The following is a 56,534-nucleotide window of genomic DNA, read 5'->3' as shown; positions in this document are numbered from 1 at the left end:
GGCGGCGGCTGGTCCGTCTACGACACGATCACCGGCGCCCGGGACCTCACGGGTGACGGCAGGCCGGACCTGATCGCCCGCGACAAGAGCGGCGTGCTCTGGCTCTACAAGGGCACCGGCAACACCGCCGCGCCCTTCGAGACCAAGTCCCGGATCGGCGGCGGCTGGTACGTCTACAACACGCTGACCGACACCGGCGACCTCACCGGTGACGGGAAGCCGGACCTCGTCGCCCGCGACAAGAGCGGCGTCCTGTGGCTGTACAAGGGCACGGGCGACGCGTCGGCCGTGTTCGAGTCCCGCACCCGGGTCGGCGGCGGCTGGTACGTCTACGACGTGCTGAACGGACCGAGCGACCTGAACCGCGACGGAGTGCCGGACCTGATCGCCCGCGACAAGGACGGTGTGCTCTGGTACTACCAGGGCACCGGCAGCGCCTCGGCGCCGTTCAAGGGCCGCACCAGGATCGGCGGCGGCTGGAACACGTACGGCATGATCATCTGAGGCAACCGCCGTCGACCCGGGCGCGGATGCGCTAGGGTCGACGGCATGTTCGCGCACTCGACCCAGAACTGGTGGTGGACCGCTCATCCGGCGGCCCACTGACTGCGCGCGACTCAAGACTCCGCGAAGGCCGCCCGAGGGGCGGCCTTCGGCGTTCTCCGAGCCGGGTCCGTTCCTCTCCGACAACCGAGAAGGACCCGGACCATGACACCGCTCGACGGCCTCCTGGCCGACCCCCGCCCGTTCGCCCTGCTCCGCCGCCGCGCCCCCGGCCACGACCACGACCTCGTGGAACTGCTGCTGGGCCCGGTCACGGAGCACGACAGACTCGCCGACCTGCCCGACGAGGGTCTGGCGCTCGTCCCCTTCCGGCAGATCCGCGAACGCGGCTTCGACGTCCGCGACGACGGCACCCCGCTGCTGATGCTCACCCCCGAGGAGCGCCACGGCATCCCGCTCGCCGAGGCGCTGGCGCAACTGCCCGCGCACGAGGTGCGGGTCGAGGGCGGGGGCTTCGACGTCGGTGACGAGGAGTACGCGCGGACCGTCGGCCGGGTCCTCGACGAGGAGATCGGGCGCGGGGAGGGGGCCAACTTCGTGATCCGGCGGACGTACGAGGGGCGGATCCCCGGGTTCGGGCGGGCCGACGCGCTGGCGCTGTTCCGGCGGCTGCTGGAGGGCGAGCGGGGTGCGTACTGGACGTTCGTCGTGCACACCGGGGAGCGGACGCTGGTGGGCGCCAGCCCGGAGGTGCACGTGCGGATGTCCGGGGGCACGGTCGTCATGAACCCGATCAGCGGCACGTACCGCTACCCCGCCGAGGGGCCGACCCCCGAGCACCTCCTGGACTTCCTGGCCGACGGCAAGGAGATCGAGGAGCTGTCGATGGTCGTCGACGAGGAGCTCAAGATGATGTGCACCGTCGGCGACATGGGCGGCGTGGTCGTCGGCCCGCGGCTGAAGGAGATGGCGCACCTCGCGCACACCGAGTACGAACTGCGCGGCAGGTCCTCCCTGGACGCGCGGGAGGTGCTGCGGGAGACGATGTTCGCGGCGACGGTCACCGGCTCGCCGGTGCAGAACGCCTGCCGGGTGATCGAGCGGCACGAGACCGGCGGACGGGGCTACTACGCGGGCGCGCTGGCGCTGCTCGGCCGGGACCCGGGCGACGGACCGGGGCGGGCGGACGGACCGCAGACGCTCGACTCCCCCATCCTGATCCGCACCGCCGACATCGACGCGGCAGGGCGGCTGCGGGTGCCGGTCGGCGCCACGCTGGTGCGCGGCTCGGACCCGGCGGGCGAGGTCGCCGAGACCCACGCCAAGGCGGCCGGCGTGCTGGCGGCGCTGGGCGTACGCCCGTCCCGGCCGCGCACGGAGGCCGGGCGTCCGCGGCTGGCCGACGACCCCCGGGTGCGGGCCGCGCTGGACGGGCGCCGCGCCGCCCTGGCCCCGTTCTGGCTGCGGATGCGGGAGCCGTCGGCCGAGCTGTCCGGGCACGCCCTGGTCGTCGACGCGGAGGACACCTTCACGGCGATGCTCGCGCACGTGCTGCGCTCCTCGGGGCTCGCGGTGAGCGTACGGCGGTACGACGAGCCGGGGCTGCGCGAGGCGGTGCTGGGGCACGAGGGCGGCCCGGTGGTGCTGGGGCCGGGCCCCGGGGACCCCTCGGACCCGGCCGACCCGAAGATGCGCTTCCTGCGGTCCCTGACCGCCGAGGTGATCGCGGGGCACCGGCACGGCGTCCTCGGCGTCTGCCTCGGCCACGAGCTGATCGCGGCGGAGCTGGGTCTGGACATCGTCCGCAAGGAGGTGCCGTACCAGGGGGCGCAGACGGAGATCGACCTGTTCGGGCGCCGGGAGACGGTCGGCTTCTACAACAGCTTCACCGCGCGCTGCGACGACGCGGCGGCCGCCGAACTGGCCGCGCACGGCGTCGAGGTGAGCCGCTCGGCGGGCGGCGAGGTGCACGCGCTGCGGGGCGCGGGCTTCGCGGGGGTGCAGTTCCACCCCGAGTCGGTGCTGACGCTGAACGGCACCGCGATCGTGCGGGAGCTGGCCGGTCAGCTGCGCGGGACGAGCACGTTCTCCGAGCGGCGGCCCTCCCGGTAGTCGAGGACGTTGCGCACCGTGGTGTCGACGATCTGGCCGACGGCGTCCTCGGTGTAGTAGGCCTGGTGGGAGGTGACCAGGACGTTGGGGAAGGTGACGAGGCGGGCCAGGGTGTCGTCCTCGACGGCCTCCAGGGACTTGTCGAGGAAGAACAGGCCCGCCTCCGCCTCGTACACGTCCAGGCCCACGCCCGCGAAGCGGCCCGCGCGCAGCTCGCCGACCAGGGCCGCGGTGTCGACCAGGCCGCCGCGGCTGGAGTTGATCAGGATGGCGTCGTCGCGCATCGCCTTCAGCGCGGCGGCGTCGATCAGGTGCCGGGTCTCCGCCATCAGCGGGACGTGCAGGGTGATCAGGTCGGAGCGGGCGAGCAGCTCGTCCTTCGGGACGTAGCGCATGCCCAGTTCGGCGCAGGCCGGGTTCTCGGCGACGTCCCAGCCGAGCAGGCGCATGCCGAAGCCGTGGGCGATCCGGGCGAAGGCCTCGCCGATCTTGCCGGTGCCGAGCACGCCGGCGGTGCGGCCGTGCAGGTCCCGGCCCATCAGGCCGTCGAGGCGGAAGTCGAAGTCGCGGGTGCGGATGGAGGCGCGCACGATCCGCCGGTTGACGGCCATGGCGAGGGCCCAGGCGAACTCGGCGACCGAGTGGGGCGAGTAGTACGACACCCGGGCGACGGTGATGCCGAGCCGCTCGGCGGTGTCCAGGTCGACGTTGTTGAAGCCGGTGGAGCGCTGGGCCACCATCCGGGTGCCGCCGGCCGCGAGGATCTCCAGGACGTCCGCGCCGAGGTCGGCGTTGACGGAGGTGGAGACGATCTCGTAGCCGGCCGCGATGGGGGCGGTGTCCTCGTTGAGGAAGACGTCCAGGCAGCGGACGTCCTCGTGATCGCCGAAGGCCCGCTCGATCAGGGGCTTCTCGTCGGCCTGGACGCCGAAGGCAAGGATCTCCATGACCGCTCCCGTCGTGGTGGGCTCCGGGCCGAATATACGGCCCTCGGCCCACCCTCGCCGGTCAGCGGCAGGTCCCCGGGGACCGCCGGACCGGGGTCAGCCGAAGAAGACACCGACCTCCTCGTACAGCGCCGGGTCGACCGTCTTCAGCCGGGCCGTGGCCTCGGCGATCGGGACGCGGACGATGTCCGTGCCGCGCAGGGCGACCATCTTGCCGAAGTCCCCGTCGTGCACGCAGTCGATGGCGTGCAGTCCGAAGCGGGTGGCGAGCCAGCGGTCGAAGGCACTGGGGGTGCCGCCGCGCTGGACGTGGCCGAGGACGGTGGTGCGGGCCTCGTTGCCGGTGCGTTTCTCGATCTGTTTGGCCAGCCACTCGCCGACCCCGGACAGCCGGACGTGCCCGTAGGAGTCCAGCGACTCGTCCTTGAGCACCATGTCGCCGTCGCGCGGCATCGCGCCCTCGGCGACGACCACGATCGGGGCGTAGGAGGCCCGGAAGCGGGAGGTCACCCAGGCGCACACCTGCTCGACGTCGAAGCGCTGCTCGGGGATGAGGATGACGTTGGCGCCGCCGGCCAGGCCCGAGTGGAGGGCGATCCAGCCGGCGTGCCGGCCCATGACCTCGACGACCAGGACGCGCATGTGGGACTCGGCGGTGGTGTGCAGCCGGTCGATGGCCTCGGTGGCGATGCCGACGGCGGTGTCGAAGCCGAAGGTGTAGTCGGTGGCGGACAGGTCGTTGTCGATGGTCTTGGGGACGCCGACGCAGGGCACGCCGTACTCGTCGGCGAGGCGGGTGGCGACGCCGAGGGTGTCCTCGCCGCCGATGGTGATGAGGGCCTCGACGCCGAGTGCGGCGAGGTTGTCCTTGATGCGCCGGATGCCGTCCCGCTGCTTGAGCGGGTTGGTGCGCGAGGAGCCGAGGACGGTGCCGCCGCGGGGCAGGATGCCGCGGACGGCCGGGATGTCGAGCGGGACGGTGTCGCCCTCCAGGGGGCCGCGCCAGCCGTCCCGGAAGCCGGTGAAGTCGTAGCCGTACTCCTGGACGCCCTTGCGGACGACGGCCCGGATGACGGCGTTGAGCCCGGGGCAGTCGCCGCCTCCGGTCAGTACTCCGACCTTCATCGCACAACCCCTTTGCCAGGGTGGGTGGTTGAGGCCACTGTCCCGCGTGGGTCAGGCGTCGTCCAGACCCCGTTCGATCGCGTACCGCACCAGCTCCACCCGGTTGTGCAGCTGGAGCTTGCCGAGGGTGTTCTGGACGTGGTTCTGCACGGTGCGGTGGGAGATGACGAGGCGTTCGGCGATCTGCTTGTAGCTCAGCCCCTTGGCGACCAGGCGCAGCACCTCGGTCTCCCGGTCGGTGAGCCGGGGCGCGCCGGGGTCGTCGGCGCCCGCGGCGGGCGCCGGTTCGGAGGCCAGGCGGCGGTACTCGCCGAGGACGAGTCCGGCGAGACCCGGGGTGAAGACCGGGTCGCCGGCGGCGGTACGGCGCACCGCGTCCCGCAGTTCCTCGGTGGAGGCCGACTTGAGCAGGTATCCGGTCGCGCCGGACTTGACCGCCTCCAGCACGTCGGCGTGCTCCCCGCTCGCCGAGAGGACGAGGACGCGCAGCTTCGGGTCGGCCCCGACGACCTCCTTGCAGACCTGGACGCCGGGCTTGCCGGGCAGGTTGAGGTCGAGCACGAGGACGTCGGGCGCGACGGCCGCGGCCCGGCGCACCGCCTGGTCGCCGTCGCCGGCGGTGGCGACCACGTCGAAGCCGGACTCGGCCAGGTCCCGCGCGACGGCGTCGCGCCACATCGGGTGGTCGTCGACCACCATGACCCTGATCGGGTCCGGTCGCTCGCCGTCCTGCCGTTGGACGTCCTTCCGTCCGGCGTCCTGCCGTCCGGCGTCCTGCCGTTCGCCGTCCTGCCGTTCACTCATGGTGCGCTGCCTTCCCCCGTGCGGTGCCACTGCCGCCGGTGCCGGCGGTCTTCTTCGGTGCCTTCAGTTCGACCTCGGTGCCCTGTCCGGGCACCGAGATCAGCTCGGCCGTGCCGCCGAGGTCCCGCAGCCGCCCGCGGATCGACTGGGCCACGCCGAGCCGCCCCTCGCCCTCGGCCTCGGTGAGCCGCCCCTCCGGAATGCCGGGCCCCTCGTCGCGGACGGTGACGATCACCTCGTCCGGTTCGTCCTCGACCAGGATCCACGCGCGGGCCCGCTCGCCCACGTGCTCGCGGACGTTGTCCAGGGCGGCGCCCACCGCGGCCGCCAGCTCCCGTGCGGCACCCGGGGCGAGGAGGACCGGGGCGCCCGGCTCGGCGAGGTTCACCAGCGAGCCGGCGTACGGGGCGAGCAGATCGCGCAGGTCCACGGGGCCGTCCGGGGCCGTCCCGTCCCCCTCCGGTTCCTCGACCACCCGTACGACCGCGCCCTCGGCGGCGTCCTCCGACACGCGGGAGACGGGCACCAGACCGCGGGAGACCAGGGTGCGCAGGGCCACCTCCTGCTCACCGGCGAGCCGGCCCAGCTCGGCCGCCTCGCCGCCGATGACGGCGCCCCGGCGCTGCACCATCGCCAGCACCTGGAGGACGCTGTCGTGGATGTCCCGGGCGAGCCGCTCGCGTTCCCGGGTCGCCGCCTCGATCTCCAGGGCACGCGCGAGGGTGCGCTCGGAGGCGCGGGCGACCTCGACGACGTAGCCGATGGCGATGGAGGCGACCCAGACGAGGATGACGTTGTGGACGGTGTCGCGGGCCGGGGTGCCGCGTTCGACCAGGTTGGCGACGGCGACCAGGGTGGAGGCGACGGCCGCCCAGCGCCAGCCGCCCTTGATGGCGAAGGCCAGCACGGAACCGGCGGTCCATATCGACGGCAGGGTCGGGCCGCCGTCCATGACCCGCTCGTGGGCGTCGGCGAAGGGCGTGAGCAGGATGCCGGTCAGCGCGACGGTAAGGTCGGCGGCGAGGAACCGCTTGGTGCAGTTCGCGGCGTTGGTGACCTTGGGGAGGGTGGCCAGGGTCCAGACGAAGAGGACGGCGTAGTAGGCGACGGCGAGCCAGGGGCGGGCGAAGCCGGAGTAGGCGGTGGCGAAGAAGCCGATCGCGTACAGCATGGTGAGCACGCGGTAGCCGGCGAGCGCGCGCCACAGCGGCAGCTCGACCGACATCCTCATGACTCTCTCGCGCCTGGCCATGTCCCCCCTCCCCGGGCCCTGCCGGGCTACGACCCGGCCCGGTCCTTCTCGGCCTTCGCCGCCCTGCCCGCTTCCTTCTCGGCCTTGCCCGCTTCCTTCTCGGCCTTCGCCGCCTCCGCGAGCTGCCGCTTCATGGCGGTCGCGTACATGTCGACGTACTCCTGGCCGGAGAGCTTCATGATCTCGTACATGACCTCGTCGGTCACCGCGCGGAGCACGAAGCGGTCGTGCTCCATGCCCTGGTAGCGAGTGAAGTCCAGCGGCTTCCCGATCCGGATGCCGGGGCGCATCAGCTTCGGCATCACCTGGCCGGGCGGCTGGATCTTCTCGGTGTCGATCATGGCGACCGGGACGACGGGTGCGCCGGTGGCGAGGGCCACGCGCGCGAGGCCGCCCGGCTTGCCGCGGTAGAGGCGGCCGTCCGGGGAGCGGGTGCCCTCGGGGTAGATGCCGAACAGCTCGCCGCGCTCCAGGACCTCTATGCCGCTCTTGATCGCGGCCTCCCCCGCGCCGCGCGCGCCGGAACGGTCCACCGGGAGCTGGCCCACGCCCTTGAAGAACGCGGCGGTCAGCCTGCCCTTGACCCCGGGGGTGTTGAAGTACTCGGCCTTGGCGATGAAGGTCACCTTGCGGTCGAGGACGGCGGGCAGGAAGAACGAGTCGGAGAACGACAGGTGGTTGCTCGCCAGAATGGCGGGGCCGTCGGCCGGGATGTACTCCAGGCCCTCCACCCAGGGCCGGAAGGCGAGCTTCAGCGACCCCCCGATGGTGACCTTCATCGTGCCGTACAACAACCGAGTGCCTCCTGGTGTCTGTGGCTCAGACCTTAACCCGGGACACCGTCAATGGCCCCGACGGCCCTGGTCGGTGTCAGTCCGGTCGCGTACGGTGAAAGACCCGCGAGTCCCCCCTGACGACAGGAGACCGAGACGTGCCGGTCCTGCCCGGAGCCGAGCCGTTCCGCCACGAGGGCGGGGAGGCCGGCGTCCTCCTCTGTCACGGTTTCACCGGTTCCCCGCAGTCGCTGCGCCCCTGGGCCGAGTACCTGGCCGCGCGTGGCCTGAGCGTGGCGCTGCCGCTGCTGCCCGGGCACGGCACGCGCTGGCAGGACATGCAGGTCACGGGCTGGCAGGACTGGTATGCGGAGGTGGACCGCGAGCTGCGCGCCCTGCGCGAGCGCTGCGGGCGGGTCTTCGTGGCCGGCCTGTCCATGGGCGGCGCGCTGGCGCTGCGGCTGGCCGCCAAGCACGGGGACGCGGTGCAGGGCGTCGTCGTGGTGAACCCGGCGAACCGGATGCACGGCGTCGCCCAGCACGCGCTTCCGGTCCTGCGCCACCTGGTGCCCGCGACGAAGGGCATCGCCAGCGACATCGCCAAGCCGCACAGCGCGGAGCTGGGGTACGACCGGGTGCCGCTGCACTCGGCGCACTCGCTGCGCGCCTTCTTCCGGCTCGCCGACGGCGACCTGCCGCAGGTGACGCAGCCGCTGCTGTTGCTGCGCAGCCCGCGGGACCATGTGGTGCCGCCGGCCGACTCGGCGCGGATCCTGGGCCGGGTGTCGTCGACGGACGTGACGGAGATCCTGCTGGAACAGAGCTACCACGTGGCGACGTTGGACCACGATGCGGACCGGATCTTCGCGGAGAGCGTCGCGTTCATCGGCCGGCTCGCGCCCGGTTCCGTCGGGGAACCGGTGCCCGGTCTCGGCAAGGAAGGGACGGCCGCAGGTGGCTGAGCACGACTCCGACCGTGAGGACCGCGAGGAGCGGGACCTGGAGCGGGAGCACCGCGAGGGACGGGAGCGCGCGGCGGACGGCGGGCCCGAGGCGCAGGGCACGCCCTTCGACGAGGGCGCCGCCTGGGACGCGATCGTCGCCGGGTACGGGGAGGAGCCCCCGGACCCGCCGGGTGCCAAGCCGTTCAAGTCGGTCGAGGACCTGGCCCTGCTCGAACCCGAGGTGAACGACCGGAAGCCCGAGGCGGACCGGCCCGCCTCGGACCGTCCTCTGGGCGGCTCCGTGGCGTTCGCGCCCGGCGTGGGTCCCCGCGACCACACGCCCGCCGAGCCGTCCGACGACGACTTCGACGCGGACGACGAGGGCCACTTCGTGCCGCCCGAGCCGCCGCCGCTGCCCGACGCGGACCCCACGTCGAAGTTCGCCTGGCTGGGCGTGCTCGGCGGCCCGGTGCTGCTCCTGCTGGCGGTGATGCTCGGCTGGGACATGACCTGGTGGCTGACGACGCTGAGCATCGGCGGCTTCCTCGGCGGCTTCGCCACCCTGGTCGTGCGGATGCGGACGGGCGACGAGGACGACGACGATCCGGGGCGCGGCGCGGTGGTGTAGCCGACGCGGTGCGGTGGTGTAGCCGACGCGGTGCGGTGGTGCGGCCGCGCGGCACGGTGGGCCGGGCGGCCGGGCCCCGGGGTCAGGCGGTCGCGGGTACGCGGAGGGCGGTCAGGACCGGGAGGTGGTCCGTGGCCGCCCTCAGGTCTTCCTCGGCCACCCCGGCCAGTCCCGACGGCACCCCGCAGCCCAGCACCTCGATGCCCTCGGTGACGAAGACCGCGTCGATACGGCGGTCCGGGGCGGTCGCGGGGAAGGTGTACTCGCCGCCCCAGGGCGCGGCGGTCCAGCAGTCGCGCAGCCCGTCACCGAGCCGCCGGAAGGTGCGGCCGCCGGGGCGCTCGTTCAGGTCGCCGCCCGCGACGGCGTGCGGCACGCCCAGGGCTGTCAGGTGGTCGAGGAGCAGGCCGGCCTGCTCATGGCGCTCGTCGGGCCGCAGCGACAGGTGGGTGCTGAGTACGCCGATACGGGCGCCGCCGATCCGGACCACGGCGGTGGCGAGGCCCCGGCGGTGCCGGCCCGGGGTGAGCGGGAGCAGCACGTCCTCGGTGCGCTCCACGGTGGCCCGCAGGGAGCAGAGCAGGGCGGGGCCGGCGGCGGGGCCGCCACCCGAGAGGAAGACCAGGTCGGACGCTGCGGCGAGCCGGGTGATCTTCTTGCGCCAGCGGAAGAAGCGGGGGGCCTCCTGGAGGAGGACCAGGTCGGGCGCGCAGCCCTTGATGACGCGGGCAAGGGCGTCGGTGTCGTCGCGCAGCGAGCGGATGTTGTAGCTCAGGACGCGGATGACCGCGGAACCGTCGGGTTCGGTGCGGGAGTTGGGCAGCGCCGGGAGGGATGTTGCCATGCCGTCAATTTACGGGACCGCGTGATCAGGCGCCTCATGGGTCGGGGCGCGGGGCCCGTGGGCGACTGCCGGTAGTACGTGGCTGGTCGCGCAGTTCCCCGCGCCCCTACGGCGCTTGCGGTGAGCGGCGTTTACATGATCGGGTCGGGCTCCCGGGCCAGGTCGGCCGCGCCGACCAGGCCGGCCTTGTTGCCGAGCCGGGCGGCGATCACGTCGGCGACCGGGCGCCAGTTGCCGCCGACCAGCCAGCGCTTGTACGACTTGCGGATCGGGTCGAGGACCAGGTCGCCCTCGTCCGAGAGGCCGCCGCCGACGATGAAGGCGGACGGGTCGAAGAGCGAGGCCAGGTCGGCGAGGCCGGCACCGGCCCAGCGTGCCAGTTCCCGGTAGGAGTCGACGGCGACCGGGCAGCCCTGGCGGGCGGCGACGGAGATGTGCTTGCCCTCGATGCCGTCGGGGGTGCCGTCGCCGAGCGCGAGCAGCACCTCGGCGCGCTCGGGGGTGGCGTTGGCGCGCTGCTTGGCGTACCGCACCAGCGCCCGGCCCGACGCGTACTGCTCCCAGCAGCCCTGCGAACCGCAGCCGCACAGCAGGCCGTCGGGCACCATGCGGATGTGGCCGAACTCGGCGGCCACGCCGAAGTGACCGCGGCGCAGCTTGTTGCCGATGATGATGCCGCCGCCGAGGCCGGTGCCGAGGGTGATGCAGATGACGTTGCGGTGCCCCTTGCCGCCGCCGAACTTGTACTCGCCCCAGGCCGCGGCGTTGGCGTCGTTCTCCACGACGACCGGGAGGCCGACGCGGGCCTCGACCTTCTCCTTGAGCGGCTCCTGGCGCCAGTCGATGTTGGGCGCGAAGTAGACCGTGGAGCGCTGGCGGTTGACGTATCCGGCGGCACCGATTCCGACGCCGACGATCTCGTGCCCCACGCGCGCGCCCTCCACCGCGGAGGCGATGGCGTCCACGATGGCCTCGGGTGTGGTGGGGGTCGGCACCTTGTGGGTCGAAAGGATGTTGCCTTCCTCGTCGACCACGCCGGCCGCGATCTTCGTGCCGCCGATGTCGACGCCGATGGTGAGTCCCATGAATCCCTCAGTTCGGTCGAGCCCCGCTAAGGGCAACCGTACCCGAGGCAGGGCTCAGTCCAGGTCGATGCGCTGTCCCGGGCCGGTGCCCCCGTCGTCCTCGTCACGGCCGTCGGCTTCGCGTTCGTCCTGGTCACGGGGGTCGCGCGGGTCCTTGGCCACGGTGTCCCCGGTGGTCCAGCGGCGTTCCTGGTTCTGGACGGCGGAGCGGTACGCGGCGAGGAGTTCGCCGCCGGCCGCGGCGAGGTGGTCGAACAGGTCCGGGTTGCGCTCGATGACCGGTTCGACGGCGGCCTTCGCCTGCTGGACGACCTGCCGCACGACCTGCTGGGCGGCGGGTCCGGCGACCTGGCCGAGCAGCGGGGACTGGAGGCCGGACAGCTTGTCGGCGACGGTGTCGACGAGGCGGCGCAGCTCCTCGGCGGCGGAGCCGGGCGGCGGTCCGTACTCGGCCCGGCGGCGGGCCTTCTCCGCCTCCAGGTCCTCGGCACACGCCGTCGCCCAGGCGTCGTCGTCGGTCGCACGCGCCTCACCGGCCGCACGCGTCTCATCGGCCGCCCGTGCCTCGCCGGCCGCCCGCGTCTCACCTGCCGCACGTGCCTCGCCGGCCGCCCGTGCCTCGTCGACCGAGTCGGCCTCGTCGGGGCGGGGTGCCTCGGACGGGGGGAGCTCTTCGCTCATGACGGACTCCTGACTACGGTTCGTCCTTACGACGTTACCCGAACGGGCGCGGCCCCCGTCGGGTCATCGCCCCCGCGGCCACAGCCCCGGGTCCGGCGCGAACCGCACCGCGAGGGTGCCCTCCCGCAGCGCGGCCCCGTCGACGGTGCAGCGGCGCAGCGCGGACGGCAGGGGGACGGTGCGGCGGAACGGGCCCGCCGCGACGACCAGTTCGTCCCCGCGGCGGACGAGGTCGAGTTCCTCGCGTACGGCGCCGGGCAGCGGGATGTGCCAGACCAGGACGCCGTCCTCGGCCGTCCGGTCGGTGACGGGCCACTCGACCGGGGAGGCGGCCGCGTTGACGCCCGGCACGTCGAGGGCGGCGAGGTCGTCCGTGCCGCGCGGGTCCCGGCCGAGGTGGGCGACGGCGCGGACGTCGTACGTGCCCCGCCACTCCTCCAGTGTCTTGCGCTGCTGGGCGAGGGGGCCGCCGAGCCAGCTGTCCGCCGGGACGTCCTCGGGCAGGACGCGGTTGGCGACCAGCAGGTCGGTGCGCAGGCCGCGCAGGGCGAGGCCGAGGGCGGTGGCCCGGACGGCGTCCGCGCCGGCCGGTCCGGGTTCGGCGACCAGCCGTACGGTGGTGTTCCGGTCGGCCAGGACGGCCTCGGCGGCGGCGAGTTCCACGTCCCAGCGGGCGCCGGCCTCGTACAGCGCCTCGGCCGGCATGGGGACACCCGCGAGCCGTCCGAGGACCGGGCGCAGGGCACGGGCGGCCTGCCGCTCGGGCGGGAGCAGGCGGCGCAGGCCGCGGCGCAGTTCCTCGGGCGCGGCGAGCAGGGCGAGGGCGCGCGGCGCGGGCGGGAGGTCGACGACGAGGAGGTCGTGCGCCTCGGCGAGGGCGGCCTCGCGCAGGGCGCGCAGCAGGGCGAGGTCGTCGGCGCCGGGGAGCGGGGTCAGCTCGTCCGGGTCGAGGCGGGAGGCGCCGAGGAGGTCGAGGGCGGAGGCGGCGCGGTCCTGGAGGGCGGCGAGCGCGTCCCGGAAGCCCTGGGCGGTGTCGGGGCGCCAGGCGGTGAGACCGGGTGCGACGGGGGTCGGCTCGGGGCCGGTGGGTACGCCGAGTGCGGCGCCGAGGGTGTCGTCGCGGTCGGTGCCGAGGAGGAGGGTGCGGGTGCCCTCGCGGGCGGCGGTGAGCGCGGTGGCGGCGGCGACGGTGGTACGGCCGGTGCCGCCGGGGCCTGTGATCAGGAGGGTGCGCATGGGGGTGAACGGTACTTGGGGGCTCCGCCGGTTGGGCTGGTGACCGGCGTGGGGGCGCGGGCCGGGTGGGGGCGCGGGCCGGGTGGGGGGCGCAGCCCGGCGTTGCGGGGTGCCGCTGCGCCCACCCGTGCCGCCCCAGCGGCACGACTGCCCGCAGCTGGGGGGCGGGCGACTGCCTGCGGCTAAGTTACTTTCCCGACTCCACGCGCTTCTTCAGGCCTGCCAGGGCCCGGTCGATGATGACCTTCTCCGCCTTGCGTTTGATCATGCCGAGCATGGGGATCTTGACGTCCACCGTGAGGCGGTAGGTGACCTCCGTACCCGTGCCGGCCGGGCGGAGCAGGTAGGAGCCGTCGAGGGAGCGCAGCATCTGGGACTTCACCAGCGTCCAGGACACCTCGTGCTCGCCGGTCCAGGTGTAGCCCAGCGTCTGGTCGTCCTTGATCGCTCCGGCGTCCATGACGAGCCGGACCTGCTCGGCACGCCCCTGCTCGTCGGTCGCGAGGACCTGCGCCTCCTTCACCTCGCCGGTCCAGTCCGGGTAGCGCGCGAAGTCGGCGATCACCGCCATGACGTCGGCCGGTGCCGCCTCGATGGTGATGCTCGAGCTGGTGTGTTCCGCCATCGCCGTGGCTCCTCCGGATGCGGGCCGCTACTGAGGTCGTCCGTGCGCCCGTAGCGCGCACGTGTGTGCCGCGTGAAGGCTATCGCGCACGGGGACGGCATCCGTCACCACCCACCTGCGCGGGCCCGCCGCGCCCGGGTTCACCACTCCAGCGCCCACGGCCGCCCCGTCGACGCGAAGTGGCCGACGTTGACGCACTCGGTCGCCCCGACGCGCATCCGCCGGGTCAGCGGCTGGTGCACGTGCCCGAACAGGGCGTAGCGGGGACGGGTGCGGCGGATGGCGTCGAGGAGCGCGCGGCTGCCCCGCTCGAAGCGCCGGGCCACCGTGTCGTAGAGCAGTTCCGGCACGTCCGGCGGGATGTGCGTGCACAGCACGTCCACCTCGCCGACGGCCTCGATCTTCGCGGCGTAGGCCTCGTCGCTGATCTCGTACGGCGTGTTCATCGGGGTGCGCAGGCCGCCGCCGACGAAGCCGAAGACGCGGCCGCCGATCTCCACCCGCTCCCCGTCGAGCACGGTGGTGCCGGGCCCGGCGTACTCGGGCCACAGCGGCGGCACGTCGACGTTGCCGTAGGTGGCGTACGTCGGGGTGGGGAAGGCGGCGAACAGTTCGGCGTACTGCTTGCGCACCGCCCGCTCGATCAGCTCGCGCGGTTCCCCGCCGGCCTCCGCCCACAGCCGCCTGCCGAAGTCCCGGGCCTCGTCGAAGCGGCGGGCGGTGCGCAGCGCGACGATGCGGTCGGCGTTCGCGACGCCGAACAGGTCGGGGAAGATGCCGCGCGAGTGGTCGGCGTAGTCGAGGAAGAGGACCAGGTCCCCGAGGCAGATCAGGGCGTCGGCGCCCTCGCCGGCCCTGGCCAGGTCGCGGGCGTTGCCGTGGACGTCGCTGACCACGTGGACGCGCGTGCTCGTGTCACGGAGCGGTGTGGGTGCCATGGCGATCAAGCGTAAGCAGCGGGCGCCCGATGTGAACAGTGGCGGTCGGACCTGCGGTTACTGGCTGGTCGGTTGATCCGTCGACTACTGTGCGCAAAGCAAACCCCATCCGTGTGACGCAGCGAACATCTCGCGGGGACCCCCTGTCGGAGAACGCATACCGACGGGTAACGTCCGGGCAGTCCAGTCGTGCTCTGGGTTTCAACATGTGAATCCCGCATGAGTTTCCCGAGCACTTGCCCGAGCCTTGGACCGCACCGTCGCATCACACAGTGTCGTGGCGCCGGCGCCCTATGAGGAGCAGCAGTCTTGCGCGAGTTCAGCCTTCCGGCCTTGTACGAGGTCCCCGCGGACGGAAACCTGACCGACATCGTCCGCAGAAACGCCGCGCAGCATCCCGACGTCGCCGTCATCGCCCGCAAGGTGTCGGGCGCCTGGCAGGACGTGACCGCGCGCACCTTCCTCACCGAGGTGCACTCCGCGGCCAAGGGCCTCATCGCCTCCGGGGTCCAGCCGGGCGACCGGGTCGGTCTGATGTCCCGCACCCGCTACGAGTGGACGCTGCTGGACTTCGCGATCTGGAGCGCGGGCGCGATCACCGTGCCGGTGTACGAGACCAGCTCGCCGGAGCAGGTGCAGTGGATCCTCAGCGACTCGGGTGCCACGGCGTGCGTCGTGGAGTCGGCCGGGCACGCCGCCGCCGTCGAGTCGGTGCGCGAGCAGCTGCCCGCGCTCAAGAACGTCTGGCAGATCGACGCGGGCGCCGTGGAGGAGCTGGGACGCCTGGGCCAGGACGTCACGGACCGGACCGTCGAGGAGCGCGGCTCGATCGCGAAGGCCGACGACCCCGCGACCATCGTCTACACCTCCGGCACCACCGGCCGTCCCAAGGGCTGCGTCCTCACCCACCGCAGTTTCTTCGCCGAGTGCGGCAACGTGGTGGAACGGCTACGTCCGCTCTTCCGCACCGGTGAGTGCTCGGTCCTGCTCTTCCTCCCCCTCGCCCACGTCTTCGGGCGCCTGGTGCAGGTCGCACCGATGATCGCGCCGATCAAGCTGGGCAACGTCCCCGACATCAAGAACCTCACCGACGAGCTGGCCGCGTTCCGGCCCACGCTGATCCTCGGCGTGCCGCGCGTCTTCGAGAAGGTCTACAACTCGGCGCGCGCCAAGGCGCAGGCCGACGGCAAGGGCAAGATCTTCGACCGCGCCGCCGACACCGCGATCGCGTACAGCAAGGCCCTGGACACGGCGTCGGGTCCGTCCGTCGGCCTGAAGATCAAGCACAAGGTCTTCGACAAACTCGTCTACAGCAAGCTCCGCACGGTCCTCGGCGGGCGCGGCGAGTACGCGATCTCCGGCGGCGCCCCGCTCGGCGAGCGGCTCGGTCACTTCTTCCGCGGCATCGGCTTCACGGTCCTGGAGGGCTACGGCCTGACCGAGTCCTGCGCGGCCACCGCCTTCAACCCCTGGGACCGGCAGAAGATCGGCACCGTCGGCCAGCCGCTGCCCGGCTCGGTGGTGCGCATCGCGGACGACGGCGAGGTGCTGCTGCACGGCGAGCACCTGTTCAAGGAGTACTGGAACAACCCGGGCGCGACCGCGGAGGCGCTGGCCGACGGCTGGTTCCACACCGGCGACATCGGCACCCTCGACGAGGACGGGTACCTGCGGATCACCGGCCGCAAGAAGGAGATCATCGTCACCGCCGGCGGCAAGAACGTCGCCCCGGCCGTCATCGAGGACCGCATCCGCGCGCACGCGCTGGTCGCGGAGTGCATGGTGGTCGGCGACGGGCGGCCCTTCGTGGGCGCGCTGGTCACCCTCGACGAGGAGTTCCTGGGCCGCTGGTGCGCGGAGCACGGGAAGCCGGCCGGCTCGAGTGCGGTGTCGTTGCGGGAGGACCCGGATCTGCTCGCGGCGATCCAGGACGCGATCGACGACGGGAACGCGGCGGTCTCGAAGGCCGAGTCGGTGCGGAAGTTCCGGGTGCTGGGGGCGCAGTTCACCGAGGACTCGGGGCATCTGACTCCGTCGTTGAAGCTGAAGCGGAATGTTGTGGCGAAGGATTACGCGGACGAGATCGAGGCGATCTACACCAAGTAGTGGGGCAGGGGGTGCCTTCTGGGGTGCCCCTTTGTCGCCGCGGGCGAGTGCGGGTTCGCCGTGGCTTGTCGCGCAGTTCCCCGCGCCCCTGGCGGCGTTGCCCTACAGCAGCGTTTTCAGGTGTTCCGCCAGCAAGTCCCAGCGCCACTTCTCCTCCACCCAGGACCTGCCCCGCTCCCCCATCCGGCGGCGCAGTTCCGGGTCGGCGAGGAGGGTGACGATGCGGTCGGCGGACTCGTCCGGGGTGGCGCCGTGGACCACCCAGCCCGTCTCGCCGTCGAGTACCGCGTCGGGGGCGCCGCCCGAGTCGCCGGCGACGACGGGGAGGCCGGTCGCGGAGGCTTCGAGGTAGACGATGCCCAGGCCCTCCACGTCGAGGCCGCCCCGGCGGGTGCGGCAGGGCATGGCGAAGACGTCGCCGGCGCCGTAGTGGGCGGGCAGCTCGGACCAGGGCACGGGGCCGGTGAAGTGGACGGAGGCGGCCACGCCCGTCTCGGTGGCCAGGCGGCGCAGGTCCTTCTCGTAGGGGCCGCCGCCGACGATGAGCAGGACGGCGTCGGGCTCGGCGGCGAGGATGCGGGGCATGGCGCGGATCAGGGTGTCCTGGCCCTTGCGCGGGACCAGGCGGGAGACGCAGACGACGACGGGGCGTTCGGTCAGGCCCAGGCGGGCGCGTACCTCGTCGCCGCCGCTGGCCGGGTGGAAGGTCTTCTCGTCGACGCCGGGCGGCAGTTGCACCATCCGGGCGGCGGCCGCGGGCGTGAGCGCGCCCGCGATGCGGGAGCGGGTGTACTCGCCGAGGTAGGTGATCGTGTCGGTCGACTCCCCGATCCGGCGCAGCAGTTGGCGGGCCGCGGGCAGCTGGGCCCAGCCCGCCTCGTGGCCGTGGGTGGTGGCGACGAGGCGTTCGGCGCCCGCCCTGCGCAGGGCCGGGGCCATCAGGCCGAGGGGCGCGGCCGCCCCGAACCACACCGAGGTGCAGCCGTGCTCGCGCAGCAGGCCCACCGCCCGCCGGGTGGCGCCCGGCGTCGGCAGCAGCATGGTCGTACGGTCCCGTACGACGGTGAAGGGCTGCTCGGCGTCGAAGGCGGCGGTGGCCTCTACGCCCTCGCGGCCGCGCTTCCAGGTGGAGGCGTAGACGACCAGCCGCTCGGGGTCCAGGCGCAGTGCCATGTTGTGCAGGAAGGCCTGGATGCCGCCCGGACGGGGCGGGAAGTCGTTCGTTACGATCAAGGTCTTGCGCACGCCGCCGACCCTACCGAACCGGCCGCCGGGTGCTGGGCCGGGCCGCCTCCTGTGGCAGGCCCACGGGTGTCCGGGTCATCATGTCCGCACCGGCAGACACGGACCGGCGGGCACGGACGGGCAGGGAGCACGTGGAGACGAAGGACGCGGGGCGGTCACCGCTGTGGCTGCTGACGACCTGGGGCGCCTCGCGGCTGGTGCTGATGCTGCTGGTGCTGAAGGTGCTGGTCTCTCCCGGTCCGGACGTCACGAGCGACGTGTCCGTCATCTACCGGGGCTGGTACGACGTCCTGCGCACCGGAACGTTTCCTCTGGACGACGTCACCTGGCAGTACCCGCCCGCCGCGGCCTTCGCGATCCTCTCGCCCGCCCTGCTGCCCTTCCTGGAGTACGCGACGGCGTTCTTCGTCCTCGTCTGCGTCACGGACGCCGCGGTTCTCGCGCTGCTGTGGCACGCGGGCCGGGGGGCGGGGCGCTCGTCGCGCGGGGCGTGGGTGTGGGTGGTGGGCGTACCGCTGCTGGGTCCGACGGTGTACGCCCGCTACGACGTGATGGTCACCGCCGTCGCGGTCGCCGCGCTGCTCGCCGCCGGGCGGCATCCGCGCGTGGCGGGGGGCCTGGCGGCGCTCGGGGCGCTGCTGAAGGTGTGGCCGGCGCTGGTGCTCCTCGGGATGCGGGGGCGGTCGCCGTGGGTCGCGGCCGTGCTGGGCGGTGCGGGGCTCACCGCGCTGTTCGCCGTGTCGATGCCCGGGGGCTTCGCGTTCCTGACGTTCCAGCGGGAGCGGGGCATAGAGGTGGAGTCGCTGGGCTCGCTGGTCTTCCACGTCGCCCGGCACTTCGGCTGGGAGGGCGGGGTGCTGCTGAACTACGGCTCGATGGAGTTCCTGGGCCCGCACGTGGGCACGGTGGGCACGGTCTCGCTGGGGTTGAGCGCGGTGGCGTTCGGCTGGCTGCTGCTGTGGCGGCTGGTGGCCGTGCGGCGGCCGGCTGCCCCGCGGTTCGCGGCGCACACGGCGGCGGACGCGGCCTTCGTGGCGGTGCTGATGTTCACGGTGACGAGCCGGGTGATCAGCCCCCAGTACCTGGTGTGGCTGATCGGTCTCGGGGCGGTCTGCTGGTGCTTCCGGGCGAGCCGGATGCGGGTGCCGGTCACCCTGGTGCTGGTGGCGAGCCTGGTGACGGTGCTGGAGTTCCCGCTGCTGTTCGGCGACGTCGTGACGAGCACCCCGCTCGGGATCACGCTTCTGTTCGTCCGCAACGGCCTGCTGGTGGCCGCCTCCGTCGTCGGCGCCCGTGCCCTGTGGCGGGACACGGTGCGGCGCGGGGCCCCGGACCCGGCCGGAAACTCCGGGCGGGTCAGCCGAGCCGCGTCCGCAGATACTTCCGCCAGCGCGCCGTGAAGTCCTCCGGCGTCGTCCCGAGCACGTCGTGCAGCGCGTCCTCGACGGCGCCGGCGCGCTCGTCGTGCGCGCCCACGGAGCGGTAGAAGGCGTTCAGCCGGTCCTCGCCCCACTGCTCGGCGATCATCCGGCAGGCCAGCCAGCCGCCCTCGTACGCCCGGGCCAGTTCCTCGGCGTCGGCGGTGAAGCCGAAGTCCTCGTCCGTCGGGAGCCGGGCGGGCACCTCTCCCCCGGCGACCGCGGCGGCCAGTTCGGGGGCGGACCGGTCGGCGGGGCGTCCGCTGTCGCGGTAGCCGACCCAGTCGGCGTACCCCTCGGAGAGCCACAGCGGGGTGGCGGAGGTGGTGTCGGCCCGGGTGGCGACGTGGGTCGCCTCGTGGGTGAGCACGACCTGCCTGCCGAGGTCGCCGAGGAGCCCGTACGCGTCGGGATTGACGATGATCCGGTCCGCGGGGGCGTGTTCCCGGCCGCCCGTCTCCCCGGTGGTGACGGCGGCGATGCCCCGGTAGGACGAGGCGGGGGAACCGAGCAGGCCCGCCATGCCCTCCAGGGACCGGGGGACGACCACGACCACCCGGCGGGCCCAGTCGCCGTCCCAGGCGTCCGCGACGGCGGGCACCGCCCGGTCGGCCAGGTCCGCGAAGCGGCGCAGGGCGCCGGTGGACTGCCCGACGCCGAGGACGAGGCTGTGCGTGCCGCGGAGCACCTCGACCGCGCCCTGGTCCCAGGGCTGCTGTCCGGATTTCTCCGCGGGCCGGTCGGAGTCCACGGACCACCGTCCGCCGGTGCCGTCCCGGCTCAGCCGCACCGTGCGGCCGGTGGCGACCGCGCCCCGGTCGTAGCCCTCGACGCGGTAGCGCAGCTCGACGTCGGCGGTGGCCCGGTCGCCGGTGCGGTCCACGCCCCGTACCCGGTAGGACCAGGCGGCCAGCGGGATCGCGCTCAGGTTGCCGAAGCCGGTACCGGTGCCGGTGCGTGCGTAGGCGGCCGCGTCGTGGGCCAGGACGGCGGCCGCACGCCGGTCCAGGACCTGCTGGACGTCGGCCCGCGCGGGGTCGGCCACGCTCCGGCCGCCGCAGCCCACGAGCCCGACCAGCAGCAGGCACAGCCCCGCCGCCGAGAACCCCGACACCCGCCTTCGACCAGCCACCTTCCCGATCGTACGGGCGAGCAGCGGCGGAAGGCACCGGGCGCGGGCGCCCGGGACCGGGGGGGCCGCGGGGGCCTGCGGGACCGGAGCCTCAGGCCCGCTGCGGGCCGGGGCCGGGGCCGAGTGGGCCGCCGGAGGCCGAGGAATCCCGGCCCCGGGCAGCGCACACGCCCCCGCCAGGGCGCCTGGCGGGGGCCCGGAAGGCACGCCCGACGGCCCTCGGGGGCCGCGAGACCGGGACGGTCAACGAGCGGGAGCCGGGTCCGAGCGGGCGGCATGAGGGCCCGGGAGGCCGGAGCCGGGGCCCAGCGGGCGGCTGGAGGGCGTGCGGGCCTGGGAGGCCGGGCGGGGGGGCCGAAGGCACCGGAGCGGCCCGGGCGGGCCGCCGGAGGGCGGCGGGGGCCGCACGGGCTCCGGGAGGGCCCGCGCCCGCTCAGGAGGCGGCCCGCGGGCCCGCGCCGGTCACACCCGGGTGATCGACGAGATCGGCATCATGCCGACCGGGTCGTAGCGCACCGGTGCGCCGGGGTAGGGCGCGTGGATCACCTGACCGTTGCCGGCGTACATGCCGATGTGACTGGCGTCGTCGCGGTAGGCGACCAGGTCGCCGGGGCGTGCCTCGGACAGGGAGACGCGTCGCCCGGTGCCGGACTGGGCCTGGGAGGTGCGCGGGATGCCGACGCCGGCCTGGGCCCAGGACCACTGGGTCAGGCCCGAGCAGTCGAAGCCGGAGGGGCCGTTGGCGCCCCAGACGTAGGGCTTGCCGAGGGCGGAGCGGGCGGCGGCGAAGGCGGCCGCGGCCCGGCCGGAGGCGGGGGCGGCGGCACCGGCGAGGGCGGTCAGGTCCTCGCGGCCGGAGCGGGACCCGCGCTGGTAGGCGGCGCGTTCGTCGTCCGGGAGCGCGGCGAGCAGTGCGCGGGCCTTGGCGAGCTTGCGCTCCACGGTCTTCTTGTGCGCGGCGACGGCCTTGCGGCCCTCCTCCAGCTCGGTGAGCTTGCGGGCCGCCTCGGCACGGTCCTGGGCGAGGTCGCGCATCGCCTGCTGGAGTTCCCGCAGCTCGCCCGCCTGGCGGGTGGTGATGCGGTCCAGCACGGAGGCCCGGTCGAGGTAGTCGTCCGGCTCGGCGGAGAGCAGCAGCGCGAGGGACGGGTCGACGCCGCCCGAGCGGTACTGGGCGCCGGCCAGCGAACCGAGCGCGTCCCGCATGGTGTTGATGTGCTGCTGCTGCCGGGCGATGGAGTCCTGCGCGGTCGCCACCTCCTCGCGCAGCCCCTCGGTGCGCGCGTCGGCCTTGTTGTAGGCCTCGGTCGCCTGCTCCGCCTCGGTGTGCAGCCGGTCCACCTCCGCCCGCCGGTCGTCGTGCGGGGCGGCCGTGGCCGGTACGGCGCCCAGGAGTGCGGCGGCGACGGAGAGCAGGCCGACGGCGGCGGTGGAGCCACGGTCGAACCCGGATGGTGCAAGGCGGCGATGGGACCCCACGGGAAGCCGCACTCCTTCCGCTGGCGGACGGGGAAACGCGGCAGACAGTAACCCCGCGGCGGGGCACCGGCCAACGACCTCCGGGGCCGCACAGCGCGACGCCCCGCCGCTGACGCAGGTCACCGGCGGGGCGGGGGGTCACATGACCCGGCCGTGATTCGCCCGAACGGGGGCACGGCAGGGGTGACTTCGGGTGGCGGGCGCGGTGCCGGTTCGGGCGCGTACGCCGAGCCCGGTCAGGCCCGGGTGCCGAACACGGTCAGGCCCGGGTGCCGAACACGGTCAGACCCGCACTCCGAACATGAACGGGCCGCCGATGGTGCTCATCGACTCGTAGCGGACGTTCGTGCCGGTGCGCGGCGCGTGCAGGACCTGGCCGTTGCCGGCGTAGAGACCGACGTGGTGCAGGTCGCTGAAGAAGAAGACCAGGTCGCCGACCTGGAGCTGGCTCGTCGAGGAGATGCGGGTACCGGCGCCGGTCTGGGCCTGGGAGGTGCGCGGGATGCCGACGCCGGCCTGGGCGTAGGCCCAGGAGGTCAGTCCCGAGCAGTCGAAGGAGGACGGGCCGGTGGCACCGTAGACGTACGGCGTGCCTATCTTGCTCTGGGCGGCGGCGAAGGCGGCGGCGGCCCGGCCGGAGGCGGGGGTGGACTTGCCGCCGGTGAGGACCTGGCGCTCGCTGGCGCGGTTGGCGCGGTTCTCCTCCTTCTGGAGGGCGGCCTTCTCCTGCGCGGTGAGCGTGTTGAGCAGCTTCTGCGCGGAGGAGAGCTTGCCCTGGACTTCCTTCTTCTTGTTGCCCAGCTCGGTGCGGGTGGCGGAGAGGTCCTTGAGCTTCTCGGAGGCCTCGGAGCGCTGCTGCGCGAGGTCGCGCTGCTTGACCTGGATCTTCTTCAGCGCCTCCACCTGCTGACCGCTCAGCTGGTCGAGGGTGGAGGCCTTGTCCAGGTAGTTGTCCGGGTCGGCGGACAGGAAGAGCTGGAGGGAGGGGTCGATGCCGCCGGAGCGGTACTGGGCGCTCGCCATCGAACCGAGGCCGTCGCGCAGCTCGTTGAGCTCCTCCTGGCCGCGGGCGACGTTGTCCTGGATGGTGGAGATCTCCTTCTGGAGCTTCTCCTGCTTCTCCTTGGCGCCGTTGTACTTCTCGGTGGCCTGCTCGGCCTCCTCGTAGAGCTTGTCGACCTTGGCCTTGACCTCGTCCTTGCTCGGCTTCTCGCTCGGGGCGGCGTTGGCGGCCTGGGAGCTGAGAGCGACAGCGGCGGCGGCAGCGGTGGTGAGCACGGTCACGCGCGTGCGGCTCGGCTGCTTGGGACGACGGTGGGACGCCACGGAGACGAGCTCCTTCTTGAGAGGGATCACCCGTTCGAGGGTTCGAAGGGTGACCCTAGTGACCCACTCGTGATCAGTTCAAATCCTCCGCCGAAAAATCACGGTTACGCACCGCGTTATTTCCCACAACTCACCTGCAGTGACGTCCATCTGACACTACGTTGCGTGACGCTTCCGTCAATTCGGGCATAGAGCGCCTACGTTACGGTTGGTGCGGAAGTGAACGAGGAGCTAGGAAAGCCGCTTGAGGAGCACCGCAGACGCCACCGGGCGTGCGCCCGCGCGCGCCACTCCGTCGGCGACCTCGCGGTCGGTGGAGACGACGATGACGGGCCGTCCCGGCGGTTCGGCCCGCACCAGCTGGCGGATCAGTTCGTCGGCGGTGACACCCGGCTTGGAGAACAGCACCCGCACTCCGCGCGGCGGCGCGAGCAGCACCGGCGCGACGAGTTCGGCCCCGTCGAAGACGCAGGTCATCTCGGCGCCGGTCTGCGCGGCGAGCTGGGAGAGCTGGCCCAGCAGCCGCAGCCGCTGCTTCTCCAGCGGCATCTGCGGATAGCCGGTCTTGGTGACGTTGTAGCCGTCGACGACCAGGTGCGCCTGGGGCAGCGCCAGCAACTGGTCGAGGATCGCCGGGTCGTTCTCGGACAGGGCTCGGTTGGCGATGTCCTTCGGGGTCATCCGGCCGGGCTCGACCGCGTCCACGGTCTCGGCGGGCCGCACGGCCACCGGGGGCAGCGCCAGCTCGCGGCGCAGCCCCTGGGTGGCGTCCAGCAGGGTGTCCAGGAGCAGCCGGACGCGCATGTCCTCGACGCTGCGCCCCTCGCGAGCGGCCTTGCGGGTGGCCTCCAGCGCGGCCTCGGCCTCTCCCAGGCGGGTCTTGAGCCGCCGGGTCTCGCTCTCGGCGGCGGACACCTGGGTGTGCGCCTCGGCGCGGACGGCGTCCGTCTCGCCCCGGAGCTTGCGCAGCGCGGCCTCGCCGCGCTTGACGTCGCTGAGGGCCGAGCGCAGCTTGCGGTGCAGCGACTCGGTCTCCCGCTTCGCCGCGTCCAGTTCGGCGCGCAGCCGCTCGGTCTCGGTCCTGGTGTGCTCCCGGGCCCGGGCCAGCTCCTCGTGCAGCCGCTCCAGCTCCGCGCGGCTCTCCTCGTCGGCACGCTCGGCGTCCGCGCGCTGCGCCTCCTCGCCGGCGGCGGTCACCAGCTTGACCCAGCCGTGCGGGCGCAGCACGTAGGCGGCGGCGGCCACGTCGAAGGGGTCGGCGGCCGGGGGCGCGGACCCGGTGTCCAGGGCGCCGGCCAGTTCCGGCTGGGCGTCGCGGAGCTTCTCGCCGATGCGCTGCCGGAAGAGCGCGTCGGTCTCCACGGCGGCGGCCATGGCGTTGCCGGCGAACTTGGCGCGGCGGTTCGGGGCGAACCTGGCATACTGCCTCAGCTGTGCGGGCAGCTCGCCGAGGGTGAGTGAGCCGAAGCCGTCGGACACGATCTGCACGACCCGGCGGCGCACGCCGTCGGGCAGCGGGCGGTCGAGCACCTCAGCGGCGCCGTCGCCCGGCCCCCCGCCGTGTGTCTCCACCATCCGTCACCCCAATGTCTCAGGGCGATCCCGGACCGGAATCGCCTGGTGCGGGGCCGCTCCGCTCAGGAGGCGGCATCCGGCCTGTCCACGAGTTCCACCTGGTCCACGGCGTTGCACCAGCGGCACCGCACCGACTCGACGGTCTCACTGAGCACCTCGCGCTCCTCCACCGTCGGCTCGCCGGCCAGGTCGAGGTGCACGTACTCGACGACCTTCGAGGCCCGGGTCACGTCGAAGCGGGTGAGGTTGCCGCAGAGGGTGCAGCGCCACCGCGTCGTGTCGGTCGGCAGGGGAACCGTCATCGTGGCTGTTCGCTCTCTTCCAGTGTGGGTGACGCGCCGGGCTCCCCCGGTGCGTGTGGCACGTAACCCTACGGCCTGGCGGGTACCCGACGCCCGCGCGTCCACGGCGGCGAGGCGCTATGGTCCGTTGCGCCCGTTACGTCATGCTCTGTATTCATGATCCGCAACTGGAGCACGGCGGCCCGCAGAACGCTCGCGGCGGTCAGGAGGCCCGCCCCGGGCGGCCCGTCCCGGCGCCGGGCGGCGCCCGTGACGTACACGCTGATCACGCTGTGCTGTCTGCTGTTCCTGCTCAGCCCGGCGGCCGGCCTGAATCCGGTGTACGGCACCGGGGAGGAACTGCTGGCGGCGCAGCGCGCCCACTTCCGGCGCTGGGGCGTGATCCCCGCAGAACTGTTCGAGGACTCCCCCGGCTCGGCGCTCACCCCGGCGACGGCGCTGTTCGTCCACGGCAGCTGGGTGCACCTGCTGGGCAACATGCTCTTCCTCTACGTCTTCGGCGCGATGACCGAGCAGCGGATGGGCCGGCTCCAGTTCGCCCTGTTCTACCTCGGCTGCGGCTACCTGGCCCTGGTGGGCTACGCGGGCGCCAACGCCCACTCCCAGGAGTCCCTGGTCGGCGCCTCGGGGGCGATCTCCGCGGTCCTCGGCGCCTTCCTGTTCCTCTTCCCGCGGGCCCGCGTGACCAGCCTGCTGCCCTTCCTCTTCTTCCTGCCGCTGCGCTTCCCGGCCTGGGTCGTGCTGCCGTTCTGGGTTTCCCTCCAGTGGCTGGCGGCGGGGCGGGCCGGCGACGGCCCGGGGGTGGCCTACCTCGCCCACCTGGTGGGATTCGGTCTCGGCTTCGCCTTCGCCTGGGTGCGGTTCGGGCGTACGACTACAGTTGGTGGCGTTCCAGTGGCGGCGCCCGAGGGAGAGAACCAGCCGTGATCAGCGCGATCGTCCTCATCAAGACCAGCGTGGACCGCATTCCCGAGATCGCGGAGCAGATCGCCGCGCTGGAGAGCGTCAGCGAGGTCTTCTCCGTCACCGGCACCTACGACCTGATCGCCATGGTGCGGGTGAGCAAGCACGAGGACCTGGCCGACGTCATCCCCGGCCGGATCAGCAAGATCCCCGGCGTGGAGGGCACCGACACCCACGTGGCCTTCCGCACGTACTCCCAGCACGACCTGGAAGCGGCGTTCGCGATCGGCCTGGACAACTGATCGCCCCGAGCGGGAAGCGCCCCGAAGGGGCGTGCCCTTCAGGGGCGCGGGGCTGTATCGAATGTGCGGCTCCGCCGCGTGGGCGCGACCAGCCACAGCGGACCCGCAGCAATCCGCCGACTGACATGAAGGGTCCTTCATCCAGGACTCATCCGGCCCGCCGGAAACCTCGCGCAGAATCCACCCCATGGTCTTCTCCCGCCGCATGGCGGCCCTCGCGGCCGTCGTCCTGATCCCCCTCGGCATCGCCGCGACCAGTTTCGCCCTGACCGACAACCCGCAGGAGCCCAAGGTCCCGGCCAAGGTGGAGCTGGAGAGCGGCTCCCCCACCCCGGCGCCGACGTCCTCCTCGCCCGAGCCGACGCCCAGCGACCAGGTGGTGACGCGGCCGCCGGTCACCGACGGCCCTTCGGATGACGACGATGACGACGACCGGGGCCAGGACGCCGACGACGGCCCCGGCGACGGGTGAGCGCGAGCGCCGCCGGGTCTCGGCCCGGGTCCGCATCCTGCTGTGGCTGCTGCTCGTGATGGCGGTCGCGCTGGCCTCGGTCGCGGCGACCACCCGCTCGATCCTGCTGCGCGACACCGACCAGCGGATCAGCGGCCTGCTCGCGCAGGAGGCCGGCGAGTTCGCCAACTTCGAGGAGCAGGGCTTCGACCCGGAGACCGGCCGCCCGTTCACCGACCCGGGGCGGCTGCTGCGGGTCTTCCTGGAGCGGCAGTACGCCGACCTGGACGAGGAGCTGGTCGGGCTGGTCGGCGAGGTCGGCAGCCGCAGGCCCACGCAGATCATCCAGCAGCGGGAGATCCCGGTCGACCGTCCCCTGCACGAGGACGCCGACGCCCGGCGCCGCATCTACGCCTCCCCCGACTCCTCCGGCACCCTGGACCGGCCCGAGGGCGAGATCCGCTGGGCCAAGGTCACCGTGGCCCGCTACGGCGGCGAACCGGCGGCCGCGTTCGTGGTCGCCTTCCACCCGGGGCGCGAACAGGCCCGCGCCGACGAGGTGTTCCGTGTCCTGCTCGCCATCTCCGGCGTCGCCCTGCTGATGACGACCGGCATCGCCTGGGTGGTGGCGGGCCGCATCCTGAAACCGGTACGGCTGGTGCGCACGACCGCCGCCCAGCTCACCGAGCAGGACCTGACCCGGCGCATCCCGGTGCACGGCCGCGACGACGTGGCGGCGCTCGCCGAGACCTTCAACGCGATGCTGGACCGCCTGGAGCGCGCCTTCGCCACCCAGCGCCGGTTCGTCGACGACGCGGGCCACGAACTGCGCACCCCGATCACCATCGTGCGCGGCCACCTGGAGCTGATGGGCGACGATCCGGCGGAGCGCGAGGAGACCGTCCGCCTCGTCACCGACGAACTGGACCGGATGAGCCGCATCGTCGAGGACCTGCTGCTGCTCGCCAAGGCCGAACGCCCCGACTTCGTCACCCCCGAGCCGGTCCAGCTCGCCGAACTGACCGCCGACGTCTACGTCAAGGCCCGCACCCTGGGCGACCGGGAGTGGGTGCTGGACGGGGTCGCCGACCGGGAGGTCCTTCTCGACCCCCAGCGCATCACCCAGGCCATGGTGCAGCTGGCGCAGAACGCCGTGCAGCACACCACGGCGGGACAGCGGATCCGCATGGGGTCCCGCGCCGACGGCCCGCGCATCGAGCTGTACGTCGCCGACTCGGGACCCGGCGTCCAGCCGCAGGACGCCGAGGTGATCTTCGAGCGGTTCCGGCGCGGCACCGCACGGCGCGGGGTGCGCGGCACCGGCGCCGGGCTCGGGCTGTCCATCGTGCGGGCCATCGCCGAGGGCCACGGCGGCCGGGTCGGCCTGCACCCCACGGAGGGCGGCGGGGCCACCTTCGTACTCACTCTGGAAGAGGCACGACCATGAACCGCATCCTCATCGTCGAGGACGAGGACCGCATCGCCTCCTTCGTCGAGAAGGGCCTGCGCGCCAACGGCTTCACCACCACCGCGGTCGCCGACGGCGACGCCGCCTACGAGTACGCCCTCACCGGCCGGTTCGACCTGGTCGTCCTGGACATCGGGCTGCCCGGCCGGGACGGCTTCACGGTCCTGCGCGAACTGCGCGAGTCCCGGGTGACGACCCCGGTGATCGTGCTGACCGCCAGGGACTCCGTACGGGACACGGTGGCCGGCCTGGAGGGTGGCGCCGACGACTGGATGACCAAACCGTTCCGCTTCGAGGAGCTGCTCGCCCGGGTACGGCTGCGGCTGCGTACGGCGGCCAGGGCGCCCGAGGTGACGGTGCTGCGGTCCGGCGACCTCTCCCTGGACCTGCGCACCCGCCGGGCCCGTGCCGGACAGCGGACGGTGGACCTGACGGCCCGTGAGTTCGTGCTGCTCGAACTGTTCCTGCGGCATCCGGGGCAGGTCCTGTCGCGGGAGCAGATCCTGTCCCACGTGTGGGGCTACGACTTCGACCCGGGCTCCAACATCGTGGACGTCTATGTGCGGGCGCTGCGCAAGAAGCTGGGGGCGCAGCGGGTGGAGACGGTGCGAGGCATGGGGTACCGGCTGCCGGGGTGAACGGCGGGAGAACCGGATTTGGTGTGAAGTTTCCTTCATGTCGGGCTCATTGAGGACTCACCGCCCGGGAGAACCCTCGAGGGCGTGACGTTGAACCTCCGCCTGGCGGCGGCCCTGTGTGCGGCGCTGTCCCTGTGCGCGCTGCTGGCGGTCCCCGCCAACTTCCCCGCCCTGGGCGGTGACGCGCGCCTCACCCTCGCGGTGTTCGCGCTGGCCACCTGCGCCTGGATCGGTACGCCGATCGACGACACGTACATCGCGCTGGGCGCCGGACTCGCGCTGACGGCGACCGGCGTGATCAGCAGCGACACCCTCTTCGGCACCCTCGGCGACGCCACGGTGTGGCTGCTGATCTGCGCGTTCGTGCTGGCCGCGGCGGTGGCCCGGACCGGGCTCGCGGGGCGGGCGGCGGCCTTCCTGGTCGGCGGGGCGCGCACCGTACGGCAGTTGACGCACCTGACGACGGCCGCGCTCGTCGTCACGGCGTTCGCGGTGCCGGCCACCTCCGGCCGGGCGGCGCTCGCGCTGCCCGTGTTCCTCGCCCTCGCCAAGGCCCTCGCGGACCGGAGACGACTGGTCGTGATGCTGGCGCTGCTCTTCCCGACCGTGATCCTGCTGTCGGCGGTGGCGACCCTGATCGGTGCGGGCGCGCATCTGATCACGGTGTCGGTGCTGTGGGAGGCGACCGGGGACCGGATCGGCTTCACCCAGTGGCTGCTGCTCGGTCTGCCGCTGGCCGTGACCTCCTCCCACCTCGCCGCCGAGGCGGTCCTGCTGACGACCACGCGGCGGGCGGACCGCGAGGGTTCCGTCCACATCACCGCAGAGGAGATCCAGCGGCACAGCGACCGCCCGGTCACCGGACCGTGGACGCAGGCGGAGAAGCGCTGCGCGCTGCTCCTGGCCACGGTGGTGGCCCTGTGGTGCAGCGAGCCGCTGCACCACGTGTCGCCCGCGGTCGTGGCACTGATCGGCGCGGTCGTCGCCTCCTCCCCCGCCCTGGGCACCGTGGGGCTCAAGGACGCGCTGAAGACCGTGCCGTGGTCGCTGCTGCTGTTCATGGCGGCGACCATGGCGATGGGCGTCGCGCTCGCCGACTCCGGTGCCGCGCGGTGGCTGGTGTCGGGGCTGCCCGGGCACGTCGGCCCTGCCGTCTTCCTCGGGGTCGTGGTGGCGGTGAGCACGGCGGCCCACCTGGTCCTCCAGTCCCGCTCGGCCCGCTCCTCGGTCCTGGTCCCGCTGGTCGTCGCGGCGGCCGTGGGCGCCGGGGTCAATCCGGTCACCGCCGCGCTCGCGTCCACGGCGGCGGCCGGCTTCTGCCACACGCTGCCGGCCTCCGCCAAGCCGGTCACGCTCTTCTCCGACGTCCCCGGCGTCCCCACCTACACCCCGCGCGACCTGCTGCGGCTGTCCGCCGTCCTGGCGCCGCTGACCGCCGCGCTCGTCCTGTTCTTCGCCACCGCCGTCTGGCCGCTGCTCGGCGTACCCGTGACCCGTTGAAGGAGCTCGCATGTCCTCCGTACTGAACCGTGTCGTCGTGGCCCCCAGTGGCTTCAAGGAGTCCCTGTCCGCCCAGGCCGCCGCCGACGCCATCGCGGCGGGCGTCCGCCGGGTCCTGCCGGACGCCGAGATCGACCGCGTCCCGCTGGTGGACGGCGGCGAGGGGACGGCCGTCGCGCTGGCCTCGGCGACCGGCGGACGGCTGGTCGCGCTGGCCGCCACCGGCCCGGTCGGCGAGCCCGTCGGCACCCACTTCGCGCTGCTCGGCGCCGGGGACACGGCGGTGGTGGAGATGGCGGCCGTCGCGGGGCTGTCCCTGGTCCCGCGTGCCCTGCGCGACCCCGGCGCCACGACCACGTACGGGGTCGGCGAGCTGATCCGGGCCGCACTCGACACCGGTGTGCGACGCGTCCTCGTGGGCTGCGGCGACTCCGGTACGTCGGACGGGGGCGCCGGCGCGCTCCAGGCCCTCGGGGCCCGACTCCTCGACGCGGACGGCCACGAACTCCCGCACGGCGGCGGGGAGCTGAGCCGCCTCGCCCGCATCGACCCGTCCGGCCTGGACGCCCGGCTGAGGGACACCGAGCTGCTCGTCGCCTGCAACCCGTTCAACGTGCTGTGCGGAGAGCGCGGCGTGGCCCGGGTGTTCGGCCCGCAGAAGGGGGCGACGCCCGCGCAGGTCGAGCAGTTGTCGGCCGGCCTGGAGAACTGGGCGCGCGTCGTCGTCCGCGACCTCGGGGTCACCGGTGCCGACCTGCGCCACGGCCCCGGCACCGGTGCCTCCGGCGGGCTCGGCGCGGGTCTCGCGGCAGTCGGGGCCCGGCTGCTGCCCCGCTTCGACGTGCTCCTCGACCACCTCGACCTGGACGCCCGGCTGGCCCGCGCCGACCTGGTCCTCACCGCGGAGGGTGCCCTGGACCACCAGACGCCGCGCGGCAAGATCCCCGCCGAGGTGGCCCGCCGCGCCAAGCTCCACGGCCGGCCCGTCCTCGCCCTGGCCGGCACGCTCGGCGAGGGCGCGCACGAGGTGCCGGGGGTGGACGCCTGCCACGGCATCCTGCCGGCGCCGATGGCTCTGGCGGACGCGCTGCTGCGGGCCTCGGAACTCCTCACGGACGCCACGGAACGGGCGCTGCGGATGATCCTGCTGGGGTCGCGGCTGCCCGGCCCGGCGGCCCGTGCCGCTCAGGCGCCGGCGGCCGGGGCGGTGGCGGTACCGGGGGCGGTATCGGGCACGCACCGGCCGTCCACGGTGCGGTAGCTCCACCGGGCGCCGTCGCTCACCAGGTCCCTGACGGCGTTCACGAACCGCTCGACGTGCTCGTCCGGGGTGCCCGCGCCGAAGCTCACCCGGACGGCGTTGAGGGACTTCTCCCCGGGGGCCGCCTCGGGGGCGCCGCACTCGCCCTGCGCCTGCGGGTCGCTGCCGAGCAGGGTGCGCAGCAGCGGGTGGGCGCAGAAGAGGCCGTCGCGCACGCCGATGCCGTACTCGGCGGAGAGGGCCGCGGCGAAGTGCGAGCTGTTCCAGCCGTCCACGACGAAGGAGAGCACCCCGACGCGCGGCGCGTCGTCGCCGAAGAGGGAGAGGATCCGCACCTCGGGGACGTCGGCAAGGCCTTCCCGCACCGTCCGGATCAGGTGCTCCTCGCGGGCGACCAGCGTGTCGAACCCGGCCTCCGTGAGCGCCTTGCAGGCGGAGGCGACGGCGTGGGCGCCGATGACGTTGGGCGAGCCGGCCTCGTGCCGGGCGGCGCTGTCGTGCCACTCGACGTCCACCCCGCCGTCGGCACGCCGCCCGACCCTGCGGCTGGCGCCGCCGCCGGCGAGGTACGGCTCGGCCTCGCGCAGCCAGTCGGCGCGCCCGGCCAGCACGCCGGAGCCGAAGGGGGCGTACAGCTTGTGCCCGGAGAAGGCGACCCAGTCCACGTCCAGGTCGGTCACCGAGACCGGGTGGTGCGGGGCGAGCTGGGCGGCGTCCAGCACGATCCGGGCGCCGTGCGCGTGCGCCGCGGCGGCCAGTTCACGCACCGGCCACAGCTCTCCGGTGACGTTGGAGGCGCCGGTCACACAGACCAGGGCGGGCCCGTACGGCTCACGGGCGACCAGGGCCCGCTCCAGGGTCTCGACGGCCTGCGCGGGGGTGCGCGGGGCGTCCAGGTACGTCACGTCCGCCTCGCGCCAGGGCAGCAGCGAGGCGTGGTGCTCGGTCTCGAAGACGAAGACCCGGCTCCCGGCGGGCAGCACGGCGGCGAGCAGGTTGAGGGAGTCGGTGGTGGACCGGGTGAAGACGACCTGGTCGTCGTCCCGGCAGCCGAGGAACCCGGCGACGGTCTCGCGGGCGTTCTCGAACAGGTCGGTCGACAGCTGCGACAGGTACCCGGCACCGCGGTGGACACTGCCGTAGTAGGGGGCGTAGGCGGCCACGTCGTCCCACACCCGCTGGAGCGCGGGCGCGCTGGCGGCGTAGTCGAGCGCGGCGTACGTGACCTCCCCACCGGTGACGAGCGGCACGGTGACGTCCCGGCCGAGGACGGGCAGCGGGGCGGCGACAGCGGTGGCGGAGGCAGCGGTGGCGGAGGCAGGGGCGACTGCGGACATGACGGACTCCCGTGAGAACCGGCGCGGAGCGACGCGCCGTGAAGAGAAGAAAGAAGGTGCGCGGAGGCGGGGCTCGCGGCCCTATCGCATTCGCTGGTTCACGGGAGACTCCCTCGGACGACCAGGACCCCTGGCCCCACACTTCTCAAAAGCGTGCGAGGGGTCCGCGCTTGCCGTGGACCTTGCTGTCCACGACCTGGTCTTCACCCGGGGCACCCCGCCACGGACGGAGGGTTGCCGGACAGTCGGCCGGGGCCTCATGACTGTCACTCATGACCTGTCGAAAAACTTAGGGGAAGTGATCGGCGTCCCGCAACCCGGGTCCGGATCGCGGGACGCACGTCACACGCACCGCTCAGCTGTGGCTGGCGGCCACCCAGCGGTCGAGGACCTGCTTGGCGGCGCCCGAGTCGATCGCCTCGGCCGCGCGGTCCATCCCGGCCCTGATCCGTCCGGCCAGCGGTCCCGCGCCCTGCTCCAGGGCCACCAGGGCCGCCGCCGAGTTCAGCAGCACCGCGTCCCGTACGGGGCCCGTCTCGCCGGCCAGCAGGCGGCGGGCGACGTCGGCGTTGTAGGAGGCGTCGGCGCCGCGCAGCGCCTCGACCGGCACCAGGTCGAGGCCGACGTCGCGCGGGTCGAAGGACTCCTCGGTCACCCGGCCGTCCCGCACGACCCAGACCCGGGAGGTGGCGGTCGTGGTCAGCTCGTCGAGGCCGTCGTCGCCGCGGAAGACCAGGGAGGAGTGGCCGCGCTCCGCGAAGACACCGGCGATGATCGGCGCCATCCGGGCGTCGGCGACCCCGATCGCCTGGGCCCTCACCCGGGCGGGGTTGGTCAGCGGGCCCAGGAAGTTGAACACCGTGCGGATGCCGAGCTGGCCGCGGGCCGTCGCGACGTGGCGCAGGGCCGGGTGGAACTTCACCGCGAAGCAGAAGGTGATGCCGGCCTCCTCGGCGACCTCCGCCACCCGCTTCGGCGTCAGCTCCAGATTGACCCCGAGCTTCTCCAGGACGTCGGAGGCGCCGGACGCGGAGGAGGCGGCACGGCTGCCGTGCTTGACGACCTTGGCCCCCGTACCGGCCACGACGATCGCCGACATGGTGGAGATGTTGACCGTCTTGGCGCCGTCGCCGCCGGTGCCGACGATGTCGACGGTCTCCCCCGGCACCTCGATCACCCTGGCGTGGTCGTACATCGTGCGGACCAGACCGGAGATCTCCTCGACGGTCTCCCCCTTGGATCTGAGAGCCACCGCGAAAGCGGCGATCTGCGCGTCGGTCGCCTCGCCGCGCATGATGACGTCCAGCGCCCAGGCGGTCTCGTCCGCGGACAGGTCGCGGCCGTCCAGCAGTCCGTTCAGCAGGGCGGGCCAGGAGCGGCCCGCCGCGGTGTCGCCTCCAGCGGGGGTCACAGCGCTCATGAGCCGCTCCTGAATCGTGTGTGTCGTGAGAAGTGGTGGACGGTGGATCGCGCTTCCACCCTATCCAGCCCGGACACGGTCGAAGGGCCCCGTCCGCGGAACGGACGGGGCCCTTCGATCGTGGTGTGGCGACGCTGGAGGGTCAGTGGTGGCCGTGGCCGCTCGTGATCTCCTTGTACTCCTCGACGGTCGGCTTGGGAATCTGCGACTCCTCGCCGAAGTAGGCGCCGCTGAGCTTGGCGCGGAGCTTCTCGCTGCCCTTCACCTTGCGCTCGACGCCGTTCTCGTCGACCGTGGGGCCGATCTCGGCCGGCTCGTACTGCTCGTGCGCGGTGAGCGTGTGCAGCTGCTCCTGGCTGAGCGGCTCGTGGACCTCGATGAACTCACCGTGCGGCAGGCGCTTGATGATGCCCGACTCGCGGCCGTGCAGCACCTTCTCCTTGTCCCGGCGCTGGAGGCCGAGGCAGATCCGCTTGGTGACGACGAACGCGAGGACCGGACCGAGGAAGAACCCGATCCGCACGAACCAGGTGACCGCGTTGATCGACAGGTGGAAGTGCGTGGCGACGATGTCGTTGCCACCACCGATCAGCATGATCATGTACGCGGTGACCCAGGCGACGCCGAAGGCCGTACGGGTCGGCGCGTTGCGCGGCCGGTCCAGGATGTGGTGCTCGCGCTTGTCCCCGGTCACCCACGACTCGATGAACGGGTAGACGGCGATGAGCGCCAGGAAGACACCGAAGATCACCAGCGGGATGAGCACACCGAGGACCAGTGTGTGACCCCAGAAGTTGATCTCCCAGCCCGGCATGGCACGGACCAGACCCTCGGCGAAGCCCATGTACCAGTCGGGCTGGGCGCCGGTCGACACCTGGTCCGGACGGTAGGGGCCGATGGCCCAGATCGGGTTGACCGACACGATGCCGGCGACCGCCGCGATGACACCGAAGACCAGGAAGAAGAAGCCGCCCGCCTTCGCCATGTACACCGGCAGCAGCGGCATGCCGACGACGTTCTTGTTGGTCTTGCCGGGACCCGCGAACTGCGTGTGCTTGTGGTAGAAGACCAGGATCAGGTGGCCGACCACGAGCCCGAGCATGATGCCCGGCAGCAGCAGGATGTGGATCGAGTAGAACCGGGCGACGAAGTCGGTCCCGGGGAACTCCCCGCCGAACAGGAACATCGAGATGTAGGTGCCGACGATCGGCATCGACAGGATCGCGCCCTGGGTGAAGCGGACACCGGTGCCGGAGAGCAGGTCGTCCGGGAGCGAGTAACCGGTGAAACCGGTGAACATGCCGAGGACGAACAGCAGGAAGCCGAACAGCCAGTTGATCTCACGCGGCTTGCGGAACGCGCCGGTGAAGAAGACGCGCATCATGTGCACGAACATGCCGGCGAGGAAGATGATCGCGGCCCAGTGGTGGATCTGCCGGATCAGCAGACCGCCACGCACGTCGAAGCTGATGTCGAGCGTCGACTTGTACGCCTCACTCATCAGCTGTCCCTGCATGGGGACGTACGAGCCGTGGTACGTGACCTCGTTCATCGACGGGTGGAAGAACAGCGTCAGGTACACACCCGTGAGGATGATGATGATGAAGCTGTAGAGGCAGACCTCACCCAGCATGAACGACCAGTGGTCGGGGAAGATCTTGCGCATGTTGGCCTTGGCCAGGGAGTAGATCCCCAGCCGGCCGTCGGCCCAGTCGGCGACACGTTCGCCGGCCGGTGCCTTCCCGCGAGAGCGGGGTGCGTCGTTGGCTGCAGTACTCATCCGCGCTCCCAGAATGCAGGACCGACGGGCTCGTCGAAGTCGCTGAGCGCCTCGAGATACCCCTCGTCGTTCACACCGATGCGCAGCTGCGGCAGCGGGTGACCGGCGGGACCGAAGATGACCCGGGCGCCGTCGGCAAGGTCGAAGGTGGACTGGTGGCAGGGGCAGAGCGCGTGGTGCGTCTGCTGCTCGTACAGCGAGATCGGGCAACCGACGTGGGTGCAGATCTTCGAGTACGCCACGATGCCCTCGTGCGACCACTCGAGCTCGCGCTTGTCCTTGATGGAGTCCGGCTCCAGCCGGATGATCATCAGGGCCGCCTTGGCGATCTCGTTCTGGAAGCCGTGGTCGTCCTCCTCCAGGCCCTCGGGCTTGGCGAAGGTGAGGGAACCGATCCCGATGTCCGACGGGCGCATCGGCTCGTTCGTGTTCATGTTGACGAGCAGCTTGCCCTTGGACCACAGCGTGTGGCGGAGCTTCGTTCCGGGCAGCGGGCCGAGGTCGCGCAGCAGGACGACGCCGGAGAGCGGCACCAGCGTGAGCGCGCCCAGCATCGTGTTGCGGATCAGCTTGCGCCGGCCGATCACCGACTCCTTGGCGCCCTGCTTGAAGTCCGCGTGGACCTTCGCACGGGTCTCGGGGTCGGCCTCGATCGGGTGCCGCTCGTCGGCGACCTCCTCGTCGGACATCAGGGTGCGCGCCCAGTGGACGGCGCCCGCGCCGATGGTGAACAGCGCCACGCCCAGGGTCAGGCCCAGCGCGAAGTTCATCGCGCTGATGTGCCCGATCGGGAAGACGTAGATCGACTTGTCCTGCGGGATCGCGACGAACGAGGCGATGAAGCCGATGGTGGCCAGCATGGACACCGTGAACAGCAGGGCGACCGCGCGCTCGGACCGCTTGGCGGCCCGCTCGTCGACGTCCTGGATCCGGTGCTCGTGGGGCGGCAGCCCCGGGTCCGCGAACGGGTTCTTGTCGTCCGCGGGCTTCGGCACGTGCGTGCCGCCCTGCTCAGCGGGCAGGTTCTCTTCTGGAATGTCTTGGCTACTCATGACTTCTTGGCCTTTGCGGTCCGAGCGGCGACCCACACGGCGACGGCGATGCAGGCGCCCAGGCCGAAGATCCAGCCGAACAGGCCTTCACTGACCGGCCCGAGGCCGCCGAGCGACAGACCGCCCGGGTCCACGGTGTCGTCACTGTTGACCGCGTCCAGGTAGGCGATGATGTCCTTCTTGTTCTGCTCCGACAGGGTGGTGTCGGGGAAGGAGGGCATGTTCTGCGGGCCGGTCTGCATGGCCTCGTAGAGGTGCTTCGGGCTGACACCCTCGAGGCTCGGCGCGTACTTGCCGTGCGTCAGGGCGCCACCCTTGCCGGTGAAGTTGTGGCACTGCGCGCAGTTGGTGCGGAACAGCTCACCGCCCTTGGCGATGTCCGCACCCTCCGGACCGTACTTCTCCTCCGAGGGGACGGCCGGACCGGCACCCAGCGAGGCGATGTAGGCCGCGAGCTGGTCGATCTCCGCCTGGGAGTAGATGACCTTCTTCTTCGGGACCTGCGCGCCGGGCTGCTGGGCCGGCATACGGCCGGTGCCCACCTGGAAGTCGACGGCCGCGGCGCCCACGCCGACCAGGCTCGGGCCGTCGGTGGTGCCCTGCCCTCCGGTGCCGTGGCAACTGGCACAGCCGACGGCGTAGAGCTTCTTGCCCTCGTCGATGGCGAGGGACTGGGCGGATTCATCGGCCTGCGCCTTGCTCGCGGGTGCGAACGCGGCGTACAGCCCCCCTGTGCATGCCAGCGCGAGGAGTAGGACGACGAGTGCCGCCAGCGGATGGCGTCGTCGTGCGGAGAGCTTTTTCACGGATTACCCCGGTGTCAGGATCTTCTGCGTCGATGCTGTCGATGCTTCTGGTGTTGCGCGGGTGCGCGCCGCGACTACTTGATCAGGTAGATCGTGGCGAACAGGCCGATCCAGACCACATCGACGAAGTGCCAGTAATAGGACACGACGATGGCGGCGGTCGCCTGCTCGTGGGTGAACCTCCGGGCCGCGTAGGTGCGGCCGAGGACCAGCAGGAAGGCGATCAGTCCGCCCGTCACGTGCAGTCCGTGGAAGCCGGTGGTCAGGTAGAACGCCGAACCGTACGGGTCGGACGAGAGCGAGATGCCCTCGTGCTTGACCAGCTCGGTGTACTCGAACACCTGACCGCCGATGAAGATCGCACCCATCACGAAGGTGACGATGAACCACATCCGGAGCTTCTTCACGTCACCGCGCTCGGCCGCGAACACGCCGAGCTGGCAGGTGAGGGAGGAGAGCACCAGGATCGTGGTGTTCGTCGCGGAGAACGGGATGTTCAACGCGTCGGCCTTCTCGGACCAGAAGTCCGGGCCGGTCACCGATCGCAGGGTGAAGTACATCGCGAAGAGGGCCGCGAAGAACATCAGCTCGGAACTCAACCAGATGATGGTTCCGACGCTGGTGAGGTTCGGCCGGTTGACCGACGGGTGCGCGTGCCCGGTTTCTACTGTCGTTGCTGTCGCCACGACCGACATTATGTCGGTCGCTTATCCCGCCCTCACCCCGGGGGGTGCCGTTCGGTGTGTTCCCCCTGCTCGTACGGCCCGGATGGCCCATCGAACGGCCCGTCGGAGGCCTGTCGAAGGCCTGTCCGAACCCGTGCTGACGGGGCGTTCGAGGGAGTAGCATCCGCCCCAACGGGCTACGACAGCCTTCACCGGTCTCACCGCGTATCGGAGGAAGCATGCAGGCGACCGCCACGGTGCTGGTCTACAGCGACGACTCCAACACCCGCGAACAGGTGCGGCTCGCGACCGGCCGCCGGCCGGCCCCGGACGTGCCCGTGGTCGAGTTCGTGGAGTGCGCGACCCCGGCCGCGGTACTCAAGGAGCTGGACAGGGGCGGGATCGACGTCTGCGTCCTGGACGGCGAGGCCGTGCCCATGGGGGGCATGGGCGTGTGCCGGCAGATCAAGGACGAGGTCTTCCAGTGCCCGCCGGTGCTGGTGCTCATCGCGCGGCCGCAGGACGCGTGGCTGGCGACCTGGAGCCGCGCGGAGGCGGCTGTGACGCTGCCGGTGGAGCCGGTGGAGTTCGCCTCGGCGCTGGCCGCGCTGCTGCGGGAGAAGCGGCTGCAGGGGGTTTAGGGGCGCCTTCCAGCTCGGGGGTGCGGGTGGCTTTGGCGGGTGCGGCGCCGTCATGGTTGTTCGCGCCCACGCGGCGGAGCCGCATGTCGACACAGCCCCGCGCCCCTTTCGGGGCACTACACCGCCGTCGGTCGCAGCCTTGCCGTCTCCTGATTGTCCGACGCGCCCGCGGTGCCCGTCAGGGCGCTGCCCGTGCGCCACTTCGTCCAGTCCATGTTCCAGTCGCCGAAGCCGTTGCCGAAGGGCTCCATCGTTTCGCCGTCCGAGTTGACGACCTCGACGACGTCGCCCTCCTGGACCGCGTTGAAGAACCACTCCGCGTTGTCGGTGCTCATGCCGACGCAGCCGTGGCTGACGTTGGCGATGCCCTGGGAGCCGACGGACCAGGGGGCGGCGTGCACGTACTCGCCGCTCCAGGTCACCCGGGTGGCCCAGTAGACCGGCAGGTCGTACGACTCCGAGGAGCCCTCGGCGATGCCGACGGTGCTGCTGCGCATGCGTACGAAGGATTCCTTGCCGAGGACGACCTTGACCCCGTTGCGGGTCTCGAAGCCGGGCTTGCCCGAGGTGACCGGGACCTGCCGGACCTCTTCGCCGTCCTTGTAGAGCGTCAGCGTGTGCGCGGCGGCGTCGGTGACGGCCACGACGCGGTCGTCCGTGGTGATCTTCAGGGGCTTGGCCTTGCCGCCCCACATCCGGTCGCCGATCTTGATGCCGTCGAGGGTGCTGTGGACCTTGATGGTCGCGTGGGCGGGCCAGTAGTCCTCGGGCCGGTAGTGGAGCTTCTTGTCGTCCACCCAGTACCAGGCGCCCTTCACCGCGGGCGTGGAGTCCACCTTCAGGGCGCGCTCCACTATGGCCCGCTGGGCCGGGTCCTGGACCGGCTGGCTCAGTTCCGCCGTGATGGGCTGGCCGACGCCGTACGCGCCCGCCTTGGGCCCGAAGACGACGTCCAGGGCCTTCTTGGCCCCGGGCTTCCCGGTCTCGAAGGTGAGCACCTTGCGGCCGGGCGCCCCGTCGCCGTCCTCGGTGCTGACCCGCACCGTGTAGCTGGCGTTGGCGGCCAGGGGTGAGGTGCTGTGCCAGCGGGCGCCGTCGGCGGACAGCTCGCCCGCGACGTGGCGTCCGGTCGTGTCGACGGCCGTGACGTCCGTGATGCGCCCGTCGGCGCCCTCGGCGACCACCTCCAGGGGTTTGTCCGGGTCGGCCTTCTTCCCGGCGTCCGTGGGGCCGTTGAAGGAGATCTGGCCGGCCGCGTCGTAGGGGGTGGCGGACAGGGGGTTGTCGTCGCCGCCGCTGCAGGCGGTGACGCTCACGCCGAGGGCGATCACCAGCAGGGTGCAGCCGACGGCCGTACGCCCCCGCGCCTGGAAGTGAACCGTGTTGCTCATGAGCCCACGCTAGGGAGAGACGTCAACGGCGGCACGGTGGATAAGCCGGAAGAGTGAGCGGCGGTACGGCAGACGAAGGGGCCCGGACGCTCCTGACGGAGTGTCCGGGCCCCTTGTCGCTCGGCGCGTGCTACTGGGTGCGGTTCTCACCGCGGTAGTACTCGAAGACCCAGCCGAACAGGCCGATCAGCAGGATCGGTGCCGAGAAGTACACCAGCCACCAGCCGAGGGCGATGCCCAGGAAGGCGAACGCGCCACCGATGGCGAGCGCCAGCGGCTGCCAGCTGTGCGGGCTGAAGAACCCGACCTCGCCGGCCTCGTCCGCGACGTCGGCCTCGGTGTTGTCCTGCGCGCCCGCGTCGACCCGCCGCGCCGTGAAGGCGAGGTAGAAGCCGACCATGATCGCCAGGCCGAAGGCCAGGAAGAGCGCCGTGGTACCCGCCGGCTCCTTCGACCAGTAGCCGTAGACGATCGCCACGGCCAGCAGGAAGACGCTCAGCCAGATGAAAATCTTGCCCTGGATCTTCACTTCCCGGCCTCCTTGCCACCGGCGAGGGCCTTCTCACCGTGACCGACGTTCTCCAGCTGGTCGATCGCGGCGATCTCGGGGTAGTGCAGGTCGAAGGCGGGGGATTCACTGCGGATGCGCGGCAGCGTGAGGAAGTTGTGCCGCGGCGGCGGGCAGGAGGTCGCCCACTCCAGGGAGCGGCCGTAACCCCACGGGTCGTCCACCTCGATCTTCTTGCCGTACTTGGCCGTCTTCCAGATGTTGTAGAAGAACGGCAGCAGCGACATGCCGAGCAGGAACGAGCTGATCGTCGAGATCGTGTTCAGGGCGGTGAAGCCGTCCGCCGCCAGGTAGTCGGCGTAGCGGCGCGGCATGCCCTCGGCGCCCAGCCAGTGCTGGACCAGGAAGGTGCCGTGGAAGCCGATGAACAGCGTCCAGAACGTGATCTTGCCGAGGCGTTCGTCCAGCATCTTGCCGGTGAACTTCGGCCACCAGAAGTGGAAGCCGGCGAACATCGCGAACACCACGGTGCCGAACACCACGTAGTGGAAGTGCGCCACCACGAAGTACGAGTCCGAGACGTGGAAGTCCAGCGGCGGCGAGGCCAGGATGACACCGGTCAGACCACCGAAGAGGAAGGTGATCAGGAAGCCGGTGGACCACAGCATCGGTGTCTCGAAGGACAACGAGCCCTTCCACATGGTGCCGATCCAGTTGAAGAACTTCACACCGGTCGGAACCGCGATCAGGAAGGTCATGAAGGAGAAGAACGGCAACAGCACGCCGCCCGTGACGTACATGTGGTGGGCCCACACCGTCACCGACAGACCCGCGATCGCGATCGTCGCGCCGATCAGACCCATGTAGCCGAAGATCGGCTTGCGGGAGAAGACCGGGATGATCTCACTGACGATGCCGAAGAACGGCAGCGCGATGATGTACACCTCTGGATGCCCGAAGAACCAGAACAAGTGCTGCCACAACAACGCCCCGCCGTTGGACGAGTCGAAGATGTGGGCCCCGAACTTGCGGTCGGCCTCCAGCGCGAACAGGGCCGCGGCCAGCACCGGGAAGGCCAGCAGGACCAGCACACCGGTCAGCAGCACGTTCCAGGTGAAGATCGGCATGCGGAACATGGTCATGCCGGGCGCGCGCATGCAGATGATCGTGGTGATGAAGTTGACCGAGCCGAGGATGGTGCCGAAGCCGGAGAAGGCCAGACCCATGATCCACAGGTCACCGCCGATACCGGGCGAGTGCACCGCGTCGGACAGCGGGCTGTAGGCGAACCAGCCGAAGTCGGCCGCACCCTGCGGCGTCAGGAACCCGCCCACCGCGATGGTCGAGCCGAACAGGTACAGCCAGTAGGCGAACATGTTCAGCCGCGGGAACGCCACGTCCGGCGCGCCGATCTGAAGCGGCATGATCCAGTTCGCGAAGCCCGCGAACAGCGGCGTCGCGAACATCAGCAGCATGATCGTGCCGTGCATCGTGAACGCCTGGTTGAACTGCTCGTTCGACATGATCTGAAGACCAGGCCGGGCCAGCTCGGCGCGCATGAAGAGCGCCATCACGCCGCCGATCACGAAGAACGCGAACGACGTCACCAGGTACATCGTGCCGATCGTCTTGTGGTCAGTGGTCGTGAGCCACTTGATCACGACGTTGCCGGGCTGCTTGCGCCGTACCGGCAGCTCGTTCTCGTACGAGTCCTCCGCTGCCGAGGCACCCTGGGGTTCGTTGAGGATGCTCACAGGTTGTTCGTCTCCCGGTTCTTCTCGTGGCTCGTCTGAGCGATGCCCGCGGGAACGTAACCGGTCTGCCCCTTCTTCGCGAGGTCCTGGAGGTGCTGCTCGTAGCGCTCCGGGGAGACGACCTTGACGTTGAACAGCATCCGGGAGTGGTCCACGCCGCACAGCTCGGCGCACTTGCCCAGGAAGGTCCCCTCCTTGTTGGGGGTGACCTCGAAGGCGTTGGTGTGGCCCGGAATCACGTCCTGCTTCATGAGGAACGGCACCACCCAGAAGGAGTGGATGACGTCACGCGAGGTCAGGACGAAGCGGACCGTCTTGCCCTTGGGGAGCCAGAGGGTCGGGCCCGGGTTGTTGGTCTGCGGATTCCGCGTGCCGGGGGTACCGCAGTCGTAGACACCGCCGGCGTTGGCCGGGAAGTCCTCGACGAACCGGTCCGGGATGCCGGCCAGTTCCTTGGAGGTCTTGGCGTCGCCGGTGGAGCCCGGGACGTCCTCGATGTGGTTGAAGCACCAGCTCCACTGGAAGCCGACCACGTTGACCGTGAGGTCGGGCTTCTTGTTGAGGCTCATGAGATCGGACTCGTCGCGTGCGGTGAAGTAGAACAACACCGAGACGATGACGAGCGGAACCATGGTGTACAGCGCCTCGATGGGCAGGTTGTACCTGGTCTGTGGAGGGACCTCGACCTTGGTGCGGCTGCGCCGGTGGAAGAAGACACTCCACAGGATCAGGCCCCACACCAGCACGCCGGTGGCCAGCGCGGCTGCCCATGAGCCCTGCCACAGGGAGAGGATCCGCGGAGCCTCTTCCGTGGTGGGGGTGGGCATGCCGAGGCGGGGGAAGTCCTCGTATGTGCAACCGGTGGCGGTCGCCAGGACCAGGCCCGCGGTCAGTGCCTGCAGCAGCTTCCGCCGCATCGGGCGCCGCGGCGAGCGGTCGGAGCCGTTGGGACTCACGTAGCGCCTTCCCGAGAGTCTCGCCCGCGCGGTTGGCTGCGGCCTGCCTTCTCGCTGGTCGGTCGCCGCCCTGCGTCGGGCAGGGGTTTGATGTTTATGCGGACCAAACCCTAGCCGACGCCCTCCGGGGGGTCGCGGGGAGGGTGCCATACGCGCCGGGGGTCACTCTTTAAGGGTGGGATGGGGGCGCCTACGGGACGGGGAGGTGCGGTTTCGTGGGCGGCTGACGGTGCGTCGTGGCTTGTCGCGCCCGCGCGGCGGAGCCGCACATGTCACAGCCCCGCGCCCCTGACGGGGCGCTCCCGTCCCCGGCGTTCTAGCGTTGACCCGTGGCCTACTTCGACGCAGCTTCTGCCGCTCCCCTTCATCCCGTTGCCCGGCAGGCGCTGTTGGCGTCTCTTGACGAGGGGTGGGCCGATCCTGCTCGGCTGTACCGGGAAGGGCGGCGGGCGCGGTTGTTGCTGGATGCCGCTCGGGAGGCGGCGGCCGAGTGTGTGGGGTGCCGGCCGGACGAGTTGGTGTTCACTCCTTCGGGGACACGGGCGGTGCATTCAGGGGCGGCGGGGGCGCTGGCCGGGCGGCGGCGCGTCGGACGCCACCTGATCGTGTCAGCCGTCGAACACTCCTCCGTCCTGCATGCGGCCGAGGTGCACGAGGCCGACGGCGGGGTTCTCACGCAGGTGGGCGTGGACCGGACGGGCGCGGTGGATCCGGCGGCGTACGCGGCCGCCCTGCGTGAGGACACGGCGCTGGCGTGTCTCCAGTCGGCCAACCACGAGGTGGGCACCGAGCAGCCGGTGACGGCGGTGGCGGAGGTCTGCCGGGCGGCGGGTGTGCCGCTGCTGGTGGACGCGGCCCAGTCACTGGCCTGGGGGCGGGTCGAGGGCGGCTGGTCCTTGCTCGCGGGCAGCGCCCACAAGTGGGGCGGGCCCTCGGGGGTGGGGCTGCTCGCCGTGCGCAAGGGCGTCCGGTTCGCACCGCAAGGGCCCGGGGACGAGCGGGAGTCGGGGCGGGCGCCCGGTTTCGAGAACCTGCCGGCGATCGTGGCCGCGGCGGCGTCGCTGCGGGCGGTGCGGGCCGAGGCGGCGGCGGAGGCGGCCCGGCTGCGGGAGCTGACGGAGCGGATCCGGGCCCGGGTGCCGGCCCTGGTGCCGGACGTGGAGGTGGTCGGCGACCCGGCCCGCCGGCTGCCCGGGGTGGTCACCTTCTCGTGTCTCTATGTCGATGGGGAGACCTTGCTGCACGAGCTGGACCGTGCCGGTTTCTCCGTGTCGTCCGGATCGTCCTGCACGAGCAGCACGCTGACGCCGAGCCACGTCCTGCGGGCGATGGGCGTCCTCAGCGAGGGCAACGTCCGGGTGTCGCTGCCGCCGGGGGTCCGGGCCGAGGACGTCGAGCGGTTCCTGGAGGTGCTGCCGGGCACGGTGGCCGCGGTGCGCGAGAAGCTGGGGGCGCCGGCCGCGACGGAGACCGTCCGCACGGCCGGCCCCGACCTCGTCGTGGACGCGCTGGGCCGGCGCTGCCCCATTCCGGTGATCGAACTGGCCAAGGTCATCGGCGACGTCCCCGTCGGCGGCACCGTCCGCGTCCTCTCCGACGACGAGGCGGCCCGCCTGGACATCCCGGCATGGTGCGAGATGCGGGGCCAGGAGTACGCGGGCGAGGAACCGGCGGAAAAGGGAACGGCCTACTTGATCCGCCGGACCAGCTGACGCCGAGAAGGGGCGCGGGGCTGTGTCGATGTGCGGCTCCGCCGCGTAGGCGCGACCGGCCCCCACGCACCCGCACACGACAGCGTGCCCCGCGAGGCAACCGAATAGTCGCCCCCGAAAATCAGCCCAGGTGCGCCTGGACCTCCCCCGCGGCCTCGTCCCCGTACGCCTTCGTGAACCGCTCCATGAAGTGCCCGCGCCGCAGCTGGTACTCCTGCGTCCCCACCGTCTCGATGACGAGCGTCGCCAGCATGCACCCGACCTGCGCGGCCCGCTCGAGCGGGACCCCCCACGCCAGTCCCGACAGGAACCCCGCACGGAAGGCGTCGCCGACGCCCGTGGGGTCGGCCTTGCGCTCCTCGTCGGGGACGCCGACCTCGATGGTCGCCTCGCCGGCCCGCTCGATGCGCACGCCCCGCGCGCCGAGGGTGGTGACGCGGTGGCCGACGCGGCCGAGGATCTCCTCGTCCGTCCAGCCGGTCTTGGTCTCGATGAGCCCCTTCTCGTACTCGTTGGAGAAGAGGTAGGTCGCCCCGTCCAGCAGTATGCGGATCTCGTCGCCGTTCATCCGGGCGATCTGCTGGGAGAAGTCGGCGGCGAAGGGGATGGACCGGGTCCGGCACTCCTCGGTGTGCCGGAGCATCGCCTCCGGGTCGTCCGCGCCGATGGAGACCAGGTCGAGGCCGCCCACGCGGTCGGCGACGGTCTTCAGCTCGATGAGGCGGGCCTCGCTCATCGCGCCGGTGTAGAAGGAGCCGATCTGGTTGTGGTCGGCGTCGGTGGTGCAGACGAAGCGCGCGGTGTGCAGGGTCTCGGAGATGCGGACCGAGCCGGTGTCGACGCCGTGCCGGTCCAGCCAGGCCCGGTACTCGTCGAAGTCCGCGCCGGCCGCGCCGACCAGGATCGGCCGGGTGCCGAGCTGCCCCATGCCGAAGGCGATGTTCGCCGCTACGCCGCCCCGGCGTACGTCCAGCTGGTCGACCAGGAAGGAGAGCGAGACCGTGTGCAGCTGGTCCGCGACGAGCTGGTCGGCGAAACGACCGGGGAAGGTCATGAGGTGGTCGGTGGCGATGGAGCCGGTGACTGCGATGCGCACGGCGTGGACTCTCTCCTGAGGGGAGGCGGGTTGACGGTTCACGCTACCCGGCGGTGCCGCCAGGCTGAAGCAGGCGAAACTACCCGGTAGTACAACTTTCTTCGCGGGACGGGGCGTGCCTACGGTTCTGTTATGACGAACTTGAGGACCGCCGACCCCGCCCCGGCCGACCTGGACGGCGACCTGGCCTCGCTGCGCGGTGACTGCGCCCGGATGACCCGGCGCTGGTCGGCACCGGCCGGCGCCTCCACGCGACCGGTGCCGCTCGCCCTGATCCACGGCGTCCGGGTGCCGCCGGCGTCGGCCCGGCTGCTGGAGGCGATGTCGGACTACGGCGACTGAGCGCCGCCGGACGGCTCGGGGGCCGTTCGGGTGGCTCGGGGCCGTTCGGGTGGTTCCGGGGTCCGTCCGGGTGGCGTGCGGCGTCCTCGGGAACCGGATCCCGGCCCACCGCGTCCCATCGCTGTCCCCAGTAGCAGCTGAAGGAGCGATGCGGTGAACACCGAGCGACCCGACAACGACGACGCCGTCGCCGACGACGAGGCCGGCACCGGGCGTCCCGCGCGGCGCCGCCCCCGGGCGGTCGGGATCGCGTCGGTCGCCGCCGCCGTGCTGCTCATGGGGGGCGGCGGCGCCTACCTGGCCACGTCCGCCGCCGGGGACGACACGGACGGCGGTACGGCGTCCGGGGCGGACCCGGCTCCGGGCGGCGACACTCCCCCGCCGCTCCCCCTCGACGACCACGACGGGGCGTCCGAGGGCGGCTCGAACGGCATCGCGCCCGGCGAGCCCAACCCGTACGGCGTCACCTACCGCGCCGACGGGCCGCTCCCCGAGGGGCCCGGCTCGGCGCCGGTGTACCGGGCGAAGGGCGACGTCACCGAGGCCGAGGTGGCGCGGCTGGCCGAGGCGCTGGGGCTGGAGAGCGCGCCCCGGGTCCAGGGCGGGGCCTGGAAGGTGGGCAACGCGCAGGACGGTTCCGGGCCGCTGCTCACGGTGGACCGGCAGGCGCCGGGCACCTGGACCTTCCACCGCTACACGCCCCGCACGGACAACTGCAAGAAGGGCCCCGAGTGCAAGACGCCGTCCGCCGATGGGAACCCGGTGGACGAGACGGCCGCGAAGAAGGCGGCGGCGCCGGTGCTGAAGGCGCTGGGCCAGGACGACGCCAAGCTGGACGCGAGCCAGGTCATGGGCGCCCGGCGGGCGGTGAACGCGGCGCCGGAGGTGGGCGGGCTGCCCACGTACGGCTGGACGACCGGGGTGGTCGTCAGCGCGCAGGGCGAGGTGGTCGGCGGCAGCGGGCAGGTGAAGATCCCGGTCAAGGGGGACACGTATCCGGTCCTGGACGCCGGGAAGACGCTGGCGCTGCTGAACGCGCCGGGCGCCGGTACCGGGGCCGGGGGCGCCGGTGGCATCGGCGGCTGTGCGAGTCCCGTACCGCATCAGGACGGGGCGGACCTGCCCTGCGCGCTGCCGACCGGCGCGCCGGAGAAGCCCGGGGCGGGGAAGAAGCAGGTCGCCACCGTCGAGGACGCGGTGTTCGGGCTGGCCGCGCATCCGGTGCGGGGGCGGCAGACGCTGGTGCCGTCCTGGCTGTTCGAGGTGCGGGCGCCGGGCGCGGACGACGCCGTCACGGTCACGTACCCGGCAGTCGACCCGAAGTACCTGACGACGGCGGCCCCGGCCTCGCCCGCCTCCCCCTCAGCCCCTGTCTCCCCCGCTCCGTCCGACGGGCCGACCGCGAAGCCCGGGGAGCCTCGTGACGTACGGGTGAGCGGTTACACGGCCGCCGACGGCGAGCTGACCGTGCACTTCACGGGCGGGGTGTGCTCCGACTACGACGCGAAGGCGAAGGAGAGCGGCGGGAAGGTGACCGTCACGGTGACCGAGACCCCGCACCCCGACAAGGTCTGCATCCTGATCGCCAAGGAGTACGAGCGCACGGTGCCGCTCGACAAGCCGCTCGGCGACCGGACGGTCGTCGGCTCGGACGGTCAGGACGTCCCGGCGCACAAGCCGGGCGCACGGCTGCCGGCTCCGTCCGGGGGCCGGTGACACCCACGACGTGCCCGGCAGACGGAAGGGCGGTGGTCCGGGGACGAATCCCGGGCCACCGCCCTTGTCGCGCACTCGGCCGCCGCGCGGTGTCCGCGCGGCCCGGCCCGCCGACGGTCAGCTGAAGGAGTCGCCGCAGGCGCAGGAGCCCGTCGCGTTCGGGTTGTCGATCGTGAAGCCCTGCTTCTCGATCGTGTCCACGAAGTCGATGGTGGCGCCACCGAGGTAGGGGGCGCTCATGCGGTCGGTGGTGACCTTGACGCCGCCGAAGTCCTTCACCACGTCGCCGTCGAGCGAGCGCTCGTCGAAGAAGAGCTGGTAACGCAGGCCGGAGCAGCCGCCGGGCTGGACGGCGACGCGCAGGGCCAGGTCGTCGCGGCCTTCCTGGTCGAGCAGGGCCTTGACCTTGGACGCGGCGGCGTCGGTCAGGACGATGCCGTCGGTGACGGTGGTGGTCTCGTCCGATACGGACATCTACATCTCTCCCGGGTTGTACGGAGACTGCTTGCCGACGGATTCAACCGACGGAGCCGCGGATTCATTCCGGGCGGGACCGAGTCTTTGCCCTCGGTGCCTCCCATGCTCGCACACGCCCCCGCCGGCGGTCAGGGGCTGTGGACGACGACTGTGGACGGCCGGCCCGGGGCGGTCGGCCCCCGGCCGGGGACGAACGGTCCGGGCCACCGGGATTCACGTCACACGGACACTATGGCCATCGTCAAAGTGACGTGAACCGGTTATGATATATAGCGTCAGTTCGACGAAAAAGGGTCGACGCAAAGTAGAAAGGGTGCGTGTCGTGACCACCGCCCAAGCCCAGGAGCTCGACGTTCAGCCGACGCCCCTCGCCCTGCTGCTGCTCGGCCGTGAGGCCGACCCGAGGAGCGAGCGCGGTGTGGAGTGCCCCGGCGATCTGCCCTCGCCCTCCGACCCGGACCTGGTCGCCCGCGCCCGCGCGGCCAAGGAGAAGCTCGGCGACAAGGTCTTCGTGCTCGGTCACCACTACCAGCGCGACGAGGTCATCCAGTTCGCCGACGTCACGGGCGACTCCTTCAAGCTGGCCAAGGACGCGGCGGCGCGCCCGGAGGCCGAGTACATCGTCTTCTGCGGTGTGCACTTCATGGCGGAGTCGGCCGACATCCTGACCTCGGACGACCAGAAGGTCGTCCTGCCCGACCTGGCGGCCGGCTGCTCCATGGCGGACATGGCCACCGCCGAGCAGGTCGCCGAGTGCTGGGACGTGCTGACCGAGGCCGGGATCGCCGAGCAGGTCGTGCCCGTGTCGTACATGAACTCGTCGGCGGACATCAAGGCGTTCACCGGCAAGCACGGCGGCACCATCTGCACCTCCTCCAACGCCGAGCGGGCCCTGAACTGGGCCTTCGAGCAGGGTGAGAAGGTCCTGTTCCTGCCCGACCAGCACCTCGGCCGCAACACCGCGGTGCGGGACCTGGGCATGTCGCTGGAGGACTGCGTCGTCTACAACCCGCACCGGCCGAACGGCGGGCTGACGGCGGAGGAACTGCGCGACGCGAAGATGATCCTGTGGCGGGGTCACTGCTCGGTGCACGGCCGCTTCAGCCTCGACTCGGTCAACGACGTCCGCGAGCGCATACCGGGCGTGAACGTCCTGGTGCACCCCGAGTGCAAGCACGAGGTCGTCGCCGCCGCGGACCACGTCGGCTCGACCGAGTACATCATCAAGGCCCTGGAGGCGGCCCCGGCCGGCTCCAAGTGGGCCATCGGCACCGAGCTGAACCTGGTCCGCCGCCTGGCGAACCGTTTCGCCGCCGAGGACAAGGAGATCGTCTTCCTCGACAAGACGGTCTGCTTCTGCTCGACCATGAACCGCATCGACCTCCCGCACCTGGTCTGGGCCCTCGAGTCCCTGGCCGAGGGCACCCTGGTCAACCGCATCGAGGTCGACAAGGAGACCGAGGCCTTCGCGAAGCTGGCCCTGGAGCGGATGCTGGCGCTGCCGTAACCGGTCCCCTCGCGCATGGACCCGGCCCGGCCACCACCCCGGTGGCCGGGCGGTTTCACACCGGAAGCCATGCGGGCCACCACGGGGGCACGTTGTCGGGCGGGCAGAAGGTGACCGGACAGCCCTCGGGCGCGTGCCAGACGGCCCTCAACGGCCACAGCAGCACGGCGGCGCCGGCAGTGGTCAGGAGCACCGGCCACAGCAACCGCCGGCGCCCGGTGACCCTGCGTGTCAGCGCCCACAGGAGCGTGGACGCGGCGGCCATGGAGGTCGATGCGAACCCCAGGCTGCCCGGGTTGGCGGATGCGTTGACCCCTATGTCGCAGTCGCGTATGTCGCAGTCGCGCCAGGCGTTGCTCAGCAGCACCGAGGCGGCGAAGCCGGACACCAGGAAGACGCCCCAGCCGATGCCCCAGGCGGCGGCACTGTGTGACGCCTGCTCACTTTCACTCACGCGACGCGATTGCAGGACCGGCCGCCGACACCCTCGACTGAGCCGACGGCCCCGCACTGACCGCCGCCCCCGCGCCTCAGCCGAACGCCGCGGACCCGCCCGCCACCCAGGCCCGCCAGACACGGGGCGTGTTCGGCAGGTCGGGGCGGTCGAGGAGCCACAGCACATAGCCGGCCTGGCAACGGGCCCAGGGGCTGTCCGCAGCGGCCGCGCGGGCGAGCCTGCCCCGCAGATCGGCGCCGTCGACGGCCCGGGCGACCCGCACGTACTCGCGGTCCTTGCAGCGGTACGGCCGGAGGACGACGCTCTCGACCAGGTCGACCAGCTTCGCCCTGACCGTCTCCTCGTGGCCGGCGCGGGCCAGGTCCCGGACAAGCCCCTGCTTCGTGCCCCACGCCTTCGCACACCGCGTCCACTCCGCCGGGTACCTCGCTTCCCACTCCAGGAAGAGCAGGGCGTAGGGCAACCCGGGCCAGGCCGCCGGGTCCGCACCCGGAGGGCAGTCCCACAACGCCTCGGGCAGCGAGGCACTCTGCGCCCGCCGGTGGCTGCGACGCGCCTCGGCGAAGGCCGGCTCCCGGTACTGCTCCTCCGCACCCGGCGGACGCGTCAGCAGCCACATCTCGTTGACCCGGCAGAGCGCGTCCGCGACGTGCCGCCGTGCGGCGACCAGACGGGCGAGCGCCGCTTCCCGCACCGCCGGATCGTCCGCTGTCAGCCCGAACGCCCAGCCCAGACGCTCGTCCCACTCTGCGCCCGACCCGCCCGCAACACCGTCAGGCGGCAGACCGGCGGCCACGGGTCCTGCCGTGCAACTTCAGGTAGAAGGTCCGCAGCGACTCCCGGGAACTGCCCTCCGCGAAGCAGTTGCGGACCGTGCCCAGCGGGTTCCACACTCGCCCGTCCGGCATCCGCACGCCGACCGGCTGCCCGAAATACACCCGCTGGTCCGCGTCGAAGTCGATCCACGTGGCACCCGCGCGCCGTACGAGCACCTCGCCCACGTACGCCCCCAGATCGAGCAGCACCTCACCGACCCGGGTCTCCTCCACACCGCCCCGGCGCAGCCCTTCGACCAGGAAGTCGACGACACGCAGGCTGGCCACGGAGTAGTCCAGCGGAAGCCTGCCGCGCCGGGTGGCGCCACTGACGAAGGCCGCTGCCCTGGTCCGCATCTCCTGAGCACTCGGCGCGCGTTCACTCACGTCGGCCATGGGTCCGATCCCCTCCGCTCGGTCAGGTGGCGGAGGCCCTCCCCTCCTCCACACCACCAAGCGGATGCCGCTCCGCAGCCGTCACGGCTTCAGGATGTGCGTCATCCCATACGGCTTCTCACACTTCCCCTACAACCTTTCGCGGAGTCGTACGTCCGCGCGACCGGTCGGGCCGTTCGGCGAAGGGGTGCTCCCGCCCCTCGGCGGCAGCACCCCTTCCCCGTCTCCGCGTCGCTCAGACCTGGGCCGGCTCCGGCTCGTCCGACGCCTCCGGCTGCGGCGGCGCTTCGCCGCCGCCCTTCTTCGCGGCCCGCTTCTTCGCGCGGCGCTCCTTGCGGAGCTCCAGCATCGCGTAGAGGGTCGGGACCAGGAGGAGGGTCAGCAGGGTCGACGTGATCAGGCCGCCGATGACGACCACGGCCAGGGGCTGGGCGATGAAGCCGCCCTCGCCGGTGACGCCCAGCGCCATCGGGAGCAGGGCGAAGATCGTCGCCAGGGCCGTCATGAGGATCGGGCGGAGGCGGTGGCGGCCGCCCTCGATCACGGCCTCGACGACGCCGTAGCCCTGCTTGCGGTACTGGTTGATCAGGTCGATCAGCACGATCGCGTTGGTGACCACGATGCCGATCAGCATCAGCATGCCGATCATCGCCGGGACGCCCATCGGGGTGCCCGTGGCGATCAGCAGACCGATCGCGCCGGTCGCCGCGAACGGGATGGACACCAGCAGGATCAGCGGCTGGGCCAGCGACCGGAAGGTGCCGACCAGCAGCATGAAGACGATGGCGATCGCCGCGAGCATGGCCAGGCCCAGGTTGACGAAAGCCTCGTCCTGGTCCGCGGTGACGCCGCCGATCTCGGCCGTGGCGCCGGCCGGCAGGTCCAGTCCGTCGATCTTCGACTGGAGGTCCGCGCCGACAGCGCCGGTGTTGTCGCCGGTCGGCTTGGCGGTGATGGTCGCCGCGCGCTGCCCGTCGATCCGGGTCATGGAGACCGGGCCGTCCACCAGCTGCACGGTGGCGATGTCACCGAGCTTGGCCGGACCCAGGTTCAGGGCCTTCAGCTCGGCCATCGTGGTGGCCGGCTGGGCCGACTTGATGACGACGTCCCGCTCGGTGTCGTCCAGGGTCGCCTTGGCCGCCGGCGTGCCGCGCACCGCCTGGGCGACGGCCGCGCCGAGCGTCTGGTCGGTGAACCCGGCGTCGGCGGCCTTCGCGTTGGCCTTGACCGAGATGCGCGGGACGCTCTGCGCCAGGTCGCTGGTGACGTCGGTGACGTCGTCGAGGCCGGCGACGGTCTTGCGGACCTGCTCGGCGGCGTCGCGGAGCACCTTCGCGTCGGCCGCCTTGACGACGACGCTCAGGTCCTGGCTGCCGAAGCCGTCCCCGGCGGCGATCGTGGTGGTGCCGATGCCGTCGCCGAGCTTCGCCAGCCCGTCCTCGATGTGGTCCTGGACGTCGTCGGCGTTCGCCGAGTCCTCCAGCATCAGCTGGTACGAGGCCTGGTTGGTGTCCGTGCCGCCGCCGAAGGCGGCCATGAAGCCGGACGAGCCGATGGTGACCTGGTAGTCCTTGACGCCCTCGGTCTCGCCGAGCAGCTTCTCGACCTTCTTGGCCTGCTCGTCGGTCGCGCCGAGGCTGGTGCCGGGCTTCAGCTCCTGCTTGACGCTGAGGACCTTCTGCTCGCCCTGGTCGAAGAAGTTGGTCTTGAGCAGCGGCGCCATGCCGAAGGTGCCGACCAGGACCACGATCGCGATGGCCACGCTGGTGAGGCGGCGGCGGGTGGCGAAGCGCAGGACGGGCACGTAGAAGCGCTGGAGGCGGCTCTTGGCCTCCTTCTCCTCGGCGAGGCGACGGGCCTCGGCCGCGTCCTCGGGGGTGCCCTTCGGGGGCCGCAGGAACCAGTACGACAGCACCGGGACGACCGTCAGCGACACCAGCAGGGACGCCAGGAGCGCCGCGGTGACGGTGAGGCTGAAGGAGCCGAACAGCTCGCCGACCATGCCGCCGACCAGGCCGATCGGCAGGAACACGGCGACCGTGGTGAGGGTGGAGGAGGTGACCGCGCCGGCGACCTCGCGGACGGCGCCCAGGATGGCGTCCTTGCGCTCCTCGCCGTAGCCGAGGTGCCGCTTGATGTTCTCCAGGACCACGATCGAGTCGTCGACGACGCGGCCGATGGCGATGGTCAGCGCGCCCAGCGTCAGCATGTTGAGCGACAGGTCGCGCGTCCACAGGACGATCAGCGCCAGCACCACCGACAGCGGGATGGAGACCGCGGTGACCAGGGTGGAGCGGATCGACGCCAGGAAGACCAGGATGACCAGGACGGCGAAGAGCAGACCGAGTCCGCCCTCCGTGGTCAGGCCGGAGATGGCCTTGGAGACCGCCGGGCCCTGGTCGCTGACGACCGTGAGGGTCGCGCCGGCGCCGAGCTGCTCGCGCAGGTCGGGGAGCTTGTCCTCGACGGCGTTGGAGATGGAGACCGCGCTGCCGTCGTGGTCCATCGTCACGGCGACCGCGAGGGACGGCTTGCCGTTGGTGCGGGTGAGGGAGTCGGCCTTGGCCTCCTCCTCCTTGACGGTGGCGACGTCGCCGAGGCGGACCGGCTTGTCGACGCCCTCGCCGGTGATCATCAGGTCCTGGATCTGCTCGACCGAGGTGAAGCCGCCGCCGACCTGGACGGTGCGGTTGGCGCCCGCCTCGTCGAAGGAACCGGCGGGGACGGTCGCGCCGCCCGCCTGGAGGGACTGGGCGAGCGTCTGCGGGCTCACCTTGGCCGCGGCCAGCTTCGCCGGGTCCGGCGTGACGGTGACCTGGACGTCGCGGACGCCGTCGACCACGACCTGGGCGACGCCGTCGATGTCCTTCAGCTCGGCGACGACCGTCTTGTCCAGCTGGTCGGCCAGCGCCTGCTGGTCCTTGTCCGAGGTGACGGCGAGGACGACGGTCGGGATGTCGTCCGTCGAGCCGGAGATGACCTGCGGGTCCACGCCGTCCGGGAGCTGGGCGCGGGCCCGGTTCACGGCCTGCTGGACGTCGGCGACGAGCTGCTGGGTGTTCGGGCCGTAGTCGAAGGACGCCATGATGACGGCGTTGCCCTCACTGGCCGTGGAGGTGACGCCCGAGATGCCGTCGACGGCCTCGAGGTTGTCCTCGATCGGCTCGACGACCTGCTTCTCGACCACGTCCGGCGAGGCGCCCTGGTACGGGGCCAGCACCGACACCATGGGCAGTTCGATGGTGGGCAGCAGCTGCTGCTTGAGCTGGGGGATGGCGATCGCGCCGAAGACGAGCGCGACGATCGACATCAGGCCTATCAGGGCCCGTTGCGCGAGGCTGAATCTCGACAGCCAGGACATGGATCAGGGTCTCTCTTCTGTGGCCGAGCGGGGGACGGGGCACATGGCAGCGCCGGGCGCGGGCGGCACAGGTGAGCGCCCACTCCACCACCCTGAGCCATGCGCGGCCCCGGTTCCCTAGGCCCCAGGTCCATTTCCTTATGCGGCGCATACTCCCGCCGCAGTACACGCGGGCGGAGGTCACTCCACCCTTGGACGTACCAGCCCGGATTCGTACGCGATGACGACCAGCTGGGCGCGGTCGCGGGCGCCCAGCTTGGCCATGGCCCGGTTGACGTGGGTCTTCACGGTGAGCGGGCTGACTTCGAGCCGTTCGGCGATCTCGTCGTTGGAGTGCCCGCCGGCCACCTGGACCAGCACCTCGCGCTCGCGCACGGTCAGCGACTCGAGACGCTCGGCGCGGGCCGGGTCGCGGTCCTCGTCGTCCGTGCCCTGCTGGGCGAGGAAGCGGGCGATCAGCCCCTTGGTGGCGGTCGGCGACAGCAGCGCCTCGCCGCCGGCCGCGACCCGGATCGCGTTGAGCAGTTCGTCGGGTTCGGAGCCCTTGCCGAGAAAGCCGGAGGCCCCGGCACGCAGCGACTGCACCACGTAGTCGTCGACCTCGAAGGTGGTCAGTATGACCACGCGGACATGGGCGAGGGACGGGTCGGCGCTGATCATGCGGGTGGCGGCGAGACCGTCGGTGCCGGGCATCCGGATGTCCATCAGCACCACGTCGGCCCGCCGTTCGGCGGCCAGCCG

The 56,534-nt window shown here is 72.1% G+C and carries 53 protein-coding genes and 1 riboswitch (2 of these 54 cut by a window edge); of the genes, 19 read left to right on the top strand and 34 right to left on the bottom strand.

Annotated features, from left to right (window positions below; genetic code table 11):
* The 3 genes from OHA99_RS27460 to OHA99_RS27450 all read left to right on the top strand — a co-directional run.
* Positions 1-504, top strand: partial view of an N-acetylmuramoyl-L-alanine amidase gene (locus tag OHA99_RS27460; protein WP_405698271.1) — the 3' portion only. Its footprint begins 2,325 nt before the window's first position; 504 of the gene's 2,829 nt are visible here — the last part of the coding sequence; the start codon falls outside the window, past its left edge; it ends in the stop codon at positions 502-504.
* A gap of 45 nt (positions 505-549) precedes the next feature.
* On the top strand, positions 550-606 hold the full coding sequence (locus tag OHA99_RS27455) for a trp operon leader peptide (RefSeq protein ID WP_071528813.1): 57 nt from the start codon (positions 550-552) through the stop codon (positions 604-606).
* Positions 607-708: 102 nt separating this feature from the next.
* Positions 709-2,616, top strand: a complete 1,908-nt coding sequence (locus tag OHA99_RS27450; RefSeq protein WP_381498609.1) for an anthranilate synthase family protein — start codon at positions 709-711, stop codon at positions 2,614-2,616.
* Here the strand turns inward: OHA99_RS27450 and OHA99_RS27445 are convergent.
* The 5 genes from OHA99_RS27445 to OHA99_RS27425 form a co-directional block, all read right to left on the bottom strand.
* Positions 2,568-3,563 (bottom strand): 2-hydroxyacid dehydrogenase, encoded by a 996-nt coding sequence (locus OHA99_RS27445; protein ID WP_366472040.1) that lies wholly within the window; start codon positions 3,561-3,563, stop codon positions 2,568-2,570. The genes OHA99_RS27450 and OHA99_RS27445 overlap by 49 nt on opposite strands.
* A 96-nt stretch (positions 3,564-3,659) precedes the next feature.
* A complete protein-coding gene (locus tag OHA99_RS27440; protein WP_153180263.1) occupies positions 3,660-4,688 on the bottom strand; it encodes a 6-phosphofructokinase in 1,029 nt (342 codons plus the stop codon).
* 51 nt (positions 4,689-4,739) lie between these two features.
* Complete coding sequence (locus OHA99_RS27435; RefSeq protein WP_366472039.1) at positions 4,740-5,492, bottom strand: response regulator transcription factor; 753 nt, start codon at positions 5,490-5,492, stop codon at positions 4,740-4,742.
* Positions 5,485-6,744: a MacS family sensor histidine kinase gene (macS, locus tag OHA99_RS27430; RefSeq protein WP_153180262.1), complete on the bottom strand. Its 1,260-nt coding sequence runs from the start codon at positions 6,742-6,744 to the stop codon at positions 5,485-5,487. The genes OHA99_RS27435 and macS overlap by 8 nt, the downstream gene beginning before the upstream one ends.
* Positions 6,745-6,770: 26 nt before the next feature.
* Positions 6,771-7,523 (bottom strand): 1-acyl-sn-glycerol-3-phosphate acyltransferase, encoded by a 753-nt coding sequence (locus OHA99_RS27425; RefSeq protein WP_164386525.1) that lies wholly within the window; start codon positions 7,521-7,523, stop codon positions 6,771-6,773.
* 152 nt (positions 7,524-7,675) lie between these two features.
* Between OHA99_RS27425 and OHA99_RS27420 the strand changes: the two genes are divergently transcribed.
* Together OHA99_RS27420 and OHA99_RS27415 are read left to right on the top strand one after the other, a co-directional pair.
* Entirely contained in the window at positions 7,676-8,479 is an 804-nt protein-coding gene (locus OHA99_RS27420; protein WP_153180260.1) for a carboxylesterase, read from the top strand.
* On the top strand, positions 8,472-9,089 hold the full coding sequence (locus OHA99_RS27415; protein ID WP_153180259.1) for a hypothetical protein: 618 nt from the start codon (positions 8,472-8,474) through the stop codon (positions 9,087-9,089). The genes OHA99_RS27420 and OHA99_RS27415 overlap by 8 nt, the downstream gene beginning before the upstream one ends.
* 82 nt (positions 9,090-9,171) lie before the next feature.
* Here the strand turns inward: OHA99_RS27415 and OHA99_RS27410 are convergent, their stop codons facing one another.
* The 6 genes from OHA99_RS27410 to OHA99_RS27385 form a co-directional block, all read right to left on the bottom strand.
* The gene (locus OHA99_RS27410; protein WP_405698270.1) at positions 9,172-9,933 is read right to left on the bottom strand and encodes an endonuclease/exonuclease/phosphatase family protein; all 762 of its coding nucleotides are present in this window, start codon (positions 9,931-9,933) and stop codon (positions 9,172-9,174) included.
* Between the two features lie 131 nt (positions 9,934-10,064).
* Positions 10,065-11,018 (bottom strand): ROK family glucokinase, encoded by a 954-nt coding sequence (locus OHA99_RS27405; protein WP_019327958.1) that lies wholly within the window; start codon positions 11,016-11,018, stop codon positions 10,065-10,067.
* Positions 11,019-11,072: 54 nt separating this feature from the next.
* A complete protein-coding gene (locus tag OHA99_RS27400) occupies positions 11,073-11,699 on the bottom strand; it encodes a DUF5304 domain-containing protein (RefSeq protein ID WP_366472035.1) in 627 nt (208 codons plus the stop codon).
* Between the two features lie 63 nt (positions 11,700-11,762).
* Positions 11,763-12,935, bottom strand: a complete 1,173-nt coding sequence (locus OHA99_RS27395) for an ArsA-related P-loop ATPase (protein WP_153180256.1) — start codon at positions 12,933-12,935, stop codon at positions 11,763-11,765.
* 187 nt (positions 12,936-13,122) lie between these two features.
* Positions 13,123-13,560: an SRPBCC family protein gene (locus tag OHA99_RS27390; protein ID WP_109031793.1), complete on the bottom strand. Its 438-nt coding sequence runs from the start codon at positions 13,558-13,560 to the stop codon at positions 13,123-13,125.
* 140 nt (positions 13,561-13,700) lie between these two features.
* Positions 13,701-14,498 (bottom strand): metallophosphoesterase, encoded by a 798-nt coding sequence (locus OHA99_RS27385; protein ID WP_153180254.1) that lies wholly within the window; start codon positions 14,496-14,498, stop codon positions 13,701-13,703.
* Between the two features lie 309 nt (positions 14,499-14,807).
* On the opposite strand from OHA99_RS27385, the gene OHA99_RS27380 reads away from it, so the two are divergent.
* Positions 14,808-16,604, top strand: a complete 1,797-nt coding sequence (locus OHA99_RS27380; RefSeq protein WP_366472034.1) for an AMP-dependent synthetase/ligase — start codon at positions 14,808-14,810, stop codon at positions 16,602-16,604.
* 102 nt (positions 16,605-16,706) lie between these two features.
* Here the strand turns inward: OHA99_RS27380 and OHA99_RS27375 are convergent, their stop codons facing one another.
* Positions 16,707-17,849, bottom strand: a complete 1,143-nt coding sequence (locus OHA99_RS27375) for a glycosyltransferase family 4 protein (RefSeq protein ID WP_366472033.1) — start codon at positions 17,847-17,849, stop codon at positions 16,707-16,709.
* Between the two features lie 131 nt (positions 17,850-17,980).
* Here OHA99_RS27375 and OHA99_RS27370 point away from each other — a divergent pair, with 131 nt between their 5' ends.
* The gene (locus OHA99_RS27370) at positions 17,981-19,249 is read left to right on the top strand and encodes a glycosyltransferase 87 family protein (RefSeq protein ID WP_405699011.1); all 1,269 of its coding nucleotides are present in this window, start codon (positions 17,981-17,983) and stop codon (positions 19,247-19,249) included.
* Here the strand turns inward: OHA99_RS27370 and OHA99_RS27365 are convergent.
* The 5 genes from OHA99_RS27365 to OHA99_RS27345 all read right to left on the bottom strand — a co-directional run bounded on the left by OHA99_RS27365 (position 19,206) and on the right by OHA99_RS27345 (position 25,081).
* On the bottom strand, positions 19,206-20,399 hold the full coding sequence (locus OHA99_RS27365) for a hypothetical protein (RefSeq protein WP_405698269.1): 1,194 nt from the start codon (positions 20,397-20,399) through the stop codon (positions 19,206-19,208). The two genes, OHA99_RS27370 and OHA99_RS27365, sit on opposite strands and share 44 nt — an antisense overlap.
* A 462-nt stretch (positions 20,400-20,861) precedes the next feature.
* Positions 20,862-21,878, bottom strand: a complete 1,017-nt coding sequence (locus OHA99_RS27360) for an NlpC/P60 family protein (protein WP_164385078.1) — start codon at positions 21,876-21,878, stop codon at positions 20,862-20,864.
* Between the two features lie 282 nt (positions 21,879-22,160).
* Complete coding sequence (locus tag OHA99_RS27355) at positions 22,161-23,204, bottom strand: C40 family peptidase (RefSeq protein WP_153182013.1); 1,044 nt, start codon at positions 23,202-23,204, stop codon at positions 22,161-22,163.
* A gap of 231 nt (positions 23,205-23,435) precedes the next feature.
* Positions 23,436-24,779 (bottom strand): NYN domain-containing protein, encoded by a 1,344-nt coding sequence (locus OHA99_RS27350; RefSeq protein ID WP_153180250.1) that lies wholly within the window; start codon positions 24,777-24,779, stop codon positions 23,436-23,438.
* A 62-nt stretch (positions 24,780-24,841) separates the two neighbouring features.
* A complete protein-coding gene (locus tag OHA99_RS27345; RefSeq protein ID WP_007448755.1) occupies positions 24,842-25,081 on the bottom strand; it encodes a hypothetical protein in 240 nt (79 codons plus the stop codon).
* A gap of 156 nt (positions 25,082-25,237) precedes the next feature.
* On the opposite strand from OHA99_RS27345, the gene OHA99_RS27340 reads away from it, so the two are divergent.
* From OHA99_RS27340 to OHA99_RS27310, 7 genes are all read left to right on the top strand, one after another.
* A complete protein-coding gene (locus tag OHA99_RS27340) occupies positions 25,238-26,008 on the top strand; it encodes a rhomboid family intramembrane serine protease (RefSeq protein WP_153180249.1) in 771 nt (256 codons plus the stop codon).
* Positions 26,005-26,286 (top strand): Lrp/AsnC family transcriptional regulator, encoded by a 282-nt coding sequence (locus OHA99_RS27335; RefSeq protein ID WP_007448778.1) that lies wholly within the window; start codon positions 26,005-26,007, stop codon positions 26,284-26,286. Before OHA99_RS27340 ends, OHA99_RS27335 begins: the two co-directional genes overlap by 4 nt.
* Positions 26,287-26,473: 187 nt before the next feature.
* Entirely contained in the window at positions 26,474-26,758 is a 285-nt protein-coding gene (locus OHA99_RS27330) for a small secreted hydrophilic protein (protein ID WP_153180248.1), read from the top strand.
* A 58-nt stretch (positions 26,759-26,816) separates the two neighbouring features.
* Positions 26,817-28,184, top strand: a complete 1,368-nt coding sequence (locus tag OHA99_RS27325; RefSeq protein ID WP_153182012.1) for a HAMP domain-containing sensor histidine kinase — start codon at positions 26,817-26,819, stop codon at positions 28,182-28,184.
* Entirely contained in the window at positions 28,181-28,843 is a 663-nt protein-coding gene (locus OHA99_RS27320; protein WP_007448781.1) for a response regulator transcription factor, read from the top strand. The genes OHA99_RS27325 and OHA99_RS27320 overlap by 4 nt, the downstream gene beginning before the upstream one ends.
* Before the next feature lie 84 nt (positions 28,844-28,927).
* Complete coding sequence (locus tag OHA99_RS27315; protein ID WP_405698268.1) at positions 28,928-30,343, top strand: SLC13 family permease; 1,416 nt, start codon at positions 28,928-28,930, stop codon at positions 30,341-30,343.
* Between the two features lie 10 nt (positions 30,344-30,353).
* The gene (locus tag OHA99_RS27310; protein ID WP_405698267.1) at positions 30,354-31,604 is read left to right on the top strand and encodes a glycerate kinase; all 1,251 of its coding nucleotides are present in this window, start codon (positions 30,354-30,356) and stop codon (positions 31,602-31,604) included.
* Here OHA99_RS27310 and OHA99_RS27305 read toward each other — a convergent pair.
* The 6 genes from OHA99_RS27305 to OHA99_RS27280 all read right to left on the bottom strand — a co-directional run bounded on the left by OHA99_RS27305 (position 31,529) and on the right by OHA99_RS27280 (position 38,694).
* Positions 31,529-32,941, bottom strand: a complete 1,413-nt coding sequence (locus OHA99_RS27305) for an aminotransferase class V-fold PLP-dependent enzyme (RefSeq protein WP_405698266.1) — start codon at positions 32,939-32,941, stop codon at positions 31,529-31,531. The two genes, OHA99_RS27310 and OHA99_RS27305, sit on opposite strands and share 76 nt — an antisense overlap.
* A 161-nt stretch (positions 32,942-33,102) precedes the next feature.
* A riboswitch (SAM riboswitch) is annotated at positions 33,103-33,219 on the bottom strand.
* Positions 33,220-33,296: 77 nt separating this feature from the next.
* The gene (trpD, locus tag OHA99_RS27300; RefSeq protein ID WP_153180245.1) at positions 33,297-34,361 is read right to left on the bottom strand and encodes an anthranilate phosphoribosyltransferase; all 1,065 of its coding nucleotides are present in this window, start codon (positions 34,359-34,361) and stop codon (positions 33,297-33,299) included.
* A gap of 142 nt (positions 34,362-34,503) precedes the next feature.
* The gene (locus tag OHA99_RS27295) at positions 34,504-36,141 is read right to left on the bottom strand and encodes a cytochrome bc complex cytochrome b subunit (protein ID WP_153180244.1); all 1,638 of its coding nucleotides are present in this window, start codon (positions 36,139-36,141) and stop codon (positions 34,504-34,506) included.
* Positions 36,138-37,193: a ubiquinol-cytochrome c reductase iron-sulfur subunit gene (locus OHA99_RS27290; RefSeq protein WP_153180243.1), complete on the bottom strand. Its 1,056-nt coding sequence runs from the start codon at positions 37,191-37,193 to the stop codon at positions 36,138-36,140. Before OHA99_RS27290 ends, OHA99_RS27295 begins: the two co-directional genes overlap by 4 nt.
* Entirely contained in the window at positions 37,190-37,999 is an 810-nt protein-coding gene (locus OHA99_RS27285; protein WP_153180242.1) for a c-type cytochrome, read from the bottom strand. Before OHA99_RS27285 ends, OHA99_RS27290 begins: the two co-directional genes overlap by 4 nt.
* A gap of 74 nt (positions 38,000-38,073) precedes the next feature.
* The gene (locus tag OHA99_RS27280; RefSeq protein WP_003976664.1) at positions 38,074-38,694 is read right to left on the bottom strand and encodes a heme-copper oxidase subunit III; all 621 of its coding nucleotides are present in this window, start codon (positions 38,692-38,694) and stop codon (positions 38,074-38,076) included.
* 209 nt (positions 38,695-38,903) lie between these two features.
* Here OHA99_RS27280 and OHA99_RS27275 point away from each other — a divergent pair, with 209 nt between their 5' ends.
* On the top strand, positions 38,904-39,305 hold the full coding sequence (locus OHA99_RS27275) for a response regulator transcription factor (RefSeq protein WP_153180241.1): 402 nt from the start codon (positions 38,904-38,906) through the stop codon (positions 39,303-39,305).
* A 116-nt stretch (positions 39,306-39,421) separates the two neighbouring features.
* Here the strand turns inward: OHA99_RS27275 and OHA99_RS27270 are convergent, their stop codons facing one another.
* The 4 genes from OHA99_RS27270 to coxB form a co-directional block, all read right to left on the bottom strand.
* A complete protein-coding gene (locus tag OHA99_RS27270; protein WP_405698265.1) occupies positions 39,422-40,696 on the bottom strand; it encodes an Ig-like domain-containing protein in 1,275 nt (424 codons plus the stop codon).
* Between the two features lie 130 nt (positions 40,697-40,826).
* Positions 40,827-41,225: a cytochrome c oxidase subunit 4 gene (locus OHA99_RS27265; protein WP_153180239.1), complete on the bottom strand. Its 399-nt coding sequence runs from the start codon at positions 41,223-41,225 to the stop codon at positions 40,827-40,829.
* Positions 41,222-42,958 carry a cytochrome c oxidase subunit I gene (gene ctaD / locus OHA99_RS27260; protein ID WP_153180238.1) on the bottom strand — a complete coding sequence of 579 codons (1,737 nt, stop codon included), beginning with the start codon at positions 42,956-42,958 and terminating at the stop codon, positions 41,222-41,224. The genes OHA99_RS27265 and ctaD overlap by 4 nt, the downstream gene beginning before the upstream one ends.
* Entirely contained in the window at positions 42,955-43,914 is a 960-nt protein-coding gene (gene coxB / locus OHA99_RS27255; RefSeq protein ID WP_061445190.1) for a cytochrome c oxidase subunit II, read from the bottom strand. The genes ctaD and coxB overlap by 4 nt, the downstream gene beginning before the upstream one ends.
* 329 nt (positions 43,915-44,243) lie before the next feature.
* Here coxB and OHA99_RS27250 point away from each other — a divergent pair, with 329 nt between their 5' ends.
* Entirely contained in the window at positions 44,244-45,626 is a 1,383-nt protein-coding gene (locus tag OHA99_RS27250; RefSeq protein ID WP_405698264.1) for a cysteine desulfurase/sulfurtransferase TusA family protein, read from the top strand.
* A 121-nt stretch (positions 45,627-45,747) separates the two neighbouring features.
* Here the strand turns inward: OHA99_RS27250 and OHA99_RS27245 are convergent, their stop codons facing one another.
* Entirely contained in the window at positions 45,748-46,722 is a 975-nt protein-coding gene (locus OHA99_RS27245) for a carbohydrate kinase family protein (protein ID WP_153180236.1), read from the bottom strand.
* 132 nt (positions 46,723-46,854) lie between these two features.
* On the opposite strand from OHA99_RS27245, the gene OHA99_RS27240 reads away from it, so the two are divergent.
* Positions 46,855-47,064 (top strand): hypothetical protein, encoded by a 210-nt coding sequence (locus tag OHA99_RS27240; RefSeq protein ID WP_153180235.1) that lies wholly within the window; start codon positions 46,855-46,857, stop codon positions 47,062-47,064.
* Positions 47,065-47,217: 153 nt separating this feature from the next.
* Entirely contained in the window at positions 47,218-48,780 is a 1,563-nt protein-coding gene (locus OHA99_RS27235) for a hypothetical protein (protein ID WP_153180234.1), read from the top strand.
* A gap of 117 nt (positions 48,781-48,897) precedes the next feature.
* Here the strand turns inward: OHA99_RS27235 and OHA99_RS27230 are convergent, their stop codons facing one another.
* The gene (locus OHA99_RS27230) at positions 48,898-49,254 is read right to left on the bottom strand and encodes an iron-sulfur cluster assembly accessory protein (RefSeq protein ID WP_007448690.1); all 357 of its coding nucleotides are present in this window, start codon (positions 49,252-49,254) and stop codon (positions 48,898-48,900) included.
* 325 nt (positions 49,255-49,579) lie between these two features.
* Between OHA99_RS27230 and nadA the strand changes: the two genes are divergently transcribed.
* Entirely contained in the window at positions 49,580-50,764 is a 1,185-nt protein-coding gene (gene nadA, locus OHA99_RS27225; protein ID WP_153180232.1) for a quinolinate synthase NadA, read from the top strand.
* 55 nt (positions 50,765-50,819) lie between these two features.
* On the opposite strand, the gene OHA99_RS27220 is transcribed toward nadA, so the two are convergent.
* The 5 genes from OHA99_RS27220 to OHA99_RS27200 all read right to left on the bottom strand — a co-directional run.
* Complete coding sequence (locus OHA99_RS27220) at positions 50,820-51,218, bottom strand: hypothetical protein (RefSeq protein ID WP_381498582.1); 399 nt, start codon at positions 51,216-51,218, stop codon at positions 50,820-50,822.
* A gap of 76 nt (positions 51,219-51,294) precedes the next feature.
* Positions 51,295-51,915: a hypothetical protein gene (locus OHA99_RS27215; RefSeq protein WP_405698263.1), complete on the bottom strand. Its 621-nt coding sequence runs from the start codon at positions 51,913-51,915 to the stop codon at positions 51,295-51,297.
* A 79-nt stretch (positions 51,916-51,994) separates the two neighbouring features.
* Positions 51,995-52,432, bottom strand: a complete 438-nt coding sequence (locus OHA99_RS27210; protein ID WP_164385065.1) for a hypothetical protein — start codon at positions 52,430-52,432, stop codon at positions 51,995-51,997.
* 235 nt (positions 52,433-52,667) lie between these two features.
* The gene (locus OHA99_RS27205) at positions 52,668-55,793 is read right to left on the bottom strand and encodes an efflux RND transporter permease subunit (protein WP_405698262.1); all 3,126 of its coding nucleotides are present in this window, start codon (positions 55,791-55,793) and stop codon (positions 52,668-52,670) included.
* Between the two features lie 180 nt (positions 55,794-55,973).
* Positions 55,974-56,534: the 3' portion of a response regulator transcription factor gene (locus OHA99_RS27200; protein ID WP_087791321.1), read on the bottom strand. Its footprint extends 123 nt past the window's final position; only the last 561 of its 684 coding nucleotides appear in the window; its start codon lies beyond the right edge, outside the window; its stop codon occupies positions 55,974-55,976.

This window comes from Streptomyces coelicoflavus (assembly GCF_045041415.1).
In the GTDB taxonomy this organism is placed as follows: domain Bacteria; phylum Actinomycetota; class Actinomycetes; order Streptomycetales; family Streptomycetaceae; genus Streptomyces; species Streptomyces coelicoflavus.
This window is presented reverse-complemented; position numbering and strand designations above follow the sequence as displayed.

Excerpts from the sequence above, each read along its gene's own strand:
- OHA99_RS27450 (WP_381498609.1), top strand. The coding sequence starts at position 709 with ATGACACCGCTCGACGGCCTCCTGGCCGACCCCCGCCCGTTCGCCCTG.
- OHA99_RS27445 (WP_366472040.1), bottom strand. The coding sequence starts at position 3,563 with ATGGAGATCCTTGCCTTCGGCGTCCAGGCCGACGAGAAGCCCCTGATC.
- OHA99_RS27440 (WP_153180263.1), bottom strand. The coding sequence starts at position 4,688 with ATGAAGGTCGGAGTACTGACCGGAGGCGGCGACTGCCCCGGGCTCAAC.
- OHA99_RS27435 (WP_366472039.1), bottom strand. The coding sequence starts at position 5,492 with ATGAGTGAACGGCAGGACGGCGAACGGCAGGACGCCGGACGGCAGGAC.
- macS (WP_153180262.1), bottom strand. The coding sequence starts at position 6,744 with ATGGCCAGGCGCGAGAGAGTCATGAGGATGTCGGTCGAGCTGCCGCTG.
- OHA99_RS27425 (WP_164386525.1), bottom strand. The coding sequence starts at position 7,523 with ATGAAGGTCACCATCGGGGGGTCGCTGAAGCTCGCCTTCCGGCCCTGG.
- OHA99_RS27410 (WP_405698270.1), bottom strand. The coding sequence starts at position 9,933 with ATGGCAACATCCCTCCCGGCGCTGCCCAACTCCCGCACCGAACCCGAC.
- OHA99_RS27405 (WP_019327958.1), bottom strand. The coding sequence starts at position 11,018 with ATGGGACTCACCATCGGCGTCGACATCGGCGGCACGAAGATCGCGGCC.
- OHA99_RS27400 (WP_366472035.1), bottom strand. The coding sequence starts at position 11,699 with ATGAGCGAAGAGCTCCCCCCGTCCGAGGCACCCCGCCCCGACGAGGCC.
- OHA99_RS27395 (WP_153180256.1), bottom strand. The coding sequence starts at position 12,935 with ATGCGCACCCTCCTGATCACAGGCCCCGGCGGCACCGGCCGTACCACC.
- OHA99_RS27390 (WP_109031793.1), bottom strand. The coding sequence starts at position 13,560 with ATGGCGGAACACACCAGCTCGAGCATCACCATCGAGGCGGCACCGGCC.
- OHA99_RS27385 (WP_153180254.1), bottom strand. The coding sequence starts at position 14,498 with ATGGCACCCACACCGCTCCGTGACACGAGCACGCGCGTCCACGTGGTC.
- OHA99_RS27350 (WP_153180250.1), bottom strand. The coding sequence starts at position 24,779 with ATGGTGGAGACACACGGCGGGGGGCCGGGCGACGGCGCCGCTGAGGTG.
- OHA99_RS27345 (WP_007448755.1), bottom strand. The coding sequence starts at position 25,081 with ATGACGGTTCCCCTGCCGACCGACACGACGCGGTGGCGCTGCACCCTC.
- OHA99_RS27340 (WP_153180249.1), top strand. The coding sequence starts at position 25,238 with ATGATCCGCAACTGGAGCACGGCGGCCCGCAGAACGCTCGCGGCGGTC.
- OHA99_RS27330 (WP_153180248.1), top strand. The coding sequence starts at position 26,474 with ATGGTCTTCTCCCGCCGCATGGCGGCCCTCGCGGCCGTCGTCCTGATC.
- OHA99_RS27325 (WP_153182012.1), top strand. The coding sequence starts at position 26,817 with ATGGCGGTCGCGCTGGCCTCGGTCGCGGCGACCACCCGCTCGATCCTG.
- OHA99_RS27320 (WP_007448781.1), top strand. The coding sequence starts at position 28,181 with ATGAACCGCATCCTCATCGTCGAGGACGAGGACCGCATCGCCTCCTTC.
- OHA99_RS27310 (WP_405698267.1), top strand. The coding sequence starts at position 30,354 with ATGTCCTCCGTACTGAACCGTGTCGTCGTGGCCCCCAGTGGCTTCAAG.
- OHA99_RS27305 (WP_405698266.1), bottom strand. The coding sequence starts at position 32,941 with ATGTCCGCAGTCGCCCCTGCCTCCGCCACCGCTGCCTCCGCCACCGCT.
- trpD (WP_153180245.1), bottom strand. The coding sequence starts at position 34,361 with ATGAGCGCTGTGACCCCCGCTGGAGGCGACACCGCGGCGGGCCGCTCC.
- OHA99_RS27295 (WP_153180244.1), bottom strand. The coding sequence starts at position 36,141 with ATGAGTACTGCAGCCAACGACGCACCCCGCTCTCGCGGGAAGGCACCG.
- OHA99_RS27290 (WP_153180243.1), bottom strand. The coding sequence starts at position 37,193 with ATGAGTAGCCAAGACATTCCAGAAGAGAACCTGCCCGCTGAGCAGGGC.
- OHA99_RS27280 (WP_003976664.1), bottom strand. The coding sequence starts at position 38,694 with ATGTCGGTCGTGGCGACAGCAACGACAGTAGAAACCGGGCACGCGCAC.
- OHA99_RS27275 (WP_153180241.1), top strand. The coding sequence starts at position 38,904 with ATGCAGGCGACCGCCACGGTGCTGGTCTACAGCGACGACTCCAACACC.
- OHA99_RS27270 (WP_405698265.1), bottom strand. The coding sequence starts at position 40,696 with ATGAGCAACACGGTTCACTTCCAGGCGCGGGGGCGTACGGCCGTCGGC.
- OHA99_RS27240 (WP_153180235.1), top strand. The coding sequence starts at position 46,855 with ATGACGAACTTGAGGACCGCCGACCCCGCCCCGGCCGACCTGGACGGC.
- OHA99_RS27230 (WP_007448690.1), bottom strand. The coding sequence starts at position 49,254 with ATGTCCGTATCGGACGAGACCACCACCGTCACCGACGGCATCGTCCTG.
- OHA99_RS27210 (WP_164385065.1), bottom strand. The coding sequence starts at position 52,432 with ATGGCCGACGTGAGTGAACGCGCGCCGAGTGCTCAGGAGATGCGGACC.
- OHA99_RS27205 (WP_405698262.1), bottom strand. The coding sequence starts at position 55,793 with ATGTCCTGGCTGTCGAGATTCAGCCTCGCGCAACGGGCCCTGATAGGC.